General features: G+C 63.6%; 48 protein-coding genes (1 of these 48 running past the window's edge). 28 read left to right on the forward strand and 20 right to left on the reverse strand.

The features are described from left to right. Window positions 1-525 (forward strand): endonuclease V (locus ACFCU0_RS14390; RefSeq protein WP_434974374.1); only part of this gene is annotated, 525 nt, incomplete at its 5' end. Window positions 526-621: 96 nt separating this feature from the next. Beyond that, window positions 622-1,068 (forward strand): GNAT family N-acetyltransferase, encoded by a 447-nt coding sequence (locus ACFCU0_RS14395; RefSeq protein WP_434974375.1) that lies wholly within the window; start codon window positions 622-624, stop codon window positions 1,066-1,068. A 126-nt stretch (window positions 1,069-1,194) separates the two neighbouring features. On the opposite strand, the gene ACFCU0_RS14400 is transcribed toward ACFCU0_RS14395, so the two are convergent. The 5 genes from ACFCU0_RS14400 to ACFCU0_RS14420 all read right to left on the reverse strand — a co-directional run bounded on the left by ACFCU0_RS14400 (window position 1,195) and on the right by ACFCU0_RS14420 (window position 5,124). Beyond that, on the reverse strand, window positions 1,195-2,310 hold the full coding sequence (locus ACFCU0_RS14400; RefSeq protein WP_434974376.1) for a vWA domain-containing protein: 1,116 nt from the start codon (window positions 2,308-2,310) through the stop codon (window positions 1,195-1,197). A gap of 350 nt (window positions 2,311-2,660) precedes the next feature. Continuing rightward, window positions 2,661-3,164 (reverse strand): YiiD C-terminal domain-containing protein, encoded by a 504-nt coding sequence (locus tag ACFCU0_RS14405; protein ID WP_434974377.1) that lies wholly within the window; start codon window positions 3,162-3,164, stop codon window positions 2,661-2,663. A 134-nt stretch (window positions 3,165-3,298) separates the two neighbouring features. Then, a complete protein-coding gene (locus ACFCU0_RS14410; protein ID WP_434974378.1) occupies window positions 3,299-3,859 on the reverse strand; it encodes a YqgE/AlgH family protein in 561 nt (186 codons plus the stop codon). 152 nt (window positions 3,860-4,011) lie between these two features. After that, a complete protein-coding gene (locus tag ACFCU0_RS14415) occupies window positions 4,012-4,488 on the reverse strand; it encodes a hypothetical protein (protein ID WP_434974379.1) in 477 nt (158 codons plus the stop codon). A gap of 90 nt (window positions 4,489-4,578) precedes the next feature. Then, the gene (locus tag ACFCU0_RS14420; protein ID WP_434974380.1) at window positions 4,579-5,124 is read right to left on the reverse strand and encodes a GNAT family N-acetyltransferase; all 546 of its coding nucleotides are present in this window, start codon (window positions 5,122-5,124) and stop codon (window positions 4,579-4,581) included. A 204-nt stretch (window positions 5,125-5,328) separates the two neighbouring features. On the opposite strand from ACFCU0_RS14420, the gene ACFCU0_RS14425 reads away from it, so the two are divergent. Then, window positions 5,329-6,288, forward strand: coding sequence for a CHRD domain-containing protein (locus ACFCU0_RS14425; protein WP_434974381.1), 960 nt, complete (start codon window positions 5,329-5,331; stop codon window positions 6,286-6,288). A gap of 132 nt (window positions 6,289-6,420) precedes the next feature. Here the strand turns inward: ACFCU0_RS14425 and murJ are convergent, their stop codons facing one another. The 5 genes from murJ to ACFCU0_RS14450 form a co-directional block, all read right to left on the reverse strand. Next, the gene (murJ, locus tag ACFCU0_RS14430) at window positions 6,421-8,190 is read right to left on the reverse strand and encodes a murein biosynthesis integral membrane protein MurJ (RefSeq protein ID WP_434974382.1); all 1,770 of its coding nucleotides are present in this window, start codon (window positions 8,188-8,190) and stop codon (window positions 6,421-6,423) included. Between the two features lie 379 nt (window positions 8,191-8,569). Then, the gene (gene aroQ, locus ACFCU0_RS14435) at window positions 8,570-9,007 is read right to left on the reverse strand and encodes a type II 3-dehydroquinate dehydratase (RefSeq protein WP_434974383.1); all 438 of its coding nucleotides are present in this window, start codon (window positions 9,005-9,007) and stop codon (window positions 8,570-8,572) included. Window positions 9,008-9,076: 69 nt separating this feature from the next. Beyond that, window positions 9,077-9,913: an MBL fold metallo-hydrolase gene (locus ACFCU0_RS14440; RefSeq protein WP_434974384.1), complete on the reverse strand. Its 837-nt coding sequence runs from the start codon at window positions 9,911-9,913 to the stop codon at window positions 9,077-9,079. Continuing rightward, on the reverse strand, window positions 9,903-10,289 hold the full coding sequence (locus tag ACFCU0_RS14445; protein ID WP_434974385.1) for a hypothetical protein: 387 nt from the start codon (window positions 10,287-10,289) through the stop codon (window positions 9,903-9,905). The genes ACFCU0_RS14440 and ACFCU0_RS14445 overlap by 11 nt, the downstream gene beginning before the upstream one ends. A 203-nt stretch (window positions 10,290-10,492) precedes the next feature. Then, window positions 10,493-12,325: an Rne/Rng family ribonuclease gene (locus ACFCU0_RS14450; protein WP_434974386.1), complete on the reverse strand. Its 1,833-nt coding sequence runs from the start codon at window positions 12,323-12,325 to the stop codon at window positions 10,493-10,495. 1,657 nt (window positions 12,326-13,982) lie between these two features. Between ACFCU0_RS14450 and ACFCU0_RS14455 the strand changes: the two genes are divergently transcribed. From ACFCU0_RS14455 to ACFCU0_RS14475, 5 genes are all read left to right on the forward strand, one after another. Continuing rightward, window positions 13,983-15,140, forward strand: a complete 1,158-nt coding sequence (locus ACFCU0_RS14455) for a citrate synthase (RefSeq protein WP_434974387.1) — start codon at window positions 13,983-13,985, stop codon at window positions 15,138-15,140. 270 nt (window positions 15,141-15,410) lie between these two features. Then, entirely contained in the window at window positions 15,411-15,848 is a 438-nt protein-coding gene (gene sdhC / locus ACFCU0_RS14460; protein ID WP_434974388.1) for a succinate dehydrogenase, cytochrome b556 subunit, read from the forward strand. Between the two features lie 54 nt (window positions 15,849-15,902). Continuing rightward, entirely contained in the window at window positions 15,903-16,361 is a 459-nt protein-coding gene (locus ACFCU0_RS14465; RefSeq protein ID WP_434974389.1) for a succinate dehydrogenase hydrophobic membrane anchor subunit, read from the forward strand. 116 nt (window positions 16,362-16,477) lie between these two features. Continuing rightward, the gene (gene sdhA / locus ACFCU0_RS14470) at window positions 16,478-18,220 is read left to right on the forward strand and encodes a succinate dehydrogenase flavoprotein subunit (protein WP_434974390.1); all 1,743 of its coding nucleotides are present in this window, start codon (window positions 16,478-16,480) and stop codon (window positions 18,218-18,220) included. 111 nt (window positions 18,221-18,331) lie between these two features. Continuing rightward, on the forward strand, window positions 18,332-19,054 hold the full coding sequence (locus tag ACFCU0_RS14475) for a succinate dehydrogenase iron-sulfur subunit (protein ID WP_434974391.1): 723 nt from the start codon (window positions 18,332-18,334) through the stop codon (window positions 19,052-19,054). Between the two features lie 101 nt (window positions 19,055-19,155). Here ACFCU0_RS14475 and ACFCU0_RS14480 read toward each other — a convergent pair whose 3' ends face one another. The 8 genes from ACFCU0_RS14480 to ACFCU0_RS14515 form a co-directional block, all read right to left on the reverse strand. Continuing rightward, a complete protein-coding gene (locus ACFCU0_RS14480; RefSeq protein WP_434974392.1) occupies window positions 19,156-19,314 on the reverse strand; it encodes a hypothetical protein in 159 nt (52 codons plus the stop codon). A gap of 362 nt (window positions 19,315-19,676) precedes the next feature. Next, window positions 19,677-21,311 carry a transglycosylase SLT domain-containing protein gene (locus ACFCU0_RS14485; protein ID WP_434974393.1) on the reverse strand — a complete coding sequence of 545 codons (1,635 nt, stop codon included), beginning with the start codon at window positions 21,309-21,311 and terminating at the stop codon, window positions 19,677-19,679. 466 nt (window positions 21,312-21,777) lie between these two features. Continuing rightward, window positions 21,778-25,086, reverse strand: coding sequence for an ATP-binding protein (locus ACFCU0_RS14490; protein ID WP_434974394.1), 3,309 nt, complete (start codon window positions 25,084-25,086; stop codon window positions 21,778-21,780). A 297-nt stretch (window positions 25,087-25,383) separates the two neighbouring features. After that, window positions 25,384-27,003: an acyl-CoA carboxylase subunit beta gene (locus ACFCU0_RS14495; protein ID WP_434974395.1), complete on the reverse strand. Its 1,620-nt coding sequence runs from the start codon at window positions 27,001-27,003 to the stop codon at window positions 25,384-25,386. Between the two features lie 523 nt (window positions 27,004-27,526). Continuing rightward, the gene (locus tag ACFCU0_RS14500; RefSeq protein WP_434974396.1) at window positions 27,527-28,936 is read right to left on the reverse strand and encodes a hypothetical protein; all 1,410 of its coding nucleotides are present in this window, start codon (window positions 28,934-28,936) and stop codon (window positions 27,527-27,529) included. Between the two features lie 125 nt (window positions 28,937-29,061). Continuing rightward, window positions 29,062-31,335, reverse strand: a complete 2,274-nt coding sequence (locus ACFCU0_RS14505; RefSeq protein WP_434974397.1) for a TonB-dependent receptor — start codon at window positions 31,333-31,335, stop codon at window positions 29,062-29,064. Between the two features lie 109 nt (window positions 31,336-31,444). Further along, a complete protein-coding gene (locus tag ACFCU0_RS14510) occupies window positions 31,445-32,362 on the reverse strand; it encodes a hypothetical protein (RefSeq protein WP_434974398.1) in 918 nt (305 codons plus the stop codon). A 194-nt stretch (window positions 32,363-32,556) separates the two neighbouring features. After that, the gene (locus tag ACFCU0_RS14515) at window positions 32,557-33,486 is read right to left on the reverse strand and encodes a hypothetical protein (protein WP_434974399.1); all 930 of its coding nucleotides are present in this window, start codon (window positions 33,484-33,486) and stop codon (window positions 32,557-32,559) included. A 657-nt stretch (window positions 33,487-34,143) separates the two neighbouring features. Here ACFCU0_RS14515 and ACFCU0_RS14520 point away from each other — a divergent pair. Beyond that, complete coding sequence (locus ACFCU0_RS14520; protein WP_434974400.1) at window positions 34,144-35,406, forward strand: hypothetical protein; 1,263 nt, start codon at window positions 34,144-34,146, stop codon at window positions 35,404-35,406. Window positions 35,407-35,450: 44 nt separating this feature from the next. Then, the gene (locus ACFCU0_RS14525) at window positions 35,451-36,083 is read left to right on the forward strand and encodes an ATP-binding cassette domain-containing protein (protein WP_434974401.1); all 633 of its coding nucleotides are present in this window, start codon (window positions 35,451-35,453) and stop codon (window positions 36,081-36,083) included. 92 nt (window positions 36,084-36,175) lie between these two features. Here ACFCU0_RS14525 and ACFCU0_RS14530 read toward each other — a convergent pair whose 3' ends face one another. Together ACFCU0_RS14530 and ACFCU0_RS14535 are read right to left on the reverse strand one after the other, a co-directional pair. Further along, the gene (locus ACFCU0_RS14530; RefSeq protein ID WP_434974402.1) at window positions 36,176-37,330 is read right to left on the reverse strand and encodes an alkene reductase; all 1,155 of its coding nucleotides are present in this window, start codon (window positions 37,328-37,330) and stop codon (window positions 36,176-36,178) included. Between the two features lie 160 nt (window positions 37,331-37,490). Continuing rightward, a complete protein-coding gene (locus tag ACFCU0_RS14535) occupies window positions 37,491-38,075 on the reverse strand; it encodes a TetR/AcrR family transcriptional regulator (protein WP_434974403.1) in 585 nt (194 codons plus the stop codon). Window positions 38,076-38,307: 232 nt separating this feature from the next. Here ACFCU0_RS14535 and ACFCU0_RS14540 point away from each other — a divergent pair, with 232 nt between their 5' ends. The 18 genes from ACFCU0_RS14540 to ACFCU0_RS14625 form a co-directional block, all read left to right on the forward strand. Further along, window positions 38,308-39,018 carry a type 1 glutamine amidotransferase domain-containing protein gene (locus ACFCU0_RS14540; RefSeq protein WP_434974404.1) on the forward strand — a complete coding sequence of 237 codons (711 nt, stop codon included), beginning with the start codon at window positions 38,308-38,310 and terminating at the stop codon, window positions 39,016-39,018. Between the two features lie 163 nt (window positions 39,019-39,181). Further along, entirely contained in the window at window positions 39,182-39,382 is a 201-nt protein-coding gene (locus ACFCU0_RS14545; RefSeq protein WP_434974405.1) for a hypothetical protein, read from the forward strand. 384 nt (window positions 39,383-39,766) lie between these two features. Then, on the forward strand, window positions 39,767-40,225 hold the full coding sequence (locus tag ACFCU0_RS14550; protein ID WP_434974406.1) for a hypothetical protein: 459 nt from the start codon (window positions 39,767-39,769) through the stop codon (window positions 40,223-40,225). Window positions 40,226-40,376: 151 nt separating this feature from the next. Beyond that, entirely contained in the window at window positions 40,377-41,735 is a 1,359-nt protein-coding gene (locus ACFCU0_RS14555; RefSeq protein ID WP_434974407.1) for a type II secretion system F family protein, read from the forward strand. Between the two features lie 43 nt (window positions 41,736-41,778). Beyond that, complete coding sequence (locus ACFCU0_RS14560) at window positions 41,779-43,773, forward strand: GspE/PulE family protein (protein ID WP_434974408.1); 1,995 nt, start codon at window positions 41,779-41,781, stop codon at window positions 43,771-43,773. A 31-nt stretch (window positions 43,774-43,804) separates the two neighbouring features. Then, the gene (locus ACFCU0_RS14565) at window positions 43,805-44,419 is read left to right on the forward strand and encodes a hypothetical protein (protein ID WP_434974409.1); all 615 of its coding nucleotides are present in this window, start codon (window positions 43,805-43,807) and stop codon (window positions 44,417-44,419) included. 58 nt (window positions 44,420-44,477) lie between these two features. Further along, complete coding sequence (locus tag ACFCU0_RS14570; protein ID WP_434974410.1) at window positions 44,478-45,101, forward strand: hypothetical protein; 624 nt, start codon at window positions 44,478-44,480, stop codon at window positions 45,099-45,101. 36 nt (window positions 45,102-45,137) lie between these two features. Further along, window positions 45,138-46,442 carry a hypothetical protein gene (locus ACFCU0_RS14575; protein WP_434974411.1) on the forward strand — a complete coding sequence of 435 codons (1,305 nt, stop codon included), beginning with the start codon at window positions 45,138-45,140 and terminating at the stop codon, window positions 46,440-46,442. Window positions 46,443-46,765: 323 nt separating this feature from the next. Beyond that, window positions 46,766-48,052, forward strand: a complete 1,287-nt coding sequence (locus ACFCU0_RS14580; protein WP_434974412.1) for a type IV pilus twitching motility protein PilT — start codon at window positions 46,766-46,768, stop codon at window positions 48,050-48,052. Window positions 48,053-48,093: 41 nt separating this feature from the next. Continuing rightward, window positions 48,094-49,914 (forward strand): PilN domain-containing protein, encoded by a 1,821-nt coding sequence (locus ACFCU0_RS14585; protein ID WP_434974413.1) that lies wholly within the window; start codon window positions 48,094-48,096, stop codon window positions 49,912-49,914. 29 nt (window positions 49,915-49,943) lie between these two features. Further along, the gene (locus ACFCU0_RS14590; protein WP_434974414.1) at window positions 49,944-50,900 is read left to right on the forward strand and encodes a hypothetical protein; all 957 of its coding nucleotides are present in this window, start codon (window positions 49,944-49,946) and stop codon (window positions 50,898-50,900) included. Window positions 50,901-50,992: 92 nt separating this feature from the next. Further along, window positions 50,993-52,378, forward strand: a complete 1,386-nt coding sequence (locus ACFCU0_RS14595; protein WP_434974415.1) for a type II secretion system protein GspD — start codon at window positions 50,993-50,995, stop codon at window positions 52,376-52,378. Between the two features lie 131 nt (window positions 52,379-52,509). Beyond that, window positions 52,510-53,397, forward strand: a complete 888-nt coding sequence (locus tag ACFCU0_RS14600; RefSeq protein ID WP_434974416.1) for a CPBP family intramembrane glutamic endopeptidase — start codon at window positions 52,510-52,512, stop codon at window positions 53,395-53,397. A 27-nt stretch (window positions 53,398-53,424) separates the two neighbouring features. Continuing rightward, window positions 53,425-55,326 (forward strand): PKD domain-containing protein, encoded by a 1,902-nt coding sequence (locus ACFCU0_RS14605; RefSeq protein ID WP_434974417.1) that lies wholly within the window; start codon window positions 53,425-53,427, stop codon window positions 55,324-55,326. Continuing rightward, entirely contained in the window at window positions 55,293-55,487 is a 195-nt protein-coding gene (locus tag ACFCU0_RS14610) for a hypothetical protein (protein WP_434974418.1), read from the forward strand. Before ACFCU0_RS14605 ends, ACFCU0_RS14610 begins: the two co-directional genes overlap by 34 nt. 107 nt (window positions 55,488-55,594) lie before the next feature. Beyond that, complete coding sequence (locus ACFCU0_RS14615; protein WP_434974419.1) at window positions 55,595-56,200, forward strand: NfeD family protein; 606 nt, start codon at window positions 55,595-55,597, stop codon at window positions 56,198-56,200. Window positions 56,201-56,341: 141 nt separating this feature from the next. Further along, entirely contained in the window at window positions 56,342-57,259 is a 918-nt protein-coding gene (locus ACFCU0_RS14620) for an SPFH domain-containing protein (RefSeq protein WP_434974420.1), read from the forward strand. 50 nt (window positions 57,260-57,309) lie between these two features. Further along, window positions 57,310-57,671, forward strand: the 5' portion of a protein-coding gene (locus ACFCU0_RS14625; protein WP_434974421.1) for an SPFH domain-containing protein. 661 nt of this gene lie beyond the right edge of the window; only the first 362 of its 1,023 coding nucleotides appear in the window; the start codon lies at window positions 57,310-57,312; its stop codon lies beyond the right edge, outside the window.

Raw genomic sequence — 57,671 nt, forward strand, 5'->3', positions numbered from 1 at the left:
CAGGCCGCCGTGAGCGTGCTTTCCCTTCCCGACCTGTCCGTGGTCGCCGAAGCGGTGCACCGCTGTCCGACGCCCTTCCCGTACGTGCCCGGCTACCTCAGCTTTCGCGAAATGCCCGCCCTGCTCCCGGCGCTGGAGCAGGTCGATCGCGAGATGGGCGCGCTGCCGGACGTGCTGGTGACCGACAGCCAGGGACGCGCCCATCCGCGCCGGTTCGGCCTGGCGTGTCATCTCGGCGTCTTGCTGGACCACCCGACCTTTGGCGTCGCCAAATCGCTTCTGACCGGTACCCCCTCGGGCGACCTCTCCCCGGCGAAGGGAAGTACCATCCCGCTAATCGCAGACGACGAACAGGTCGGGGTCGCGCTCCGTACCCGGGCGAACGTCAACCCTGTTTATGTCAGCGTCGGCCATCGCATCACGCTTGAAGAGGCCGTCGACCTGACCCTCCTGTGCTCACCCCGCTACAAAATCCCCGAAACCACCCGCCACGCCCACCGCCTCAGCCGTACCTCAGAAGCCTGAACGCGGACCCCGCACGTCGAACACCTTGTCGCGCCGGTCGCCCATGGACCGGCGATGTGCCGGCTGAACGCTGAACTCTAAACCGACCGTATTCCCATGCATATCCGAAGAGCAGAACGGTCTGATGCCGAAACGCTGGTTGCGTTCAACCGGGCGATGGCCGCCGAAACAGAGGACAAATCCCTGAACCTGGACGCGCTCCGCTCCGGCGTCCGAACCCTTCTTCTGAACGCGGACAAGGGGTTCTACCTTGTCGCGGAACGCGAGGACCGGGTCGTCGGCTCTCTCATGATCACCACGGAATGGAGCGACTGGCGCGACGGCACCTTCTGGTGGGTACAGAGCGTTTACGTTCGACCGGACGCCCGACGCCAGGGCGTATACTCGGCGCTCTACGCGGAGGTCAAAGACCGAGCCCGGGCAGAAGCGGACGTCTGCGGGCTTCGCCTCTACGTTGAGAAGGATAACGCAGCGGCCCGGGACGCATACCGCACGCTCGGGATGGAGGAAACCCCGTATCGGATGTACGAGGAAATGCTGTGAGTTGCCCTTGAACCGGCCTCGTCGGTTCACCTCCGTGAACAACAAACGGGCGACTCCCCGGAGGAAGCCGCCCGCTGTCTCCCCGTCCGGGGAGCCGGTATCGCAGATGAGCGCCGCCGTACGGCACTACTCACCCGTGTACTGGTAGTTCAGCGACGCGCTGGGATCCGGCACGGTGAACGAGAAGTCGCCTCCCGCGGTCTGACCGCCGACCGTCAGCGAGAGCGTGCCCGTCAGGCGATCGCCCGGGCTGAAGTGCTGCTGCAGATCGGCCGGGTCGAACGAAACGAGGAAGACGATCGAGCCCTTCGAGGTGCCGGTCGCCATCGCGCGGTAGATCTCGTCCGTCGACGCTGCCGCACTGTCGGGGTCGATGCCCGCGTAGGCACCGCCGGAGCAGCGCGACACGGAACGCATTTCTTCGATCGCGGACGGATCCTGATCCGTCGCCGGAGCGAGATCGGAGGCCGGGCCGAGGCCAATCGAGTAAATCGGGGACTCCTTCCGCTGTGCGTCGGCGCAGACGCTATCCCGAAGCACGGTGGAGTTTGGCGCGCCGTCCGAGAGCAGTACGATCGCTTTCTCGTGATTGCTGGCGGGGCGCTGGTCTTCCGAGTAAATCAGAAGCTCGGCGAGAGACTCGTACGTCGGCGTGGTACCGCTCGACTCCACGAGGTCGCTCGAGTCCTTCAGCGCGGTCGCATCGTTGCTGAAATCCAGCAGCATGCGGGTGTCACTCAGGTTAAGGCTGGGCGTTTCGCCGTCGTAGGTCGCCATCGCCACCTCGTAGTTGACGCCCGCGCCTTCAAGCTGGTCGACGAACGCTTTGGCACCGTCCACGCGCAGGCGCTGGGGATCCGTCGTGTTCATGCTGCCGCTTCCGTCGATGTTTACGACAACGGCCAGCGGATTGCCACTTGCATCGTTCAGGCGCTGCAGCGTAACCTGCCCGCTGAGCCCGCCGTCGGATTTGGCGGAAAGAGCAGCGGACGTGCCGGGCCCGTTGACGGACACCTCGGCCTTCACCTGGTCCGAAATAATGCCTGTTCCGCTTTCGTCGAGCGGCGTAGCCGACAGGCCGAACTCGCCGGAATTGAGAAAGTCGTTTTCAACCTGCGTCCCGATCACGACCACCTCATCGACGGGTGGCGCACTGGAATCGTTGGAGTCACAACCAGAAAACACGAATACGAGAAGCGCGAGGAGCATTGTCCACCGCGCCGGAGAAGTAGCGGTATACATCTCGAGTACAGATCTATGAGAATGGGGGGATTCGCGGCACGCTCAATCTGGCCGCGAAGAGGTAGGTGACGGTCTGTGGTACTGCCCGTCGATGTGTTGAGGCGTAAAAGACACCGACAACCGGACACGCCACGCGGGGAAAATCTCCGCTTCCCCCGGTTTCCGGCTTCTACAGCGGGCCACGGCATTGCCCGGTCCCGGAATCATCGCGCGGGGAGTGCTACCGGCCTGCCCTGATCCATCACCTCATGTCAGCCCATAGAAAAAGCCCCGACAGGCGGGGCTTTCTGAAACAGCTCAAGAAATGTAAACCGGTACGTTCCGTCGACCCGAACGGGTCATGCCGTTGCTTACTTCATCGGGGCCTCGTCTTCCGCCAGCGCCACGTAGCGCCCGATGAACGTGACCGCGCGCTCGCCGGCTGCGTCAATCTTGCACTTCAGGTCGAGCCGGGCGCGCCCCCAGCGGTCCAGCATGTTCTGAAACCGTTCGATGGTATCGTCATCCGGGCGCTCGCAGATGACGGAAATATTGTCGCGGACCGGTTTAATATATTCGATGTCCCCCTCCTGGATGATCACCTCCACGCGCCGCTTCATGTCCTCCACGGTATCCTGCACCAGTTGGTGCATCATGGCCCATCCCGTGACCGTGGCAAGCATACTGAGGCTTCCTCCAAACGCTGTTCCCATGTGATTCGCATTCGGCTTCAGCGGGGCGGAGGCACGTAGCTTCCCGTCCGACTCAGCGGCCAGGGAGAACTCGAGGTGTTTCGTGATCGGCATCTCTTCGACGATCATCGCCTCAAGCTTCTGCATCGCCTCTTGCGACAGAAAGGAATCGGAAAACGACATGGACCGCGCGGGTGGTTCGCCTGGATAATGCTGAACTCTCTCTAAAACGGACGGCTCCAACGTGCGTGTTCGAATCGCGTTTCTCCGGAAATGCGATTTTTACGCCTTCCGGCTCCGAATACCGACCGCACCGCCTAATTCATGCGCGGATCGTCCGGAAAGGTCGACAGGAGCGCATACTCGCCCCCCATTCGTCGCAGCACTTCGCGCCAGAGCTGCTCAACGCCCGGGTCGAATACCAGATCTGGCACGATGGAGGTGGGGATCCAGGCCCCCTCGTCGACCTCCTCCTGAAGCTGCCCCGGCGACCACCCAGCATACCCGAGAAAGAACCGGACGTCGTCGTGCTCCATATCGCCGGTCCGAACGATCGTTTTCAGCGACTCAAAATCGCCGCCCCAGACGACGCCCCCGGTCAGCGTCACGCCTTCCGGTACATCCTGCGGTCGGCGGTGCACGTAGTGAAGCGTATTCCGCTGAACGGGGCCGCCCAAATGAACCGGCGGGTCGTAGGCGAAAAACTCCTCCATGACGTCGCCGAGTTTCATGTCGAGCGGCCGGTTCAGGATGAGGCCGAATGTGCCGTTCTCGCCGTGCTCACACAGGAGGATCACCGACCGGTGGAAGTTGGGGTCCTGCATCATCGGAGCGGCCACGAGCATCGTACCCGGGGAAAGCGGCGAAGAGGAAGCCATACGTTTGGCGTTGTACTCGAAGCAGACAGAAAGAAAGGACGGCGCAGCGATTCCGGTCGCTGGAGGTCACGAAAGAACCGAAGTTCACGGGAGAAGACAACGGGCAAAGGCCGCGCCATCCGTAACCGCCGGGCGACGCTGATCTTGCCTGTTTACGAGGTGCGGGATGAATCGAACGCACCGCCGGCAGGGGTCGTCGAGCCTGAATCGTTCACGAGCGCCCGGTGGGCGCCGCACCACCAATCGGCATTGCGAGTGATGGAACGAACAGTCACGTCCTGAAAGTGCGGAATCAGGGTCACGAGCATGGGCGCAACGTCCGTCCAGCGCTCGGCCCGGATCAGGTCTTCGAGTTCACGCGCCGCCGTTTGCGCCCACAGCCACCGGTCGCGAAGCCCTTCTGCGCGGCGCCAGTATCCTTTCTCATCCCATGCATGCGCGCTCTCGTCGATCGTCCGGAAGATGCCGTGCAGGTTCCACACCAGGAAAGCGACCATGTCCCGCGCTTCCCGGTCGAATCCGCCGGCCAGGTTGCGCTTTGCGAGCAGGCGAAGAACCTCGGCACAGGATCGGCGGTGCTGGTGCCGGCGCTTCGCGGGCGTTGAGCCGGTACGGACAATGCGGCCCATGACGAATTCGGCGAGAGGGGCGGAAAGGAAGCAGGTCACCGGCCCCACCGGTTGCGATGCTGAGGGGAGCCGGTGCCACCAAGGTACGCGTCAACCGGCAACATCCGCAATTGAATCGTCGAGCGGCCCGATGTGCCGGCCGTAGATGAGGTGGTCGAAGCGCCGGTCGTCGAATGCGACCAGTTGCGGGAGGCGGCCCCACTCAGCGAAGCCACACTGCTTCAGGAGTCCGACGCTGGCGCGATTGCCTTCGAGCAGCACAGCAATCACGGTGTCAAACCCGAGATCCGGCGCCGTTCTTAGGGCACAGTCCACCAGCGCCGATGCCACGCCGTTTCGTCGATGGCGAACATCCACGTAGTAGCTGATTTCGGTTGCCTTTCTCAGCGCTGCCCGCCCGGCCCGGTACGGACTCAGGCTGCACCATCCGGCGACATCCCCCGTCCGCTCGGCAACCCAGATGGGGTGCACGCCCGCGTCGTGCCGGTCGAACCACTCGCGGCGGTCCGAGACGGTCAGTGGCTCACGAAAGGCGGTCACGGGCTGGTCGCCCTCGCCCTGCCCTTGCCGGATTGCCTGATTGTATATCCGGACGATGGCAGAAAGGTCGGACGAACAGGCAACTCTGAGATTCATAAAGTGGTCGATAAAATTGGAGGAATCGCGTGCTATCGCCAACGCATCGATCGGTCGGGCGGCCTTTCGTTCCAATATGCCAGGGCCTTCACAATCACCATACACCGATAACAGCCCGGTCACAACCCGTGTACGCTGCCAGAGCGTTGTGACGTATCCATACCTCGAAGTACGTGCCCATCTCCTCACCTGTGTGACCTCACCATGACTTTTCCCGCACCCACCCTCCGCGCCTTCGCTGCGCTCTTGCTTCTGGCGGTGCTCCCACTGGCCGGTTGCGACAGCAGCGACTCCGGCATGGACGAAGAGCCGCTCCGCCAGGTTAGCTATCCGCTCGCCGCGCAGTCGAACTCCGGGGCTATCCCTTCGGGCGTCGACGGAACGGTGACCTTCTGGGAGCTCAGCGATTCGCAGACGCTCGTCACGCTGGAGCTCACGGACGGAGCTACGGGCGCCGACGTCTCCCACCCTGCTCACATTCACCAGAACAGCGCGGCCGAATCCGGCCCGATCGCGTTCTACCTGTCCCCGATCGACGGTAGCGGCGGCGGAGGCACGAGCGCTCGCGTGATCGACGAGTCGTTCGACGCGCTCGCCGACTTCGACGGCTACGTCAACATCCACGAAAGCGTTGCGAACCTCGGGACGATCGTTTCGCAGGGTAACATCGGTGCAAATGCCGACGCCACGGTCACGGAAGGTCTCGACCTCGTGGAGGGCGGCGGCCAGACCCTCACGTACGACCTCGGCGCCAATCAGAACAATGGCAACGCAGCCCCGAGCGGCATCGCCGGTGACGTCACCTTCCGAGAGGTGACGACCGACCTGACGCTCGTTACGCTGTCCCTCGACCTCAGCGGTGCGACGGGAGCGAGCGTGTCCCATCCGGCCCACATCCACGACAATGATGCGTCGACGGGCGGTCCGATCGCGATCTACCTGAGTCCGATCGACGGCTCGGACCCGGCCGCGAAAAGCTCCAAGCTCGTGAACCGGCCGATCGGTGACCTCGAGACCTACGATGGATACGTGAACATTCACGAGAGCCTGGCCAATCTCGGCGCGGTCGTCTCCCAGGGTAATATCGGTGCAAACGCCTCGGCGGCCTCGGGAGGGGGCGACGATGACGGCGATAGCGGCAACGGAGGCGGAGGCCGCTACTAAGGGGCAACACACGTTTCGCCTGTTGCATCGCGTCCCGTCGGGTGCTCCCGGCGGGACGCTTTTTATACGTGCCACACGCCGTGTGAGAGCGATCAGGCCGCTCCGAAACGACGCCCCGTTTCCTCGCTCAGCTTACATCCGGAGCCGCCGGATCCACGGGTCGAGCTCGGAAAAACCGAGCAGGTAGGCCAGACCCAGGTACGTGCCGGCGTAGACGCCGCCGACCGCTACCGCGAGGACAATAAGCGGCGCACCCGGAATCCACCACCAGACTCCGAGCGCCGGTAGAAGAGCAACGATGGCGAGAAGGCTCATCCGAAGGATACGAGCCCACGGGACCCGAACGGGGAGGTCTCGCTTCAGGGCCCAGACAAGTCCACCCAGCTCCAGCCAGGCAGCGACGGACGCGCCCACCCCCAATCCCATCGCTCCGAGCGACAGGGTCCGACTCTCAAACACGATGCCCGTGACGCCCGGCACGGTAAACTCGCGGAACCAGAAGATGGCCGGAAAGGCGACGGCCACCGATACTACGACGCGCACGACCGCAAGCCGGGCCGGTGTGGCCGTATTGCCGATCGCGTAGAAGGCGTTCTGCAGGAGACGCGACATGCTGGTCGCGAGAATGCCGATCGTGTAGGATACGAGGGTGAAGTACACGAGCCACTGATCCTGCACGCCGAACTGCCCCGTTCGCAGCAGCGCCCCGACCACGAGATAGCCCAGGGCCAGGTAGCCGATGACGGTCGGTACCGTGAGGAAGGCGAGCTGGCCGAGCGACCGTTTTAATCGGTCCACGAAGGCGTTGACACGGTCGCCGGTGAGACGTGAAAGCTCTGGTAGCTCCGCGGCCGTCACTGAAATCCCGAAGAGGCTGATCGGCAGCATGTAGAGGAGCAGGCCGAAGCGGAGGGCGCTGAGTCCCCCGGCCAGCAGGTACGCCGAACCCAGGACCTGATCCACGAACGCGGACACCTGCGCCACGCCGCGACCGGCGATGACGGGGCCCACCGCGCGTATGGCATCGCGGACGCCCTCCACCCGCGTGGAAAACGAGAACGAAAACGACGGCATGACCTGGGCAACGAACGGGAGCTGCACCGCGAACTGGAGCACGCCACCGGCAAAGGCCCCGCCGCATCCGATCAGCAGGAGATACGAGAGCATGTCGGTATCGTATCCGGTCGGCAGAAAGCCGCCGGCCGCGTACAGCGCACCACCTGCAAGGGCGGCCATAATCGCCACGTTCCAGAGCACGGGCGCGACGTAGGGTACGAAGAACCGGCGATGGCTATTCAGCACGCCGAGCGCCCAGGCCGAGAGGACGAGCACCCCCGTCATCGGGAAGATGAGCTTGATCCCCTGGACCGAGAGGGCGAACCGGTCCACATCGAGCGTTCCGGCGGACACCTTTGCTGCGTCGTCGAGGAAACCCGGAGCGGACACCGCGACGATCGGTTCGGCGAAGATGATGCCGAGCGCCGCGATAGCGGATGCGGTGGCAAGGAGCAGTCCGAAGATGGCCCCGGCAAACCGTCCTGCGACGTCGTACCGCTCCTCCTCGATGAGCCGGCTGTACGTCGGGATGAAGGCCGCCGAAATGGTGCCTTCACCGAGCAGGTTCTGCAGGATGTTGGGCACGCGGAAGACCACGGTCCAGACATCCATGACGGCGCTCACGCCGAAAAAATAGGCGAGGACGCGCTCACGGAGCAGCCCGGTGATGCGGCTGGTCAGGATACCTCCGGCGACCAGCGATGCGCCGCCGGACGAAGCCGCGTGGTCGGGCGCGGCCGCGTGGTCGGACGGCGACGAAGATGCACCGGCAGCCGGTTCCTCCGCCTCCGCCCCGGACGCCTGCGTCGACGGGTCGGGCCGATCGGCGGATTCGGAGGGCGACATAGGCGAGGGGAGGGGTGCGCAGGAGATGGACGAACGCTAACCTAACGCCGGCAGGTGACGGCGTCAATCAACAACCTTCGTTGGTGCGTTCGGGGAATGGATCGGGGATTGAATTGTGGACGGGGGATTTGGGATTGAGGTCGCCGGGAATGGCACCCCACGGGTGCGTGGCACGTCATGCCGGACCCCGATCCGGCATCTCGACGGTCTCAACGGCACGCCTGTCACGAGGCGCTCGTCCGCCCGAGCGTTGCAAATTGGTGATTGGGAATGGTGCTCGTTCCAAAATGGTGTGCAACCCGACGGGAAACGGTGTGCAGCATCCGCCCGCACGATTCGGCTTGCCTCCCCCGTTCACACCTTCACCCCTTCCCCTTTCTCACCCCCTGGACCCCGACTCGTTCACGAGGTAACGGACGGCGAGATGATAGCCGCGGGTGCCGAGGCCGCTGATCTGCCCGATGCAAACGGGTGCGATGCGTGAGGTTCGCCGGAAGTCTTCCCGGGCATGCACGTTCGAGAGATGGACCTCCACGACCGGCACATCGATCGACGCGACGGCGTCCCGGAGAGCGACGGAGGTGTGAGTGTAGCCGGCCGGATTGAACACGACGCCGTTAAGTTCGCGCCGGTGGGCGGTGTGCAGGTGGTCGATCAGCGCTCCTTCGCTATTCTCCTGTCGAAATGCAAAATCGACGTCGGGAAAGGCCTCCCGGAGGGCCGATTCGACGTCGTCCAGCGTCTCGTGGCCGTACACGTCGGGTTCGCGCGTCCCGAGGAGGTTAAGATTCGGGCCGTTCAGTAGGAGCAGCTTCACGATGTCTGTCGGGTCGGGTGGATGGAGGAGCGGACGGGCTGCGGAACGCCGACGGCAAGGCGCTACGGGTCAGGAGACAGGGACGTGGATCTTCAGGCCGTCGTAGCCGAGGTGGATGTCGCCTGGCAGGCGGTCTTCCTGTTCCGCGTGCAGAACGTTGTGCGTCATGTGGATAAAGTACGTTTGCCGCGCGCCGATCGCCCGGGCCACCTCCACGGCCTGATCGAATGAGAAGTGGGTCGGATGCGGGCTCGGGCGGAGGGCGTCGAGGACCAGCGTGTCGAGGCCGGCAAGCCGGTCGAGACTGGTATCGGGGATCCGATTGACGTCCGTGAGATAGGCAAATCCGCCGACCCGGTAGCCATATACCGGCATGCTACCGTGATAGAGAAGGATGGGGTCGACGGCCACCTGTGTGTCGCGGCGGGGAAGCTCGGCGGGATCGGTCCCGCGCGGTAGCGGCGGCTGCCGGGTGGGCACGTAGAACGTGTCTTCGACCGAGCAGAGGGACAGATCGGCCGCGCCGGGATATGGGTTCCTGCCGAAGACGTAGTCGTACTTGTCCGTCAGCGCCCGGACGGTCGCCGGGTGGCCGAAGCACGGCATGGGCCGGCGGTTCCAGAAAAAGAATGGCCGCAGATCGTCGAGCCCGGCGATGTGGTCGAAGTGGTGGTGCGTGTACAGCACCGCATCGACCCGCGTCAGGTCTTCACGGAGCATCTGCGCGCGAAAGTCCGGGCCGGTGTCGATTAGCAGGGTGACGTCGCCCGTATCGATGTAGCAGGCGCAACGCGTTCGTGTGTCGCGAGGATCGTCGGAGCGGCACACCTCGCAGTCGCAGCCGATCACCGGAACGCCCGTGGACGTACCCGTTCCCAGCAGCGTAACGGTGAAATCATCCGGCATGCGGCACCTCCCCGGCCTCATCCGGAGCTTCCGCCTCCGCCGCACCTTTCCCGTCCGACCCTGCGCCATCATCCGCGTCGGTGCCGTCGCCGGGGGTATCGGCTGCCACTTCCCGCGCGTCGAGCTGGGCCCAGGCGTCCTCGAGCGCGTCCCGGACGGCCGGCTTCAGGTAGATCGTATCGACCGGGGCATCGCGGAGGCTGTCCGCGAGGACGACAAGCTGCACGTCCGGAATGTGCCGCTTGTTAAGCATGATGATCGCCTCCCCGTCGATCGTGCAGACCCCGCCGCGAAAATTGCCTTTCTCCCGGCGTACGACGTAGCCAAGCTGTTCGGCCGCCTGTTCGAGCTCTTCAAGAACGGTGGTCGTCTTCATTCGGTCGATCGATCCATCTCGAAAAACGATACGTCGGTCTTTAACCGGGTACCGGCGTTTAGGGCAAGGGCATACAATCCTTGGGCAGGCCGGACGGGCCTGTGCGGTCTGTGCACACCAGTGCACCGGCGAGGCCGAAGCTGGCCTAGATCCCCCAGAATCACTCGGTCATCGGCCGGCGGATCAGCAGAACGGAAACGGCGTCACGCTTCCTCCAGAACGGAGCCGGTGCGGGTGTCCACGAACCGGTAATCGAGCGGCGACATCGTAGGATCCGATTCGATATGGACCCGCACGTAGTACTTCATGAACCACTTCGTCTGGTAGCTCGGAACCGGACGGTGCAGAAAGGCCGCGGTGAACGGGTGGACGTGAAGCGTGACAGCCCGGCGGTCGCTACGATGGGATTCCACCCATTTCTCGATGGAATGCACGACCTGCTCCGGGTCCACCGCGACGCCATCGCCCGACGACGCGGGTACGGTCTTGGATCCGGCGTCGGACGATTTCGCCGCGTTGCGGGCCTTCTCTTCTGCCTTCTCCGCGCGTTTCTCGGCTTCGCGGGCCTCGCGCTGGTAGTGCTTCAACTTATCGCGCAGGCTCTGCAGCTCCGACTCATCGGGGCCGCTGCTGTCGTCTGCTTTCTGGCGGAGTTTCTCGATCTCACGCTCTTTCTGCTTGACCGCCTGGCGGCTTTCCTCCAGCTGCATTTCCACGCGCTGAAGCTGCCGTTCGACGCGACGGTTACCGCCGTCGTCATCCGAGCGGCTATCGTCCGAGGACGACTCGCCGTTGGCCGACGAAAACGCCGTCGTGAGGCTGGGACGGAGGCGCTGGCGCGTAATTTCGACCAGCCCGAAGTCGCTCATCGGCAGGACCTTGGTCACCGCGCGGTCGTCCTTGAAGCCTTTCTTGATCTCGTCGTAGACCTTCTTACGGTCCTTCTCGTCCCGGAGGTCAATGAAGTCGACCACGATAATGCCACCGAGATCGCGCAGACGAATCTGACGGACGATGACGCGCGCCGCCTCGAGATTCACGTCCAGGGAGTTCTGCGACTGCGACTTACCGCGACCCGACCGGCCAGAATTCACGTCGATGACGTGCATCGCCTCGGTCCTCTCGATGAAGAGGTAGCCGCCGGACGGCAGCTCGACGCGGTCCTTGAACGCGCGATCGGCTCCGCGCTGAATGTCCGCCGCCTCGAAGACGGGATCGTTGTTTTCGTCGTGGAGCTCGACGCGGTCGACCATCTTCGGCGCGACGGCGCGTACGTAGCTCCGGATGCTGTGGAAGAGCGGCTTGTGATCGACCAGGATGCGGTCGTAATCGTCCGAGAATTGATCGCGGATGATGGACGACGCCATGTCCACGTCTTCATGAACGAGGGCCGGGGCATCGACCGACGGTAGCTTTTCTTCCGCGCGACGCCAGCGCTCCATCAGCAGCTTCAGATCCTTGTCCAGCGACTTCGCGTCGCGGCCTTCGGCGACGGTCCGGACGATGACGCCGAAGCCTTCCGGGACGAGGCTCGATGCCAGCGCCTTGAGGCGGCGTCGCTCCTTCTCCTCGGTGATCTTGCGCGAGACCGCCACATACCGCTGAAGGGGGACGAGCACGAGGAAGCGGCCCGCGAGGGAGAGGTCGGTCGAAATTCGACTTCCTTTGTTGGAGATGGGCTCCTTCGTCACCTGGACGAGGATTTCTTGTCCCCGACGGAGATCGGGCCGATTGCCCTCCTGCTTCTCGAGGTCGACATGTTCGACGCGCGGTTCGTCGGCGTCCAAGAATTCAACAAGTGCTCCGAGATTGTCGGACAGGTCGGAGAAGTGAAGAAAGGCGTCCTGCTCCTGGCCAATGTCGACGAAGGCAGCCTGGATGCTGGGCATCACCTTGCGGATCCGCCCCAGGTACATGTTGCCGATGGTGCGCTTGTTTTCGGCGTTTTCGATGTAAAGCTCGGCCAGCTTGCCGTCTTCGACGATGGCGATGCGGGTCCGGCTTTCTTCTACGTTTACAACAATTTCTTTCGACATATAGGGGTTGAATGTGTGCCGTTGTCCCCTGCCAGTCCTGGGGATGCCCCGGACGCACGACACCGTCTATCCGGGCGGACCGAAGAGCCGATCCGCCGAGACGCAGGCCTCCAGACCACCTGCGAAGCAGCGCAGGGGACGCAGTCGGCGCGATCGGGCCCGAGCGGGCGGACGATCACGGACACGGCCAGCGGTTGAAGGTCGAAACGAGATGTCAATGGGTCGGGGTTGGCGCGCGCCGCCGTCCGAAGATGCCCGGGCGAGGGACCTGTCGAGGCGACATAAATGTCGCAGCAGGCAAGCCGGGCGCGGACAAGGCGCGGAGCCCTGCGCGCCGGGGCGATCGAAGTGACGACCGCAGGCTGCGCAGGCAGAACAAGCAGGAAGGGTGCCGGTCGGGGCAGACGTTCACGCATCAGGCCGATCCGGGGCGGCAGCGAGCGGCGCCAGAGGCGCTTCGGCGGTCGTCCGGGACGCGGCGGGACGGTGGTTTACTGCTCCGGATGCAAGGCAGGCACGGATTCGCTCGTGAGCATGTCAGGTTCGAGGGTGCCGCAGAGAGGCGAGAAGGCGAAACGAATGCGCCCGACCTCGTGTGCTGCAGGAAACGGGGCCGCGCTACTGCCGTGCAGAGCGACCGGCCTCGCACTTCGCCAGCACATCCATCACGTCGGCTCTTGCTCGACATGCAGCACGATCTACGCGGAGCGTCGATCGCCGGGGCATGCGGAGCCGCCGAGTACAGGCTACTGCCTGCCTGCCAGCGGATGCGGACAGGTGACGGAGAATCCCTCTCACCCCGAACACTAATACGACGCGCCGGGGATGGAAAGCGGCGATGGATACTGAATATCGCCTGTTGCCCCAAAATGATCCCATTCCTTTCACAATCGATTCTCGCAGGATCGAACGAACGAGGCGTGCCGGCGCAGTGAGCCGGTTGTGAGCCGCGGCACCGGCACGGAGGCGTCCTCCCGTTCGATTAAATCAAAATTCTTGCATGTCGGACGACAAGATTACGTATTATTGCATCGGGATCCAGGGATCGCCTGCCGGGCACGACCGTTTTCGAAACTAGCGACTCGGTGAGGCTTTTGCAGTGATGCCGAGAGTCCACCTCTTTCAAACGACAGGGTGATACTCGTCGGCAGATCCGGAAGCGCTTGCTTCAGACCCCTGTCCGGCCCGTCGCGATACCCGGCTCGGACGACCCTCGCGGCTTACGCACCGCCCCGGAGCGCGATCTCCTTGCCTCATGCCGCCGACGCAACGCATCCCCAGCGCGACCGGATGCGGTCTGTGCCCCCTGTCGGTCAGGGAGAACGGATGACGGAGCGGCACCCCGGCGGCGGGTCATGGCGGCCTCTGGACGCGCCCATCCTTGCTGCCCTTCTGCAGCACCTGTTCTTTCCATCCACCTGAATCTCCGCTACGGAAGCTCCCGGGGCACGCATGGCACCGCCACGGTCAGAGCTTTCCCGTGCAGTACCCCGCCCGTGTCGCGGCTGTGGTCATCGCATCATGTTGACGGGACGACATCTCGAACCTTCGGCGCCCCACGAATGGCGTCGACCCGCTCGTTCCCCCAGCCGCCCGCTTCCGGCTCTCTGCACGGTCGAACGCATCGGTACCGAACCCACGAATTGCACGACCTGACATGGCAGACCAAGACGCAGTCAAAGAAAAAGACGCTCCCATCAAAGCCCCCGGCCTCAAAGGGGTCGTTGCGCTCGAATCCGAGTTGTCGTCCATCGACGGTGAGAAAGGGGAGCTGATCTACCGCGGATACACCATCGAGGACCTCGCCGAGCACGCGACCTACGAGGAGGTGGTGTATCTTCTGTGGAATGGTGAACTGCCGACGGCGTCTGAACTGGAAGCTCTTCAGCATCGCCTTCGGGCGAACCGTGCGCTGCCAGACGAGGTGCTGGACATTCTCCGGAATGCGCCGGCGTCCGCGCATCCGATGGCCGTTCTCCGCACAGCCGTCTCCGCGCTCAGTTTCTTTGACGACGAAGCGGAGGTCATGGAAGAAGAGGCCAATCGGCGGAAGGCGACGCGTCTTCTGGCCGCCATGCCGACCATTATCGCGGCGTTCGATCGCCTCCGGAAAGACCAGGAGCCCGTCGCCCCGCTCGATGAGGGATCGATGGCCTACAACTTCCTCTATATGCTGAACGGCGAGAAGCCGGGCGAAGCCGCCGAGCGGACGTTCGACGTCTGCCTGGTTCTCCACGCCGACCACGGGCTCAACGCATCCACCTTCACGAGCCGCGTGATCGGCTCCACGCTGTCCGACATGTACTCCGCCGTCAGCGGTGCTATCGGCGCGCTGAAGGGACCGCTTCACGGCGGCGCCAACCGGGAGGTCATGCGCATGTTGCTCGACATCGACGAGAAGGGAGCCGACCCGGCCGAATACGTCCGCGAGCGCCTCGCCAACAAAGAGAAGGTGATGGGCTTCGGGCACCGCGTCTACACGACGATGGATCCCCGCGCCGCCATCCTCCGCGACATGGTCGAGGACCTCAGCGAGGAGAAAAACCAGCGGAAGTGGTACGACTACAGCCTTGCAATCATGAATACCATGATCGGGGACAAAGACATTAACCCGAACGTGGACTTCTTCTCCGCGTCCACCTACTACATGCTCGGGCTCGACCCCGACCTGTTCACGCCGATTTTCGCGCTCAGCCGCACCGCTGGATGGACGGCACACCTGCTCGAGCAATGGTCTGACAACCGCCTCATCCGCCCGCGCGCTGAATACGTCGGGCCGAAAGGCAAAACATTCGTCCCGGTGAAGGACCGCTAATTTGCAGGCGCATCCGCGCGAAGATCGCAGATGTTGCACCGCGTCTGGACCGCGGTTACACGGTCCCGAGCCGATGGAACCATCCGGCGCGGAGATGCTTCCGCGACCGACCGGTAACAGGGCCGTCTCAACCGCGGTTTTCAGCCGTTCTGCCGCCTTCTCGTTGAAACCTTACGTGACACCACGTCATACGACAGTCACACATGTGACGGCCGCTTTCTACCCCGGAAACCGGTCTCTTGATCTGCATCACCCAATCCCCTCTTTCTCATGGCCGTCGAAACCGCAGAACGCCCTGCGGCGCAAGCCACGCAACCGTCCGTCGTCGAAGATTCCGGGCGCTTCCAGCGCTATCGCATCCGAACCGGCATGTTCGCCTGGATGATGCACCGCCTCACCGGCGTCGGGCTTGTCGTCTACCTGATCATTCACGTCTGGGGCCTGAAGTCGCTGACGGATCCCACCGCATTTAACGCGCTGATCGCGAAGTATCACGCGCCGATCTATAAGGTGGGAGAGTTCGGCCTGCTCGTTGCTGTGGTGTATCACGCAATGAACGGTCTCCGAATCGTTCTCATCGACTTTCTCGGCTGGAGCCCGAAGCAAAAGAAGTTGTTTGTCGTGCTCGGTGCCGTCGCTCTCGTCCTGATTGCCGTCGGCGGGTACCCGTCGATCTACTCGCTTCTTGCGCACTACGGCGTCGTGTAGATCGTCGCTGCGCTACCTGCCCCTGCCTGATCCAACTGCCCAGCCTCTCGCATCATGGCATCGTCCAAGTCGAACGCCGTCAACTGGTTCTTACACCGCATCACGGGGACATTCCTCGTGTTCATGCTCATCACCCACTTCTGGGTTCAGCACTACGATCACAGCGTCGCGTCCGTGACCACGGACGTCGTGGCCCAGGAGGGCGAACTGCCGACCTACTCCGATGAGGCCGCTGCCGGCGTGAAAGCGAAATTCGGTGCGGATGCCGAAGTGACGCCGTACAACGTTGTCATGCAGCGTCTTGCCGACCCGGTCTACGCGGTGCTCTGGAAAGGATTCAACATTCTTTTCCTCATCGTCGCGCTGCACCACGGGTTCTACGGTCTGAACAACGTCCTCACCGATTACATCCGAAATCCGCTCGGGCGCGTCATGGCACGCGTCTTATCGTGGTCGGTTGCCCTCGTGCTGCTCATTATCGGCCTGTACTCGGTCATCACGGCCGGCTGGTGATTCACCCGCCGGGCCGCCCGGTCCTCTGCCTCTCGCGTTCGCGTCCGTCCCCACCGGCCGCGGCACGCCGACCCGCACCTTCTGCCCTCCCCTGATCATTCGCACCCACTCACATTATGACTTTCACGCACGACGTTGTCGTCGTCGGAGCTGGAGGCTCAGGACTGATGTCCGCTCTATATGCCCGTGAGGGCGGAGCGGACGTCGCCGTCGTCTCGAAGCTGCATCCCCTACGCTCGCACACGGGCGCCGCTCAGGGCGGAATCGGTGCGGCCCTCGGTAATGAGGAGGAAGACCACTGGCTGTGGCACGCCTTCGATACCGTTAAGGGAAGTGATTACCTCGGCGACCAAGACGCGATCGAGGCGCTCTGCAAAGACGCTCCTCGGACGGTCTATGAACTCGAGCACTACGGCGTGCCCTTCAGCCGAAACAAGGAGGGTAAAATCTCTCAGCGGCGCTTCGGCGGCCACACCCGTAACTTCGGAGAAGCCCCGGTCCGCCGCGCCTGCCACGCCGCAGACCGCACCGGCCATACGATCCTGCACACGCTGTACGACCAGTGCACGAAGCAGGGCGTTCGCTTCTACGACGAGTTTCAGGTCCTCGACCTCATCCTCGGCGAAGACGGCGAGGCCGTCGGCGTTGTGGCGTACGAGATCCTGACCGGTGAAATCCACACCTTCCATGCGAAGATCGTTTGCTTCGCGACGGGCGGCTACGGCCGGGCGTTCAAGACGACGTCCAACGCCCACGCAGGGACCGGCGACGGCATGTCGATCATGATGCGCAAGGGCATCCCGCTGGAGGACATGGAGTTCGTTCAGTTCCATCCCACCGGGCTCTATCGGCTCGGCATTCTAATCACCGAGGGGGCTCGCGGTGAGGGGGGTATCCTTCGAAACTCGGAGGGCGAACGCTTCATGGAGCGCTACGCGCCGACCGTGAAAGACCTGGCGCCGCGCGACATGGTCAGCCAGTGCATCTTTAAGGAAATCCGCGAAGGCCGTGGGGTGAAGGGTAAAGACTATGTCCACCTCGACCTGACGCACGTCGGCGACGCCGTTCTCGACAAGAAGCTTCCGGAGATCTCGGAGTTCTCACGCACCTACATGGGCGTGAACCCGAAGGAGGAGCCAATCCCGGTCGCCCCGACCTGCCACTACGCGATGGGCGGCATTCCGACGAACGCAGACGGGCAGGTGGAGGACGGATCGCGCGGCAGCACCGTCCCGGGCCTCTACGCCGTCGGCGAATGCGGCTGCGTGAGCGTGCACGGCGCCAACCGGCTCGGCACCAACTCGCTTATCGACCTCGTCGTGTTCGGCCGTCGTGCCGGCATGGCCATGGCCGAGGAGATCGGTGAAGGCCGCTCCCACTCCCCGATGCCGGAGAACCCGGAAGAGTGGACGCGCAATGAGCTCGACCGCCTGATGTCCGTGACGCGCGACGAAGGCGAACCGATCGTCAAGGTGCGCAACGACCTACAGGAGACGATGATGGACAACGTCTCCGTCTTCCGCAACGACGAAACGCTTTCGACCGCCCTCGACGATCTCCAGGAAATCCGGGAGCGCGCGAAAAACGTCGTGGTCGAGGACAAAGGCAAGCAGTTCAACACCGACCTGATGGACGCGATCGAAGTCGGTTTCATGGTCGACTACGCGGAGGCCATCGCTGCCTCGGCGCATCGCCGGACGGAGAGTCGCGGGGCACACTCGCGTGAGGACTACCAGAACCGCAACGACGACGACTGGCTCAAGCACACACTGTTCTACAGCGAGTGCGACGGCAACTACGAGTTCGCCGAGAAGGACGTCGTCATCACGCGCTTCGAACCGAAGGAGCGGAAGTACTAGCACGTGTCGAATCGCGGCTTTCGGTGGCAGCGCGGCCTGCTTTGCGCAGCGCCCGCCGGCCCGATAACCGCACCCGACACCGGTATTCGACATTGAATTTCGACAATTGGTATGGATCTGACCGTCAAAATTAAGCGCTATAATCCGGAGAAGGATGACGCGCCGCACTGGGAATCGTACGAGGTTCCTGCCGATCCGCTCGATAGCGCTCTTGCGCTGCTGCTTCACGTGAAGTGGCACATCGACGGTACGCTTTCGCTCCGCAAAAGCTGCGCCCACGGTATCTGCGGCTCCGACGCCATGCAGATCAACGGCGAGAACAAACTCGCCTGCTCGGTGCTAGTGAAGGACCTTGTGGACGACAGCGGCGAAACCGTCACGTTCGCCCCCCTCCCCTCCGCGCCGGTCATCAAGGATCTCGTCATTGACCAGAGCCGCTTCTTCGAGAAGTACCGCTCGGTCAAGCCCTGGCTCATCAACGACACGCCGGAGCCGGAACGGGAACGGCCGCAGAGCCCGGAAGAGCATGAGATCATCGAGGACGCCACGAAGTGCATCATGTGCGGCGCCTGCACCCACGCGTGCCCATCGACCTGGGCCGACCCGGACTATCTCGGCCCCGCTGCGATGCTAAAAGCGTACCGGTACACCTTCGACACACGCGACGACGGCACGGAGGAGCGTCTCGATATCGTGGACTCGCCGGACGGCCTGTGGAAGTGCTACACCATCTTCAACTGCAACCAGGCCTGCCCGAAGGAGATCGACATCACACGCTGGCTCTCTGCGCTCAAGCGCCGCGCCGTCACGTCCAGCGCGTCGACCGCCGCCTGAACGACGGCTGCGCCCCACGTCGTACGACGCCATAGCAACGCCCCGCTTTCCGTGACGGAAGGCGGGGCGTTTTGCATGCGACGGGACGTTGCTTGCTGCGATCAGCCACCGACCAGCAGGATCACGCCCGCAACGATCGCCAGGACCGCCATGATCAACCCGTCATACGCGAACGACAGGTCCAGCAGATCGATCAGCCCATACAGCACAAGCCAGACTCCAAGGAATTTGAGGCCAAGAGAACGCGTAGAGCTCGACATCAGCAGAAGGGGGTGGTGAAAAGAGATACGTGGGATGACGGCAAAAGCCGCTGGCAGCAACGTACGAAACGGAAAGGGAAAGATTGGGGATGGGAAAGGAAGAACGGGGGATTATGAATCCCGGCTCCGAGAGTCGCCGCTGGTGATCGCGGTGAGGCGCTCCGGGGATGGAGAAACCCTGCGCGCTCAAGACGTCCGCGATTAACGTTTTCGCCCACCAATACCTACAGACGCAGAAAGTAATAGATGTACAGACTTACACACATACAGACAAGCCGTTCACCCCGAAGCGAACCGCCCGGACCGCATCACCGCACGTTCGCACATTCATACACCCACACCTTGACACCTGCAAACGTCGACTACCGTGTGCTCGCGAGCTGGCCGCTGGCGTTGTCATGTTCGGAGGCGTCGGCCGTGGGCAGGGTCGGTACGGCAACGGGTCTTGTCGCGCGGCTTCCATACCGGACGCGAAGGGGACGCGCCCCGGCGTCAGCGACGATCTTGCTGTTGCCGAGGTAGCGCGCAGCCGGGACGGTCAGCGTTCGTCCCACCTCAATTTGCCCGGGGTGCACGTTGTTGGCTCGGAGCAGCGACGGACGGCTGACATGGTACCGTTTGGCGATGTGACCTACACTTTCACCCGTCTGCACCGCGTGCTTCAGGTAGGACGCACGCTCCTCCGGGGGAAGGGCGTCGAAGTTCTCCCGAAACGTGGGATAGCTCCCGTAGGGCAGGCGGATGTAGTACGGCTCCTTGGAGGGCGGAACGCGGTTGCCGCGAAGCTCCGGATTCAGGGCACGGATCTTCTGAAGATCCGCCTCGGCCAGTCGCGCGACATCCTGAAGCTTGAGCGTCGCATCCACCGGGACGTGGTCGAAGGCGTACCTCGGCCCGGGCGTGACGCGCTTGAGGTCGAAGGCAGCGGGGTTGGAGATGATGATGGACGTGGCGATGAAGAGAGGGACGTAATTGCGCGTCTCTTCCGGCAGGTTCTCGTAGATGTCCCAGTACGTCGGCTCGCGGTCCATGTAGCGCCGGGCTTTCGCGAGCTCTCGCTTCACCCGTGCCGGGCTCACGTTGTACCCCGCGAGCGCGAGATGCCAGTCGCCCCCGAAGAGGTCGTGCAGGTCACGCAGGTGCCGTGCGGCGGCGCGCGTCGCCTTCTCCGGGTCGCGACGCTCGTCCACCCAGGGATCGATCGTCAGGCCGTACCGCCGCCCCGTCTGGGCCACGAACTGCCAGATCCCGCCGGCACGCGCATGGCTGTGGGCGTACGGGTTCAGCCCGCTTTCCACCAGCGCAAGATACTTCAGCTCGTCCGGGACGTTTTCTTCCGCGAAGATGTGCTCGATCATCGGGAAGTACGTCTCCGCCCGTCGCAGCCAAGGGTAGAGGTGCAGGTTTCGGTTTTTAAGAAGGAACGCCATTGCTTCCTTTACGCGGTCGTTCACCGTCATCGGTACCTCCGTGTTCATCTCACGCAGGTCCGACGGGAGCTCGTTCTCCAAGCGGGGATCCGAACCTCGGTTGACAGCGGCGAAAAGCCCGTTGCGCAGGTCGTAGATGCTTCCCCTCGGTAATTCGAGGGTGTCGGGCACGCCGTAGACCTCCCGGTATTCGGCGGTAATCGCGTTGTAGACATTCTGAAAGCGCGGCTGCCCGGGCAGACCCGGTCGACGAATCAGACGATCCAGGTCTCGGATGGCTTCATCCAGGATCCGCCGGCTCTGGACGGAGTCTCCGCGCGCCTGCATGGCCATCAGCTCGGCCTGACGCCGGTAGAGGCGTTCGATGTGACGATAGGCCTCCTGCTCGGTGACCGAGTCGGTATCAACGGGATGATTTGCGAACAATACGTCGTTGGTTTTCACATCCACCCACGTCCACGACGTATCGGGATTCACGTCCGACGGGCTCACCGCGGATCGATTGACCCACGCCGACAGCAACAGACCGATAAGTGCGACGAAAAGCAGTAGCGTTCGCTTTGTCATCCATTTCCCCCTCGGATCAGGGGGTCCTATGAACAAACCTGCGCAATGCATCTTGACGGCAAATCACGCGCCGAACGCATCCGGCCATGGAGCCGTCACCGCCTGCTCTTCCCACCTGCCGGTCCCCCCGGCAACGGCGTGAGACGTTGAGACGAATGAAGGGGCGCTATGTCGAAGAAGCCGCGTTGGACACCGGAAGCGTAACATGCCCCCCGCCCGGCACCGCTCTAAGGATGCTTTCGATGTTTTTTCGCCTCGCAAACAGGGTGTCCGTACCTGCCGGGTATCTACCGGTTTCCCTCCCATGAGGGCGTTTGTCGGCATCGTTAACGATGCGAATGCGCCGTGGACCGATTATGAAAAGCCCAAGATATAGCTCCTACGGCGCGGAAGCAGTCTCTTTCGTCCACCTGGCCGGTCACTTTTTCTACCGTCCGAGGATGGGAAACGGCCCGGCCGGTGCAGCCTATTCTGCTGCGTCGGAGGCTGACACCGATCCGTTGGTTCGGTCTGACCGGCCGGATAACCGGCCGTCGCGCGAAAACAGAACCTGGAACCGGCTTCCGATGCCCTGCTCGGAGTCGACGAGGATGCGGCCCCCGAGCGCTTCAACGAGCTGCCCGGTCACGGCGAGGCCGATGCCGCTCCCTTCGTACGCCCGATCCATGCCCCGGGACTGCTGCTCGAAGCTAACGAAGAGGTCCGGAATGAAACCCGCGTCGATGCCGATGCCCGTATCGTGCACAGCAATGCCGACCTCATTCTCGTCTTCCCAGACCGACACGTTGACGTGCCCCTCGGCGGTAAACTTGATCGCGTTGTCCACGAGATGCCGGACGACGCGTTCGACAAAGTAGCGATCCAGGTACGCATACACGGGCTCCGCCGGGATCTGCGCCTCGAACGGAAGATCCTTTCGTTCTGCCTCGCTGGTTAGATCCCGGATGACGGTGTTTACCGGGTCCCGGATGTCGATCCACTCCGGCATCGGTTGCATCGTCCGCGCCCGCAGCCCGGCGAGGTCGAGGATGGCGTTTAGCGTGTGAAGGAGCCGGTATCCATTGTTCTCGATTACCTCGAGGTGCGGCGCCATTCCGTTCGGCGCCTCGTCCTGCAGGAGCCGCGCAAAGCCGATAATGTTGGTCAGCGGCGTTCGGAGCTCGTGCGACGTGTTCGCCATGAAGTACTCCTTCATGCGATTGACCTCGCGCAATCGTTCATTGGCCCGAGCGAGCCGGTGGGACAGTTGCTGCTCGGCCTGCAGCTTCTCCTCGGTCCGCGTGGTTTTGGCTTCCGCCCTTCGGCGACGGCGCACGGCCACGCGATAGCGCCAGACGGACGCTATGCCGACCAGGCCTAACACCACGTATCCGATGTAAGCCCAGCGCGACCGGTACCACGGCGGCGCGACGATGATCTGGAGGGACTCGGTTTCGCTAATGATCCCATCGATCGTCCGGGCCTGGACCTGAAGCCGGTAGGTGTCTTCGCGAAGGCCGGGAAGGTCGATCTCGGCGCGCCGCGACCAGTTCGACCAGTCGGCCGACTCGCCCAGGAGACGGGTCCGGTAGAGCGGCGGCGTCTCGGCGTCGAAGGTGGGCGCCGCAAACTGTACGACGAGGCTGTTCATGGCGTAGGAGGTCGACAGCACCGAGCCGGGGTCCGCATGACTTCCCCGGACGACGGTTTCATCGGGCCCGGCCAGGACGCGGCGCACAAGGACGGACGGTGCGGGCGACGAGCCGGCGGGGGGCGTCGGCCGGTAGCGCAACAGGTCGTCGCCTCGCCCGATCCAGAGGTCGCCGGACGGCGCCTCGTGCAAGCGAACGGTTTCGTTCGCCCGAAAACTCAGCCCGGGAACCGGCGTCCAGTCGATCGCGACGGGAGACGTGCCCGTCCTCTCCCCGGCGAAGAGGCGAGTGCCCTTCACAATCCAGGCATCGGCACGACCGCGTTCCGGCGTGTAAAGAAACGTCCGGACCGGGCCCTCTCCGCCCGGCACGAGGTCTGGTGCCGCCTTGAACGATTCCGACGTCTCGTCCCAGGTGTACACCCCCGAACGGGAGATCAGCAGAAGGCGGTCGCCCGCCACGGAGAGCGAGAACCCCTCGACGGCCGCGGCCGGGTCGACCGACAGATGACGCGCCGTGGTCAGCTCCGGAATATCCTCGACGGAGAAACGAAGGACCGTATGCGGATCCGTCGCCCCCCAGATCTCACCCTGGAATTCGACAAGGCTGTGCGGCGGGGCGTCCAGGTCCGTGGATCGTTCCGTTCTCCAGGTGCCCCCTTCGTTTCGAGCGACGGTGAGGCCGCCGCGCATGGTCGATAGTAGAAGCCGATCCGGCATCGACGGTGGGACGAACAGGTCGTGGGCGTTGCGCCGGATCAGCGTCAAGGGCTCCTCACCGGCGCGGAGCATCCAGGTGCGGGAAAGGTCGTCGACTGCAAGTCCCCATCGCGTGACCTCCAGGCCGTTCACAACGGACGACCCACGCACGCGCTCGAACGGGTCTTCCGCGGCCGGCCCCCCGCTCGATGCCCGCGACCGCATTCGAAAGAGCCCGGAGCCGGTCCCGACGAAGAGCTGGTCGTCGAAGGTCGTGACGGCCTCCACCTGGCCACGCAGTCCGGAACGCTCGCCATAATGTTCAACATTCGGCAGACCGCCGATTCGCATGACCCCTTCATTGTTGAATCCGATCCAGGTTTCCCCGTCCCGCCCGGGGTGCACGGTGTTGACGACGCCGTCCGGCAATTCCTGGCCCGGCCGCAGGTGGTATACGATGGCCCCCTCCGGATCCATGACCACCACGCCCCGCCCGAGGGTGGCGAGCGCGTAGAGCGGCTCCCCACCTTCCTGTGCGATAGACGCACCTGAATAGACGCGCGTCGTCCGAAGGATCGAGTCTGCCTGCACCGACGTGGGCCGGGCGCCGGATTCACTCAGCAGGTAGACCCCTTCCGTTGCGGTGACGGCGATCATTCCGCCGCTCGGATGAAGCGCCAGGAAGTGAATCGCCCGGTTCTCGAACGAGGCCCCGCCGGGAATGGGGCGAAGGGTCCCGCCTACGAGTTCGAGGAGGCCGCGCTCGAAGTCGCGCACGAAGAGCCGGCCGTCGACCAGATGTGCCGTGTGGAACGTATCGTCGCTCCGCCAGACGTCGAGGCTGGAGCCGTCCCATCGGTAAATTGAGCGTTGCGTCTGAAAGTACGTGTACTGGTCTGTCGCACCGGCGAACCAGACGGTACCAGTGCCGTCCACATCCGGACGCCGGTCCTGCTCGCGGAGCCGGGAGAGCAGGGATTGGAACGTGAGCCGACCCTTTTCTCCGGGCACGAGGACCCCAATGTCATCGTTCGTGCCTACGTACATTCGGCCGTCATGACCGAGGGACACCGATCGTGCCGTACCGATCGCAGCACCTTCGTCCGTCGAGTCGATCGGAATGGTGAGCCAGTGTTCGCCGTCGAACATCTGGACGCCCCGATGACTCCCGGCGATGTAGAGGACGTGACTAGAGTCCTGGGCAATGTCCCACACCTGGCGTTCCGAGGGCGTGGCATCCGGATCATAATGCATCACGGGATGCGGCAGCCCCTGCGGGTATGCGTCGCCGACCGGAGACTGTGCGTTGGCCCGGGGCACCGTTGCGAGCACCAGAAGGAGGAGCCCCGCTCCAGCAATGATCCGCTGGATAAGCCGCCGAGGCGTGCGCGCACCCTCACCAGCCAGACCCGGCCGACACGACGGCTGGTGACAGACTATCGACAAGATCCGTGGATCGGACACGTGGACCAGGTAAGAGAAATGGACGAGCGAGATCGTACGTCGCGCCGGCCGTTCGATCGGCGCACTACGTTATATGCGGGACGGCCGGAAACGTCTCACCCTTTTCGGAAACCGACAACAAGAAGCAAAACGCCATCGCCGAAGCAAGACAAAACAATAAAATTTAATTTTATAGCGCAAAACTCCGCGGTTCGGTTCCACCATAGAAAAACCGGCAGGCCTCGACGTGAGACCTGCCGGTCGGAACCGCTGGGTGTCGATCCAACGCAGACGAGTATGCTACAGCGGGAGATTGCCGTGCTTCTTGCGCGGATTGTTCACCACCTTGTTCTCCAGCATGTCGAAGCCGCGAATCAACCGCTCGCGCGTTTCGCTCGGCCGGATCACGTCGTCGATGTATCCATGCTCGGCTGCTACGTACGGGTTGGCGAACTTCTCCCGGTACTGCTTGATGAACTCATCCTTCTTCGCCTGGGGATCGTCGGCGTTGGCGATCTCGCGGCGATAGATGATTTCGACGGCTCCCTCCGGCCCCATAACCGCGATTTCGGCGGTCGGCCACGCGAGGTTGATGTCACCCCCAATGTGCTTCGAGTTCATCACGTCGTAGGCACCGCCATAGGCCTTACGCGTGATCACCGTGATCCGGGGGACGGTCGCCTCGCAGAAGGCATAAAGGAGCTTTGCGCCGTGCTTGATGATGCCGTTCCACTCTTGATCCGTTCCTGGAAGGAATCCGGGGACGTCTTCGAAAACGAGGAGTGGGATATTGAACGCATCACAGAACCGAACGAAGCGCGCGCCCTTTATCGACGCGTCGATGTCGAGGACGCCTGCGAGCACGGCCGGCTGGTTGGCCACGATCCCGACGGGACGTCCGCCGAGGCGTGAGAACCCGGTAATCAGGTTTTCCCCGAAATCCGGCATGATCTCGAAAAAGTCCGCATCATCAACGATGTGCCGCGCCACGTCCCGCATATCGTACGGCTTGTTCGGGGAAGCGGGAACGAGTGTGTCGAGATCGGACGCGTCCAGCGAGTTTTTCGCCTGCTCGCGCGGGCGCTGCGGCGGGTCTTCCTCGCAGTTCAGCGGGAGGTAGCTCATCAACTCCCGGATTCGGAGGAGGCAGTCCACGTCGTTGCTGCAGGTCACGTGCGACACGCCGCTCTTGCTGGCGTGCGTCCGGGCGCCCCCGAGATCTTCGCTTGTGACGTCCTCTTGTGTGACCGTTTTCACGACGTGTGGCCCGGTCACGAACATATAGCTCGACCCTTCCACCATGAACGTGAAGTCGGTGATGGCCGGGCTGTAGACCGCGCCGCCGGCACACGGCCCCATGATCGCCGAAATCTGCGGGACGACGCCCGACGCGTCGACATTCAGCTTAAAGATGTCGGCGTAGCCCCCGAGGGACTTGACCCCTTCCTGGATGCGGGCACCGCCCGAGTCGTTGAGCCCGATGACGGGCGCGCCGTTCTGCATGGCGGTCTCCAGCAACCGCACAATCTTGTCGGCGTGCGCGCGCCCGAGGGACCCGCCGAACACGGTAAAGTCCTGGCTGAAGACGTAGACGAGCCGCCCGTCGATCGTCCCGTGGCCCGTCACAACGCCGTCGCCATAGGGTCGGTTATCCTCGAGGCCGTAGTCGCTCTCCTGGTGTCGGACGAAGGTACCCATCTCGACGAAGGAGTCGTCGTCGAGCAGGATGTCGATTCGCTCGCGAGCGGTCAGCTTGTCTTTGTCGTGCTGGCGCTGAATACGCTCTTCCCCGCCCCCGAGCTGCGCGTCCGCGCGCCGTCGATCGAGGTCGTCGTGCAGTTCTTCATGCGTCGCGTCAGGCGGCACGCCGTTGGGAGACGGAGAGGTCTCGGTCGACGTTCGCGGCTCGGATTCGCTCATGGCAACGGGTCGGAAAGAAAAAGTCGGAACGGCGGGCCGGGGAAGCATGCATCAACGGTCATCTCGCAGCAGCAGAGGGACCGGCCCTCTTTCACAGAAAAGTAGGTCCCAGCACCAACGACGTCAATGAAGAAGAGGTGAGGGGGAGTACGTTTTGGGGTTCGGGGTAAGAGGTGTGCGGTGTGAGCGCTTGTAGGAGCGGGTAAGCAGATGAACCCGGCCCAACAGGTGTCCAACGAACGTTGTGAAATTCGGTACGGGCGACCTCCGGTGAGTGAATTTGCGACGGCCACACTCTCGGGGCAATCGGCTTGGAAAGACATTCCCCGTCCCAAACCCGAACGTCCCCAACAAACCAACGCATCAACGAACGAAGGAAACGCTCCTGCGCCCGGCGCACCGCTGAAGCCGACGAGATGCCGGGTCAGGGTTCGGCGTGACGCTCCGCCGTAGCAGAAGGTCTGTTTCACGGCCCAAACCACACACCGCAAACCACACACCCCGAAACGCACACCCCGCCCTCTCACTCCTCCCGGAAGCGCTGCTCGACAGCGTTTGTGAAGTGGACGGCGGCGTCGCTGTAGATGTTGATCTTGTGCGCGCGGAAAACATCCCGTGCGATGATCTGCGAGGCCTCGCCCCAGGAGTCGGCGGTATCCAGTCGGAGGAGGACCTGCTCGTAGTCGTCCAGGTCGCCGTCGAAGAGCTGTCGGACGAAGACGCCTCGTTGCGGGGGATTGCTTTTCCCGAAGACACTCTGCTCCAGCGCTTGCATGTCAGCCTTTTCGTTGCCGCTCACGGACACCGGTTGGCCGGCGGGTCCCTCGTCTGTCTTCGGCATGCTACCGGTCGCGTCGTCGCGCGTTCGAGCATCGTCGACCGGGTCCTCGGCGTCGAACGGCGAGGGGAGGGACTCCTCCCTGGGCGACTCCGAACGGCTACCACCGGCTGCTCGCGAGCGCCGGTACTGCGCCCACAGCGGCTGGTCGCTCCCGTCCGGGGCTCCGTTTCCGCGACTCGACCGGGAGGCCGGTCCCTGCTGAAATCGTTTCCAGAGGGGCGTGGCTCCGTCATCCCGCTGCCCGGCGGCGGGCGATCCGAGTCCCCAGTCCTCTTCCTCCCAGGGCGCCGGGTCGGACGAGCGCAGTGGCTCTGCTTCGGGGGCGCGCTCGTCCGTGGTACGCTGCTCTGTAAGGATCCGGCGCAAGCCCGACGCGCCGATGCGTGACTGGCCATCGGCCTCGAGCTGTTGCAGGCGGCGGAGGGCCCGGTCGTGCCCTTTGTCCTGAAAGAACCCCTGCATCGGCTGGATCGGCACCTCATCGCGGCCGGTCGCCGTTTGGGTCAGATGCAGCAGCGGCTGCAACAGATCCATCCACTGCTCCCGGGTGTACTCGCTGGTCAGCCGCTGGTCGATCTTCAGGAGGAAGCGCTGAAACGTACTCCGGTCGAATGCCTCCAGGTTTTTGCGTTCGGCATACGCCTCGACGGCATTCTGCAGGTACGTGTACGCCTCGAAGAACTGCATGCGCCACCGGATGCGGTCGAGCGGCAGAGCCCCCGTCTGTTTGCCAAACACGAAGTCCGTGAGCACGGGCGTTGGCTGAAGGAGGTAGGCGCTGACGTACCGGCAGGCCTGCTGCAGGGCACCCGTCCACTCTTCTTCGGGGATGCGCGCGTGACGGGACAGGACATCCTGAAGCTCCGATAGGGCCTTTCGCACCTCCGGGGCATCGTAGGCGACCCAGTCGCTTCCGGCGCGGCGGAGACGACGACTTTCATGCCGGCTCTGGTGGCGGAGGAGATGGAGCAGAAAGTGCCGGATCGGATCCGGCATCGGCCCCCGGTCGACATCGGACCGAGCATACGCCTGCTCGGGCGGGTACGACGACAGGAGACGCTCGTAGAGCGGATCAGCGATGGAACGAGACATCGTGCGGCAGTCGGGAGCAGACAGAGGGAGAAACCGGCGCAGGCCGGAGCGAGGCACCGGATCCCCTTAACGTACGCAGCAGGTAAACGTTTTTCAGCCCGTGCGAGCCTGTTGGTTACGAAACCTTACAGTTCAACCTTCAGACCGACGTACGGCACCACAGGGAGCTGATTCACACGGCGCAACTCGGCCAGGTCAAAGTAGAAGATGTTCGACCGGTCGTAGATGTTAATCGCGCCGGCCTGCAGGTCGAAGTCGGCCAGTCCCAGCGTGAAGGTGCGACTGACGGAGACATCCAGGCGGTGGTACACCGGGAGGCGAGCGTCGTAGGGACGGTCGAAAATGAACCTCGGCGAGCCGAAGTCCTGGGACGGATCCTGGCCCAGCCCGCGCTGGTCGATGAAGCTGTCGAACCCGTAGACCTCGGTAAACGGAAGCCCACTGCTGAACTGCCAACCGATGTTGGCCTTCGCCAGACCGAAGTCGTACTCGACGGTGGCGTTCACGCGGTGGCGTTGATCGTGCGGCGGGTTGTACTCCTCGAATCCCCCCCCGAACCAGTCGCCGAAATCTCCCTGCTGGGCTTCATACTCTACAACACCGAAGCCGTACCCGAGAAAGCCGTAGAAGTCGCCCCGTTCGTACGTGGTACGCACGTCGACGCCGAACGACCGGCCCTCGGCCAGCGTGGTGACCGTCGTGAAGCGGCTTAGCGTGCTCCATTTCGGAACAGGCAGGTTGCTGATCCAGCGATGATACCCTTCGACGGAGACGTTCAACCCCGGAAGAATCTGATCGGACACGCCGAGCAGGGCATGGATGGACTGGGCCCGCTTGTCGTTGATCGGCGCGGGAACCCAGGCGGTAAAGACAGAGCCGGCGTCCCGTTCATCGCTGATCCCCTCGAACGTCTGCTGGTATAGACCCGTCGCGAAGTTGATCGTCGGACCGTCCTCCCCGAAGAACCGGGCCTGCCCACGTAGGCGCGGCTCGATGCTCATCGGATAGGTCGTCGGCCACACGATCGCTACGCCCGGCGTAAGATCGATCGTCGATACCGGCGAGAAGGTGAGGCTCGTAAACCCGCTGAAGGTAAATAGTTCGTCTTCTGCCACGTCGAAGACACCGAAGCTCTCGCCGACGTCGTACGAGTACTGATTCACCTTCGCCGCGAGGCCCCAGTTCCATTCCGTGTTACCGATCGGAAGCGTCGCCGAGAGATCGGTGTGGAAGCGAAAGATTTCTGCCGAGCGATCGCGGATGGCACCGGAGCCGGTCGAATTCTCATACCGCGACACACCGCTCGTAACCTCGAAGAGCGACGAGTTTTCTGGGACGAGCAGGACACAGCGACCGGCGAGCACGCGGTTCTCCGCCTCGAACGTGTCCGCGCTCCGTGGGTCGATGCGCCCCCGGTCGTAGGAAGACAGGAGCGACACACCGCATTGCGACCGTTCGCCAGAGTCATGCAGCTTCAGGTAGAAGTCGTTGAACTTCAGCGGGACGTCCGTGCTCAGGTACTGGGGCGCGGTTTCTTCCACAACCGACTGCCGGGCGGAGACGAGAAACGAGAACGAATCCTCGACGAGGGGACCTTCCGCTCGCAACTCCACCAGGAACGGACTGGCCGACGCGGCCGCACCGAACTTCTTCTTGTTTCCCGGACGCATCGTGACATCGAGCACGGACGAAATGCGATCCGAATACTCCGCCCCGAACCCGCCCGCGTAGAAGTCGGCCGAGGACACCATGTCTTCGGAAAAGATCGAGTAGAAGCCGATGAGGTGGAACGGGTTATAAACGAGCGTTCCATCCATCAACACCAGGTTCTGCGACGGTGTCCCGCCGCGAACAAACAGCTGGCCTCCACGATCTCCTACGGACACGACGCCGGGAATCGACTGAAGGTACGACGCAATGTCGCCCGTTGGGCTGGGCGTCGGGATGCGCTCGATATCGGCGACGCGCACCCGTTGCTTCCCGGCTTCCAACTTGGCACTTCCGCCTTCCGCCTCGACGGTAATTTCGTCGAGTTCCTGCGCGCTGGGCTGGATTTGAACGGACTTGGTCACATACGACGCCGACGTTTCCAGCCGCACGGTGTCGGTGTAGGTTTCGTATCCGACGAAGGACACCCGAAAGAGGTACGTCCCGCGACCCACGTCGTCCAGTCGGTAGAATCCGTCCTGACCGGTAGATGCTGCGGTCACGAGCGAACCGTCGAGCGTCGCAAGGACGACATTGGCATCAACGAGACCGCTGCCCGTTTCGGCATTCGTGATGAAACCGCGGAGTCCGACCGCATCCTGCCCCTGCGCTGCGGGCGCAAGCACAAGCAGGAGCGCCAGCACGACCAGGATGGGCGAGAAAGAGGACATCCGGCGCGGGGCGGGTCGCATAGACGCTGGAGGGGTCAGAGAAAAACGCATAGGAGAAAATCAGAAACAGAGGGTGGGCCGAAACGAGGGCCTGTCCGAAGGCAGGCGTGGATGCAAGTACACAGGTGCATCAATCACATACCTGTTCTTCTCGCTCATAGGGAACGTCCACGGTGTCGGTCACGCTGGCGAATACCAGTCCGAGCCCACCGTCCACGTTATCGTAGTTTCCGGGAAGCGCGGCCGATTCGAAGTCTGCAAAAAGGTACTCCGACCCGGGGAAATCCGGGCCGACGGCGCCGTATCCCATTTTTACCTGGTTCGGTATGGCCGGAGGCGGAAGCTGCGTCCCCTGAAACGAATCCCCCAGAATATCGAGGGCGACTCCCTGAAGATCGCGGGTCGCGTCGACGAAGTAGCTGGCCCGCTTGTCGATGTCATTGTCTGCAGCGAGGTCATTCAATTTGGGATACGTACCGAGTACGGACGGGGTGATGTAGATCGGCGTGAGCAGACCGATCTGGTCACCCTCCTGCGGCTCGATTTCGACGGAGAATCCCGTCGGGGTCCCCGGCAGCATGTCGGTGGTGTCGCCACACACCCGCATCGAATCCATGGACAGCATGGGCAGGCCCTGCGGCGTGGTGAACTCCGCGCTTGCACTAGCCCCGTCCGGGCTTCGAATGTCGACGCGATACACGGTCGACGAGTCGATCGAGCCTTCGAACACGAAATTTCGGACGACCCGATCTGCGGAGAACGCCAGGTCCTCCGGCTCCATCGAGAAGACGTCTCCGGTGGACGTATTCGTGAGTTCGACCGTGAGGCGCGGCTCTCGCGGCACCCGGTTTGACAGCGAATCCCGCAGATCTTCGACCCGAAGGACGTGTCGCGTATCGGCCACATTAAACTGCCCAAACACCGAAAAGCGGGTATCGGACTCAACGAAAGGACTGATGGCCGTATCGCACGCTCCAAGCATGCTCGCCGTGACCAGGGCGGCAAACAGCGCGAACAGCGATCGGCGGGAAGAAGGGTATTGGCTCATAGAGCGCGGCGGTAGCGAAAGTGCATCCAGCGAGAGAGGGCAGGCGAAGTGCCTACAGGACACCGGGCGGTCCTGGGAACGGGCGGTAAACTCAGGAGGCGCGTGTGGATTCCGGTTGCGTACCGTGCATCAAGGTTCTTCACGGTATTGCCACACGCGCGGGAGCACCGGCATTGTTCGTCTACGGTTGGAGTCTATGGTTCGATTACGTCGCAGGTCGGGGTTTGTCCACCGACGCCAAGAATTCGGGAGGTGTGTGCAGAACTGAACACCGCGCCAAACCCTTTTTCCACCGTTGAAAGCCCCGGCGAGGCGCGTACCTCCCGGCTACCGCTGACATACGTCGGACCGGGCCATCCCTCGTTCGACGAGGCCAGCTCGAGAAGGATCAGGTCAGGAATCGGCGCGGGGCGGCCTTCAGGGCACCCGTTGATGCTGCGGTACTGAACGCATGCGAGGTCAAGCTGCGGCCGGATGATGACATCCACGGAGTCAGTAACGTCCTGCTGCTGATACACCCGTTTGAGCGTTCGAATCGTGAAACGCTCGCCGATCGCGAAGTAAACCACGCGAAGCTCGCTCAACTCGTCCGTGCCCCGGGTGTTGACCCGAACGCGAAACGGCCGCGGCTGCTGGCTTCCGACTTCCGAGTCCAGACAGGTCGCGACCGTATCCGGTGCCTCCACGATCGGCGGTCCAACCGGCGTTCGGAACGTCGTTCGTGCCGTCTGCCCGCTTCGCTGCTCTTCCACCGAAAGGGTATACTCCGTGTCGAAGGGCAGGCCGTTCGGAACCGAAATGTTAAAGACATCGCGATCTTCCACGCTATCCAGGCGAACCGGCAACGTCGTCTCAGCTCCGGTCTCCGCCTCGGTCAGGCGCGCCCAGAGCTCGTCGTCAGGGTTCGCAGCGCCGGGGACGCCATCACGTAGCCGACTGACGCGCACCAGGGACGAATCCTCGGTGGAGGTCACGTCGATCCGTCCGAACAGGCTGAAATGCTGCGCGCTGTCCTTATACGGTTGAACGGATGTATCGCAACCGATCATCGAGAGGGCAAGACTGAACAACAGCAGATGCGCGACAAGCCGGGGAAGAAACGGGGGACGGGGACGTGGCAACATCTAAGAACGCACAGAGGATGGAGAAACGAATGTCACCGAACCATGCGGTTTCAGCGACAGCCTCCACTCGAAAAAGTGGGACGGGGACATTCCTGACAGGAGTGGGGAAATCGCGTCCGCGCTTCCTCTGTCGTGGTCTGGAAGCGGGTTCAACGTGACGTGCGGATTGACATCTAGCGACCCAGCCCGGCCATTCGACAGCGAATCCAGCGACATCTCGCTTGGCCGTTCCTGTACAGAACACCTTCATTTTATGAAATTGACCCTAAAGAGTCCAGCAATGAAGAGCCCGGAACGATCTCATCCGTCGATCGACAAGGGGGACAATCGGTCAGATACGGCTGATTTCGGCGCGGACCCTCCACCACAGGTACCCACAGCCCCGTTGCCGTGACCACCCGGAAGCATGTGAAGATTCGGTGTGACAGGCGTCCACACGACCTTGAACCTGAAGCACGTGCCGCTCGGGGCCCATCTCCCCTCACAAGAGCCGTGTCAAGGTGAATGCGTTCTGTCTTCACGCGTACCGACGCATCCGTGGTTGGATGTGCACGAAGCGCCGTCTATCTTTGGAAATGTAAGACGGCGGGCTCACCCTCCCGCGCACTCGCCCGTCCCCTTCATCTTCATCGCGCGCCCTTCGACAGCCCTCTGGCCGTGGACGCCGCCCCTCACCTTCCTTCGCCGACCCGACGCGCTTCGTCCGCCACCAGCCGGCTGGCGTATGTCCTGCTCCTCGGCATCATGATTTATGTCGCCGCGCTTCTGGCCGGGGATGCAACCCCGGACGGGCGACGCGTCGGACTCCGGATGTGGGCGTTATTGTCGGCCGGTGTGTTCGCCGTGGCGGCACCCAACGTCCTGGCACCGGACCCGGACGCTCCGCTGATGCAGCTTCTCAACCGGTCGCCGAAGCAGCTTCTGCACCAGCAGTTGACCCGGTGGGGACGCGTGCTGGCCCTCTTCGTCCTTCCGGTCTGGGTCCTCGCGTTCTTCGATACATCCGCTCCCACGGGACACCTCACGGCCAAGCTCGGGCTCGCCCTCCAGGCGACCGTCGTGGTGCTGGCCACCGGTCTTTACGCCTTCGATGTGTACGCCACCATCGGTCGGCTGTCGCAGGACTGGCACGAAGGCAAGCGCGGAGGATGGTACCAGAGCGTTAAGACGTCCGGCTACGGGTTCGACATACCCATGGGACTCGTCCCCGCGCTCTTCGCAACCGTACGATGCTTCGGGGCGGGAATCATCGTCATTCTCTCCTCGGCGACGTTGTTCGGCATGGCACCGGCCATGGCCTGGGTTCCGGGCGTAGCGTTTCTGCTATGGAGCGGCATTCGCATTGCCCGCCATCGCGCCGCGTTCGACCGGCATTACTACCACACAAACGCGTTCTACGACGAAGTGCTGGGCGGCGGCAGCGTCGGACCGTCCACCCGTGAGCCGGTGGAGATCGATAGCCTGTACTGGATTCCGCAGCGGTTTCGGCCGGCGGCGTGGGTTAGCCTCCGACAGCTTGACCGCCGCCTTCCCCTCGGCCGACTCGTGGCGCTCGGGCACGTCATCTTCTGGATCCTGCTGGCGCAGGACGCCGCGGCGGCCGCCATCACGTCGACCCTCCTCCTCATCGTCGGCCTGCAGAACGGCGTAATCGGCCTGCTGGCCGGCGAACGCATGTCCGCTCCCACGTTGCAGCTCACCCTCCACTCCCCGCTGCACTGGTGGGGCGCCCGCACCCTCGCCAACCTGCGCTGGATGGCGCCGCTTCTCGCGAGCCTCGCCCTCGTCGCGACCGTGAGCGATGCCATGCCGTGGTCCAGCCTCGCGGTGTGGGCGGCAGTCGACATAGTCGCCGCTACCGTCGCTGCCGGACTCACGACCGTCGCCGTCGAAGGCCGCACGCGCCGCCAGTATCGATAACGCCCCCCGCATCGCCCGCTGACTTCCCCTCGCTTTCGTTCCCCATGCTCGTCCTCGACTCCGTTACGAAGCAGTACGGCCAGCACGAGCCGGTCATCCACTCGATGTCTCACACGTTCGCGCCGGGCACGCTGACCATGCTCGTCGGACCGAACGGAGCGGGAAAAACGACGCTGCTCCGGATGCTGTCGGTCCTCGCCTACCCGACGTCCGGGAGCGTCCACTACGACGACCTGGACATTCACGATACGCCGTATCGGTACCTGAAGCACGTGGGCGTCGTGCACGCCGAAGCCGGGCTGCCGGAGCACCTGACGGCGGTGGAGCTGCTGGAATGGGTCGCCCGGAGTCGCAACACCTGGGACGCCGGTGGTGTCGAGCGCATCGGCGACCTGCTCGACCGGCTGCGCCTGGACGAGCGGCGCGTCAACCTGCTCGGGACCTACTCCAGCGGCATGCTCAAAAAGGTTCAGATCGGCGCCGCCTTCATCGCGCAGCCCGAGGTGGTTCTGATGGATGAACCGCTCCGCTCGCTCGACCGCGCGACGACCGACGCCACCATCGGCATGGTGGAAGCGTTCGTCCGGGACGGGGGCATCGGTATCGTCGCCTCGCACCTGGACAGCGAACTACGCGATCTTGCTGCGGAGATCGTCACCATGGGCGAGCCGGAGTAGGGCACCCCCGGGCACGCCAGTCATACGAACGGCGGTGGCGCCATCTACAGGCACCGCCGCCGTCTCAATCATCATATTCGCCGTCCAGGTCGTCAGCCGCGCGCGGCCAGTTCCGCGAGCTGATCGATCGTCTCGACCTCTGCGGCGCCGTTCTGGATCTCGTCCCACGTGGGATAGTCCGTGTAACCCTTGGCTCCGCCGTTATAAAAGGTGCTCTCGTCCGGTACATTGACCGGAAGCCCATCCCGGAGCCGGCGCGGAAGATCTGGATTCGCGAGGAACGACCGCCCGAAGGTGACGGCGTCGGCATAGCCGGACGTGATCGCGTCGTTCGCGGTTTCTGCGTCGTAGTTGCCGTTCGCGATCAGGACCCCCTCGAACGCATCGCGGATCGCGGAGAACACCTCACGGACCTTTCCGTCACCGCGTACGGGCGGCTTCGGATCTGACGGCTCGACGAGGTGCAGGTAGGCGAGCCCGGCCTCATCCGCGGCACGAGCGGCCGCTGTGAAGGTGTCCACCGGCGTGTTGTCGGACATCGAATTAAAGCCGGACAGCGGGGACAGTCGAAGGCCAACGCGTTCTGCTCCCCATACGTCCACGACGGCATCTACTACGTCTTGCAGAAAACGGAGCCGGTTTTCGAGGGACCCGCCGTAGCGGTCCGTCCGCTGGTTGGAGCCGGACCGGAGGAATTGATCGATCAGGTAGCCGTTTGCGCCGTGGATTTCCACACCGTCGAATCCGGCTTCAAGAGCCCGCTCGGCGCCACGGCGGTACTGCTCCACCACGTCGGCGACCTCGTCTGTTTCGAGCGCGTAAGGCGTTTCAAAGGGTTCCATTTCCATGTTTGCGGTGAGCGTTTCCCCTTCCGCAGCGATGGCCGAAGGCGCAACCGGCTTTTCTCCGTCATGATACGATGAGTGAGAGATCCGCCCTACGTGCCAGAGCTGGAGCACAATCCGGCCATCCGCCTCGTGAACCGCGTTCGTGACGAGCTTCCACCCGCCTACCTGTTCGTCGCTGTGAATGCCGGGGGTGCGCGGGTAGCCCTGCCCTCTCGGTGCGACCTGCGTCGCCTCCGTGACGATGAGCCCGGCCGATGCCCGCTGTCGGTAATATTCGGCATTCATCTCTCCCGGTACGTTGCCTTCCCCCGCCCGGTTGCGGGTAAGTGGTGCCATCAGCACGCGATGCGGAAGCGACAGGTCGCCGGTTTCAAGGGGACGAAATAGAGGAGATGACATTCGATCTTCGATTGGGTCCGTAGTTCAGCGCGAGGTCGATGCCGACCCGTCGGAGCCGGCACTCATCTTCCGTCTCTCAAATCCTGTTGCAGAACGATCGTTCCAGAAAGCGGCGTAACGGTGTTGTCTTTCGGCGAGATTGCCGGTGGACCATCCGGCCTCAGGGTTCCACGAGCACCGAGAGGGTCTGATCGATGACATCCTCGAGCACGGCCTGATCCGGTCGAAGCTGTGATGTCACGTGGATCCCTCGGTAGGCGTTGGCCAGAAAGCGCCCGGCCGCAACCGGATCCAGGACGTCGTCAATTTCCCCGGCGGTCTGCCCGCGGCGTACCGCCATGGCGAACGCATTTTCCATCCCCTGAAGACTTGCCGCCGTGCGCCGGCCGATTTCCTCGTCGCATCGCGCGCGCTCGACCGTGGCATTGACGACGAAGCAGCCCCGTCCCTCGTCGTCCGCACAGGCGACGCCGGCCTCCTCGAACACCCGCCGAATGCATGCGAGCGGCGACGAACCGTCGTCGAGGCGCTCCACCAGCTCGCGCGTTTCGCGATTCCTGTACCGGTCCAGGGCGGCCAGATACAGGTCGTGCTTGCTACCGAAGGTCTCGTAGAGGCTGGACCGGCTCAGGCCCGTGGCCTCTACGAGATCCTGAACGCTCGTTCGCTCGTACCCTTCTTCCCAGAACTGACGCATCGCACGATCGAGCGCGGCGTCGGGATCGAACTCTTTGGTCCGGGGCATGAGAACGAGAGGGTTACTGAAGGGACGACATCGGACACACCGGGGACCGACCTCGTCGCGCACGACGGCGGGTCGACGGCCCATATGAACATTCCAGACATCCCGGTCTGTTTTGCCGTATGCGTACCGGCGGGACGAAACGGTCGTTCCATACCATTCATTCCAGAATCGACTTGCTTGCATCGGTCCAGCCGATCGACTTTCCTTTCCTGTTTTCAAACGAGGACGCTCCATGAGCACATCATCGTCAACCCCGTCCATCCTGATGGTTCTCACGTCGCACGAAGAACTCGGCGACACCGGCAACAAGACCGGGTTCTGGCTTGAAGAACTCGCTGCACCGTACTATGCGTTCGTTGACGCAGGCGCGGACGTGACGCTCGCGTCACCGGCCGGAGGACGCCCGCCGCTTGATCCATCGTCGGATGAGAACGACGCGCGAACCGAGGCCACGGAGCGGTTCAAGTCCGACTCTGAGGCGCAGAGCCGCCTGGACAGCACGACGCAACTGTCCGACATTGACCCGGCAGAATACGACGCCGTGTTCTTCCCCGGCGGACACGGGCCGATGTGGGACCTCGCGACCAGTGAGACGGCGGCGAAGCTTCTGTCGCGCTTCTTCGACGACGGAAAGCCCGTCGGGGCCGTCTGTCACGGTCCGGCCGTCTTCACCAGCCTTCCCCCACAGGATGCGCGAAAGTACCTCGGCGACAAGACTCTTACGGCATTCACCAACACAGAGGAGGCGGCCGTGGGCCTCGCCGACGTCGTGCCGTTCTCCCTGGCCGATGAGCTTCGAGAAGTCGCTGCAGGGTTCGAACACGGCAAAAACTGGGAGTCGTTCGTCATCATGGACGACAACCTCGTGACCGGGCAGAACCCGGCATCGTCCGCCCCGGCAGCACACGCCCTGCTCGAACTTCTCGGCGTGACGTCGAACTGACCTCGCCGGCCCGGCCGCTACGCCTCGCACGACGAACCGCTTAGCACCACGCCTGCGCCCCGACCGCCGAAAGGTACGGTCGGGGCGTTTCGTTTGCGGCGACCCATCATTTGCGAGGGCTCAACCCGACCGGGGACCTGCTCCCGCGACCCGCTTCGCACCCATGGTTCCATCTCCTTCGGGGTGGGTGCCAGCCGATCCGGGCCGCAATCGCCTGCGCCGCTCGGCCGGCGGGACCGAACCCACAATCTTCGCCTTCGGGACGAAAGGCATCGCACGTCCAACCGGCGGAGCGGCCCATCGTCTCTCCTTCGTTCCGCCCGCCTTGCGGGGCGCCACCGGCGCATGCAGCCTCATCCGATAGCTATCGCTACAGCGGTTTTCGCTTTCCCCTTGCCCATTCGGGGCAAAACGAACCCGCTTTTGGCTCCACTCCGTCCATTTCCCCCTTCTACCGCTCGAGCGGGTGGCGCACCCCGGCGCGCCGCAGGATGAGCCGTGAACGCAGATTATACGAGCCTTCGTGCGTCAACGGAGATGGGGGGAAGCGCGATACTTACGTCGGCGAGATCGCCAATTGTGCTTGGCGGCGTGATCCCCTCACTGTACCATGGTGCCCGCGCTGCCGAGACAGCTTTCCCTCGTCCGGGGACTCGCGGGCACCGCTTACCACGGCAGCGCCCCGACGCCATTCGCTCCGTTTCAGCGCCTTCACGCCCCCAAGATCCACGTATAGCATCACACCACCATGGGACAGCAGCAACTGATTCTTCTCGTACTTGCAACCGTGATCGTCGGCCTTGCTACCGTCGTCGGCATCCGCGCCTTTTCTGAGAACTCCGCCAAGTCCAACGCCGACGCCCTGATGCAGGACGCCGTGAGGATGGCAAGCGACATTCAGGCCTGGGTGCAGAAACCCGCCCCGTTCGGCGGCGCAGGGGACGGCGAGGACTGGACGGCCGCTACACTTGCGGACATCGGCTACCCTCTCACGAGCGGCAACTACGAGAACCTGAACGGTACGTTTACGCTCTCCGGGGGGCTGATAACGGGGACGCATGATGCGGACGGGGATGGGACGGTAGATCAGGAGGTGCAGGTTCGCGTCTGCGGCCTGCGCGACACCGATATCATTGGCGCCATCATGCAGGTGGGCGCGCAGTCGTCCGGCGCCACGGCCCCGGCGTGTGCGGCAACCACTCCCTAACGTCGCGCTGGCCTTCCGCAGCGGAGCGCGAAACCGTCGGTACGCGGCAGTTCCCTGTGAACCCCGTCCGGGATCCACCCCGAGGCGGGGCCGCGCCGTGGAGGCAGCCCCCTGATCGCGCTCCGCTCCTTGCTTTATCTGCACCTCCGTCATGCCCGTTCGCGAATATCGATTTAGCGGCGTCAACACGATGGGCGAGCCCGTCCGCGGGACCGTCTTCGCGCCAAGTCGGCGCGCCGCCACGAAGCGGATCGAGGACCTCTCGGAGAAGCATCGATTTCGGACAGACGAGGTCCGGCAGCGTCGCACCTTTCTTTACAAAGTGAGAAACGCTTCCGGCAGTCTCGCCCGGGGCGAGCAGAAAGCCTACAGCGCGGACGAAGTCCGAACGGCGCTCGAGCGGATGGGGCTGGAGGTGATAAAGGTCGAGCGGAAGCTGCTGGACCTGCAGCGAAAGCCGTCGAGCACCGACATCGTTATGTTCGTGCGTCTGGCGGCCAACATGCTGCGCCGGCAACTCCCGTTCGACGAGATCCTGACGCTCCTGGCGGCGGACTCGTCCAGCAAGCCGCTCCGGCAGATGATGCGCGACCTGCAGACCGACCTGAAAAGCGGGATGAACGCGCAGAACGCGTTCATGAAGCACCAGCACGTACTGGGGAAATTCACGGCCTACATGCTCGGCCTTGCCGCATCGAGCGGCAACATGGCGGACATGTTCGAGTCGACCGCCCGGTATCTCGAGCGCAAGGACGAGTTTCAAAAGAACGTCCGCAGCGCCCTCATCACGCCGGCGATCACGCTTCTTGCGACGATAGCGGCCTTCGTCTGGTACGTATGGTACATCATTCCGTCGTACGCGGGCCTATTCGCCAATTACAACGTCACGCTTCCCCCGCTCACGCAGGCATCCCTCTCGTTCGCCGGCTGGATGGATGCAAACTGGCTGTGGGTATCGGGTGTGCTGGCTATCCTCGCGGTGGCCGCTGTGGCCTGGTCGCAGACTACGCGCGGGCGCTTTCTCATCCACAAGCACATGCTCCAGATCCCGATCCTCGGGTCGCTTCTGCACAAGCTCAACCTGGAGGTCTTTTGTCGTGTGTTTGCCGTGCTCTACAGCGGGGCCGGCGAGAACGAGGAGGTGATGAACATTGCCGCCGAGGCCACCGGCAACACCTACATCGAGCACCAGATCAAGACGATTACGGTGCCGATGATGATGGCACGTGGCACCGACCTGATCGAAGCCATGCAGGCCTCGGACGTGTTTACGCGGATGACGATTGCCCGCTTCCGCTCCGGCTCCGAGACCGGCGCCGTGCGGGAGAGTGCGGAAGAGATGGCCGATTTCTACGAAAAGGAAACATCGCTGAAGCTCGCGCAGACCGTGGAAACGATCAAAACCGGCGTCGCCATCGTGATTTCGCTCATGGTCGCACTGCTGACCATCATCTCCGCGGAGTCGGCGCTCATCCAGCCGAGCAGCTCGGACATCATGATGAACCGATGACACCGCGTCCGACTCCCGCCTTTGCACGACCGTTTCCACCGCCATGGATGCACCCAAGTACCGACTGAACACGATCCTTGACGTCGCGAAGGCGAACGGGGATGCGGCTGACATCGAGGGATCCGCCGACCCCGCTCTACCCCCTGCCGACCCGGCCATGGCTTCCCCCGTCGAGTCCCCCACTGGCGATGCCACTGCGACCGCATCGCCCAGGGACCGGCCCCGGCTACCTGACGGAGCACTCAGAGACCGCGTCGTGATGCGCCTTGTGTCGGACGGCGCGATCAGTGTCGTGCACGCCCGCGAGGCCGTCGATCTCTGGGAACGGCAGCAGGAGACCGAGATGCTGTGGCGGGTTCTCGCCCGTCACCCACGCGTGGACCGGGAGGCTGTCTTCGCGGAAGCGGCGTCGACGTACGCATTCGCCGCCGAACCCGTTGGCACCGGCGACGACATCGACATCGACTTCGTGCGCCATATCGTCGAAAGCCTCGACGGCGACCATCAGGACCGAATGCTCGCCTTTCGCCTCCTGCCCGTCCGGTACGAGGCTGATTCACGCCGCGGCATCCGAAAGCTGATCTTCGCCACGCACGACCCGATGAAGCCGGAGGTCTTTCACCTCCTGCAGGACATCGGCATTCAGCACTTTGAGCTTCGGTACGCCGCGGAGACCGACGTGGCCACGCTGCTGGACGAGCTCTTCCCCCGCCGCAACGAGTACCTCGAACGAATTCAGGCGGATGAAGACGCGCAGGCCTTCGACCTCGGCGCAAGCTACCAGGAACGCGGATCGCGCCTCGTCGACGAGGACGAGCTCGAAGCCGAGATCAACCGCTCCGCCCTCATCAACCTGTTTGAAGCCACGCTGGTCGAGGGCGTTCGTGGCGGCGCGTCCGACATCCACATCTTTCCCAACGAGCGGCGCCAGACCGAATTCCACATGCGCGTGGACGGCGTCCTCACGCTGTGGCACACGCAGGACAAGGTCCACCCCGAATCCATGCTCGCCGTGGTCAAGGACCGGTGCATGAACGTCGACCGGTTCGACCGCGACGCCGCCCAGGACGGGTACATTCAGCGCACGGTCGACGACAAGCTGATCCGGTTCCGCGTGTCGATTCTACCGATTGCGACCTCGGACCGAGAGGTCAAGTCCGAAAGCATCGTCATCCGGATTCTGGACGACTCGAAAGTGTTCACGGATCTGTCCGCGATCAATCTCCACCCGGTCGCCCTCAAGCGCTTCGAAAGAGCGATCAACCAGCCCCATGGCATGGTCATCATGACCGGGCCGACGGGATCGGGGAAGAGCACGACTCTCGCGGCAGCACTCCACGGCGTCATCAGCCCGCAGCGGAACGTGCTGACGATCGAAGACCCGGTCGAGTATATCATCCAGGGAGCACGACAGATCAAGCTGGGGCCGCGGCTCAACCTTGAGGGGGCGCTGCGGTCCATCCTGCGCCACGACCCGGATGTGGTGATGGTCGGGGAGATGCGCGATCGTCCCACCGCCGAGCTCGCGATCAAGCTCGCCAACACCGGCCACCTCACGTTTTCAACCCTTCACACGAACGACGCCCCGAGCGCGGTCAGCCGCCTGTTCAAGATGGGCATCGAGCCGTTTCTGATCGGGTATGCCATCAACCTCGTCGTCGCGCAACGACTTCTCCGGAAGCTGTGCCCGACGTGCCGGGACGTCGACCCGGATCCCGACCCGGTGCTGCTTCAGGAACTCGGCTTCACGGATGAGGAGATCGATGCCATTACCCTCTACCGGCCGGGCCACGAGTCGTCCTGCCGGACGTGCTCCGGTCAGAGCTACAAAGGTCGCCAGGCCATCGCCGAAGCCTTGTACTTCAGCCGGGACATCCGCCACCAGATCGTCGACGCCGGCGACTCGATCGACGAAGACGGCATTCGCAGCCTCGCAATCCGGCAGGGCATGATGACGCTTCAGGCCAGCGCCCGCGAGGTGGTGAAGCGCGGCGAAACCTCCGTCGACGAAATGATTCGCGTCGTCGCCAGCGAATGACCGGCGACCGTCACCTCTCCCCGAAGCCGCCATGCACCTTCTGTACTCCCTCATCGCACTGATGCTCGTCGGCGTGCTCGCGCTAAACTCGATGCGCACGGCCACCCATGCTGAGCAGCGCATTCTCAGCAATGAAATCATGACGCAGGTCACAGGCGTGGCCGACGAGGTCTTCGATCACGCCGCCGGCTACTGGTTCGACCACGCGGTCGACGAGTCCCGGTCGGCCATTCAGCCCCCCATCTTTCCGCTGATCGAGGCGCATCAGACGAACCTTCTGACCGCAACGAGCGCCGTGCCGGGGGCTACCGTCGACGGCTGGGGCGGCTGCACCGATGCGATTTATGCGCAGGATACGAACATGGGGCAGCGCCGGCTACAGAATACCGCGCGCCCTCTCACCTGCGATGACGTCGACGACCTGCACGGCCTGTCGATCGAAATGGAACGAGACGGCCTCACATACGACGTCGCTTTCGCCGTGGAGTACGTTCTCCCGACCGACCCGACCGTCGTGTCGTCCTCTCCGACGTTCGCGAAACGACTGACGCTGACGATCACGTCGGCAGACTACGAAATCGGCGGCAGCCCGCTTGAGGTGGTGCTCTCCCGCGCATTCATGTATGATCGCGTGACTGGCACGTGACCCCCGTAGACCGCTTCGCCCAACCCGCCCTTTCAGCCGGCCTCTATGAGACTGCGACATGAGCACCTGGATTGAATACATATCGGCGTTTGCCGTCGCCTCCTTCGTCGCGGTGACCCTTTTCGCCGTTCAGTTTCGATCGCAGGAGGTGTCGATCGATAGCACGCAGTACCGATCCGTAAAAACGGCGGCCGTAAACGTTATCGAGATGATCGAGAGCGACATGAAAAACCTCGGCGGCCAGCACCCCTCGAACTCGGCCCTCACCGCGTTCGGCCTTCCGGGCGGCGCTGCGTTCGGCATCCAGAGCGCGCCGGACACGACGAATGTGCCGCACACCTTCCGCTTCTACGCGCCACGACAGCGGGGCACGGCGCCGAGCGTTATCCGATACGAATGGGCCGTCGAAGACAGCATCCAGCTGTCGGATGGCACGCAGCGTCCCCTGTACACCTTCCAGCGGATCGTGGACGGGAGCGTGGACGGCGAGAGCAACGGCATCCTGACGAAGCTGACGTTCAACCTGCTGGAGTCACCGGGCAACGCCATTACCAACCTCGACCAGACCGAACAGGTCTTTGTCGAAGTCCGCGCCATCTCTCCTCTCGGGCGCAGCCGGACGGTCGGGGAAACGCGCTGGTCCAGTACCTTTCGGCCCCGCGCTCTAACCATCCACCGATAGGCGTCTTCCCTACCACCGTCACCTTTTTCTCTCGTCATGGAACGGATCGTCCTCTTCCTGGTGCTCGGCGCCTTCCTCACGGGTTCGATGTACACGTTGAACGTGGAGTCGAATACGCGAGACGCGGATGACGCGCTACAGCGCTACCAGTACAAGGAGCTGGCTAGGGACGCGGCCCTCGCCGGGCTCCGCCGCACCGTAGCCAGCCTCGCCCGAAATGCCCACACCCCGTGGAGCGGGCACAATGCGTACGATCTGGGCCGGACGCCCTACGGCGATGGAGCGTACGAGGTCGACGTCCAGACAGTGGCCGGCCAGGCCGACACGGTCGACGTGTACGTGCTCGGCATCTTTGGCCCGGATTCCATCCGTATCGACGCCCGGTACGAGCGCGCCCAGGACCTCGGCGGCGTCCCGCCGGCCTTTCGCTCCGTCATCCTGACGGAGGACCTCCTCCAGGTTCGGGGAAACATCACGATCACAACCCTCGACCCCGGGATAAACGCCAACATCCACACGAATGACGAGCTCCGGACGAACGGCAACTCGTTCATTGTCGAGGGCTATGGCACCTACGCCAATGCGAGCAGCACCAGCCAGCCCGACAATTTCCAGCCGAGGGTCGACTACAACGGCCCGGAAAGCAACGTCCTCCAGGTTCCGGAAATCACCCTCCCGGACGCACGTCTCGACAGCAACGATGCGGACGTTCACTGGGTGGACACCGACAACTGGCCGGATCTCGTTCTGGAACCGGACCCGGGCTTTCCGACCGCGGTCCTCAACATCCAGGACGAGATCTACGGGCCGGGTGGCTTCTGCACCGACGGCCGCATCCCGCCGAGTGTGTGCTGGCAGGACGGCAACCCGGTCCTCGGGGACACGCAGGCCTTCGTCTGGTGGGTCGCGGGTAACATCGACATGACCAACGTGCAGGTGCAGGGGAACGTCGTCCTGTACGCGGATGGCTACCGTACGATCAACGGAACGCCCGATGCGGCTCCCGGCGCCGGCCTCCTGCTCGAAGACGACATTGCAGGGGAGATCAACGCGGACGATCAGACACAGCTCATGCTGCGGACGGCGGGCGAAGCCCACATTCGCGGCAACGACCGGGTCATCGGCAGCATCTGGGCCAACGGCGACGTGACGTTCTACGGGACGCCGGACTTTTACGGCAACGTTTTGACCCCGGAGGCGCGCTTCGAAGGCCTCGGAGATTTCACGCTGACGTACGCCGCCCCCTCGACCCTGATCACAACCCCCGGCTACCGCAACGACGACCCCATCGGCCCGGTGCTCATCGGCTACGCCGAATGGGACGAGGAGTATCTGCCTTAAAGCTCAAGGTTCACAGTTCCGAGTTCCGGGTTCTGGAATTCGTCATTCGCAATTCCTCATTCCCAATTCCCTATTCGCAGATCCCAATTCGTCATTCGCAATTCCCAATCCCCAATCCCCTTCAACCTGACCTCAGCCTCTGGATGAATCCCCTGCGCCGGAAGCGACATACGACTGGCCATTTCGTTTACACGGATGCGGGGGTTCGGCGCATCGATTTTTCGTTTCCGGATTGACGCCTTGAGCCCCGCGGATGCGATACTTGGACACGTCCTGTTCAACCATGGGGGCGTTCTCTTGACTCTTCTTTTCGCACCCTCGCTGTGAATGCTTCCCCGCCGCCCGTTTCGAGTAGCGAGACGGCGCCGCCCACTCATGCAGGATCGACCGCGATTCACGTTCCGGATTCGTTCGTGGAGCTGGCGCGGTCAGCCCCAGAGGATCTGTCCGGGCTGCGGCGGATCCGCTGGCTCAGCCGCCGCCTCGACCGGTTGCCGGACACGGATCGGAGAAAGGCGAAGGACGACCTCGACGCGCTCGCGGCACGGATGGTAGGGCTGAACGCATCCGACCTCGACCTCGGGGGCCCCGCGGCGGCGCATCAGGTCTGGTTTCGCGTCGACGGCTGCAAACGGCCGTACCCGGACATGGGCACGTTCGACCTTGCGGCCACGGACGTGTGGCTCCTCAGCATTTTGGCCGACCACCAGCGCGACGCGTTGCTGCACCGCTTCAGCGTCGACTTCGGCCACAGCCTTGCGGTGCATCCCGACGAGCCCGAACGCCGGTTTCGCGCCACGGTCTACTTCGACAACCAGCACGTGGCCCTCGGCATGCGGCTGCTGGCGTGGAAGCCCCGGCCGCTTCGATCGCTCGGCTTTCACCCGCTCGTCGAGCGCGGCTTTCTGTTCCGGTACGTGCGCGACGGGCTGACGCTCTTCACCGGCGTGACCGGCTCCGGCAAAAGCACCACGCTGGACGCGATCGTGGACGCCAACAACGAGGACACGGCGGCGCACATCCTGATCGTTGCACAGCCGCTGGAGTTCATTCATACATCGAAAAAGTGCATCATCCGCCACCGCGAGGTGGGCACGGACGTCCAGAGCTTCGTCGACGGCATGGTCCAGGGTCTTCGGCAAGACCCGGACATTGTCATCGTCGGAGAAATGAGGGACTCGGAAACGATCTCTACCGCCATGGAGATGGCCGACACCGGGCACAAGGTGTTCTCGACGCTTCACACCGGGAGTGCGATCGAAACGATCGACCGGATCGTCGCCGAGTATCCGTCCGACGAACAGCACCGCATCCGAAACCGCCTCGCGGACGTGTTGCGATGCGTCGTATCGCAAAAACTGCTTCCCTCGATCGGCGGCGGCCGAACGCTCGCCAAGGAGGTTCTCTGGATGACGCCGGCCTCTCGGGCTGCCGTCAAAAACGGCAACGTGCCCGAAATCTACCAGATGATCTGGCAGGGGCAGGACCAGGGGATGATTACGCTTGAGCAGAGCCTCGCTCGCCTCGTCCGGCGCGGGGAGGTGGCCACGGACACCGCTCTGAGCTACGCCAATAACAAACGCCGCCTCCTCCACCTGCTGAGGTCTTGACGCCTCGCCTCCGCTTCTTCCGCCCGAATCCGGTACTCTCGATGTCTGCACCCGACTCCTCGTCCGTCCTCGGCGTCTCGCTTACGCCGCACACCATTGAAGCGGTGTTGCTCCGCGCGGTGGAGGGGCATCCCGTCATCGTCCGACGGTTCGCACGACCCCGGCCGCGCGTCGGCGAGCCGTCGCTCGCCAGCGATTACGCATCGAGCCTGCCCGGACTGAAAGGCACCGAGGACGCCGACTTCACGCTTCAGGTCGGTGCGTCGGCGGTATCGGACGACCTGCCTTTCGACGCAACGCTCGACCCGCTCGGGGCCGCCGGGCGCGATACCATCTCCGGCGACGGAGCGGGAGCAAGCAACGGAGGCCCCCGCCTCTTCGCCGCCCCCCTCCGGGAGATTCTCGCCGAATGCAAGGAGATTGGCTGCCCGAACCCGGACGTCGTCTTCGTCGCCGGACCGCCGGACGTCGCCCACGTCGAACTCGCGGGCCACCTCGCCGACAACGAGACCAAAGGATGGCTGAAGACGGTCAAACCCTATCTGCCATTCGGACGGTCCGCGCCGGGCGGGCCTCGAATGGCGGCTCTTCGATCCGTCTACAAGGGCGGCTTTGACGCCCGTCGCGTGCGCTTCCTCCCGATGACGCCGGCCGCCAGCGGCACCGCCCGGCACCTCGCGCTCGTTCCCACGCATCGCGACAGCGTCACCCCGACGGTCCAGACCGGCTTCGGGCCGAACCGCGATGTGCCCCTATCGGCGCGCCGCATGGACGCCGAAGTGGCGATCCACGTCGACGTCGTACGGCGCTACCTCGTCCCGGAGTCCGACCACACCACCGCCGTCATCCGCGTCGGCGCAGAGGACACGCTCATTCTCTTCATGCGGGGCTCGGCCCTCCGTCACGTCGAACACCCGCGGTCGGTCACCTCCTATGATGCGCCGGACACCATCGCCTCGCGCGTGCTGCTCTACCAGGACGAACAGCAGATCGAACGGATCGACGCCGTCGTGCTCATCGGCGGCCCCCGCGACGAGCGGCTCGTCACCAGCTTCCGACAGTACTACCCGGACGCCGCCGTCGGACGCCTGCACGAACTCCTGCTGAAGGAAAACGTCGGCGCCGCGGAGGACGTGCTGCATACCCTGACGCCGGAGTCCGGCCCCGCCCTGGCTGCCGCACTTCGCGTCCTTGATGAGCCGCTCGAGGACGACCTCAACCTGCTCGACCGATCCGTCCAGCACACCGCGCGCCCCCTTCCGTTCTTCGCGTGGCACACGGTCGCCATGCTCCTCGTGATCGTGGCCTCGACGCTCTTCTTCGTGTGGCGTTATGTGGGACAGCAGACCGAAATCGCCCAGCTTCAAACACGGATTCAGGCCAACCCGGTCGCGCTGCCCGACATTTCTCCGGCCGACCTCCAGCAGCGCGTGGACAGTCTCAACGCGGTGCATGCACAGTACGCCCGATCGCTCGAGGTGCTCGACTCCCTGTTGCTGGGCAGCACCGAATGGAGCACGACCATCGCCCGAACCGCACGGCAGACGGATGCGATCGAAGGCATCTGGTTCGAGGAGTGGTCGCTGTCACCCGACCAGATCACGCTCCGGGGCAACGCGATGGACCGCAACCGCGTCGCGACCCTGGCGCGCAACCTGGACGGCGTCGTACACGAGGTGATGTACGCCGACATCGACGATTCTCGCGTCTACCCGTTCGAAATCACGATTCCGCGCGACATCTCAATGCCGGACGCCGCGCTCGCTCTCCGAGAACGAAATCTCGACGCCGAGGCGGCACGCTCGATCACCGGGGAGGCGATCCTCGACGCGGACCTCGAAACCGCTCCGGACGCGCCCTGACGCGCCCCTCGCACCGACCCTGGGATCCAATGAAAACCCATCTCAACACGCTTCTTCTCCTCTGCGTCGCCCTCGCCGTCTCCGGCGCGGGATACTACGTGACGGAGATCCACCAGCCCGCCACGCTGCAGCATCTGCGAGATGTGGACCGCGTCGCCCGTCTGCAGCACGCACAGGTCGCACAGCTGCTGGCCGAAGCCGAGCAATCCTCCGACCGGGCCGATGCAACCGTGCGACGCTGGAACTCGCGGTACCGCTACATCCCGGCCTCGCTGTCCACCTCTGACGTAATCGAGTACCTGGAAGAGCTCACGCCCTCCGGATTCGAAGCGTTCGACGTTCGCCTCGACGACGTCGAGTCCTCGCCCGATGTGGACCACTATTCATTCACGGTGGACGGCACCGGGTCCTACGCAGCGATCTACGACTTCATCTGGCAGATCGAGAACCGGCCCGACTTCTATCGCATCCGCGACCTGGAGATGGGCCGAATCACCGTCGTCGACGGGAAAAGCGGCACTCGCGGCCAGGAGAGGGTCCGCTTCTCCCTGCTGCTCGACGTGTTCTTCGGCGGGCTGGACGGGCTCAGCGCGGATCGCGACCTGCTTGCCACCGCACCCGAAGACGTCCTACCGGAGCGCGACGTGCCGCACAACTCGTTCTACCCACTCGTCCGCGAACGCGTCCGCGCCAGCGGTCCGGGCACAGCCGGACAGGTCGACATCCGTCACGCCAGCCTGGTCTCCATCGCCGGATCGCGCGCGATTTTCCAGGACGGCAATACGCAGTTCATCGTGTACGAAGGCTCCTCCGTCGCCTATGGCACAATTGTTCGTATCGACCCGCTGAACGTCGTCGTGCGCGCCAGCCTGACGATCGACGGCAAGACGGAGATCGTGGATATTCAGATGGAAAGCACCCGTCCGACGTACCGGCAGGCGGAGGGGAACGCTCAGCTCGTACCGGTCGAAACCGGCCAACCCTGACGCGCACTGCTGTCGCCGTCCGCTCCCCTCCCGTATTGAACCGGGGCCGACGTGGGCGTCTGTCTCCCTTCCGCTCGCTATCAACCGCCCCTATGATTTCTTCGTACGCCCTGCGCCTTCCCCGGCTTTCGTTCGCCGGCCGCTCTGCGGTCGTCGCCGCCGTGCTCGCCGCTCTGCTGTGTTCCTCCCTGGCCCCGGCGATGGCGCAGGAGCCTAGCCGGCGCCAGCTCCGCACCTACATTCCTCCCGAACAGCTCGTCTCATTCCTCCCGACGACGCCGTTCGACCAGTTCGTCGAGTTTCTGAATCCGCTGTTTGTGAACGTCACCGGCAAGCAGGTAATCGATCCGGAGTCGCGGTCTGAACCCATCGGGGTGTCCGTCACGCGCATGCAATTCTTCGACGCCTTCGAGCTGGTCCTGGAGGCGAAAGGTCTCAGCTTCCGCGAGACGGAACGCTATTTTATCGTACAGGAAGGCATGACGATGGAAGACCCGGCCATGGTCCAGCAACAGGGGCCGATGCCGTCGGCGCCTGCAGTCGATCCGCTCCCGGCAACACTCGAAACCCCCGAGGTCATCATCAGCGCCCTGCTCTTTGAGGTCAACCTGTCCAGAGTGCGCGAACTGGGGCTCGACTGGAGCGTCTTCATCGGCCAGCAGACCGGTCAGCAGGGCAATCAGCAGGGCGACGACCAGGGCCCCCGCTTCAAGCTCCGCCCAAAAGATCTCGGCGGCGCCGTCGGGGACTTCTTCCGTGAGGATGCACTCAGCACACCGGACGAAATCGACTTCGGGGAACTGGCCCGGTTCTTCCGCGCCCTCGAGGACGATGGGATCGGCCAAACCCTCGCCCAACCCTCCGTCGCCGTTCAGAGCCGGGAGCAGGGGCGCATCCAGATCGGCTCCGACATTCCGATTCAGGTGCGTGACTTTGCTGGCAACACCATCACACAGTTTATCTCCACCGGCATCATCGTGGACGTTACACCGACCCTGATCTCGGAAGCCCTGGCCGACACCGCGGGTTCCCCCGAAATCACCTTCGTGCACCTTGACGTAAACGTGGAACGCTCCAGCGGACGCCCGTTCGGGGCGAGCATTGCCGTCGACCGAAACACCGCGGACACCCAGGTGCTGCTGCTCGACGGGGAGCAAACGGTGATCGGCGGGCTCTACTCGTCGGACATCACGACAACACGACGCGGCATCCCGCTCCTGAAGGATCTACCGCCGTGGTTCTTCGGCCTTCGCTACGTATTCGGCCGAGAGCAGAAGACGATCGCGCGGCGAGAGCTCGTCATCGTACTACAGGCACAGGTCCTCGACCCCATCCCCGAGCGCGCACGGAAGTCGCTGCCGGACCAGTTGCTTGAGCAGCGACGCAAAGAAGTTCAGGAGCGCATTCGACGGTTCGACGGAGAAATCAACCGGCGCCTCGGCCCGGATGCCGTTCTCCCGGGCAAGGTCGACAACTGAACCTCGCACAGGTGCACGCCGGCCTGGCTGCCTGGCGATGGGTTCGATCATGAAGCCGTCGCCCGTCCGCCGAAGCGCGCACCGCCCGGCTGTCCCGATGATTCTTGCCACGCCACAACCAGGCCCTGCCGATGACGCTCGTTCCGTCGCTGACCCGGGCGCGACCGCTGCGTACGGTGCGACCCGCATCTGGCGTCCTGATTCTGGCGGTGGTCGTGATCCATTCGGCACTGACGGCCCTGTTCTTCGCCCCGGACTTCCAGATGTTCGTCAGCCGACCAATGACGGAGGCAACGGCCGGCGTGGCGACCCACGTGCTCGTGACCAACGCGCTGGAGTTCGCGGTCCTGATCGCCGGATGCATGGTCGTCCTTGGGGGGTTACGCCTTGGCGACCTGGGCCTGCACCGACGGGGCATCGCCGTCGCCGTTCTCGCCACCCTCGTACTCTGGGGATTGACGCAACTGGTCATGCACGCGCTGTCCGTCGTTACGAACACGCCTGCGATCCTGAATCCCGTCTGGATGTACCCGATGACATCGGAAGCCATTGGACGACCGCTACCCGGGCTATTTATCGCAGCGGGTGTAGAGGAGGTGATGTATCGTGGCTTTCTTCTTCCCCAACTATATTACCACGCTCGCGGATGGGGACTTCGTGGATCCGGTCGACGCCTTTTCGTCGCCCTTTGCATCTCGCAGGTGCTGTTCGGCGTCAACCACATCCCGGCGGGCGTCGCGGCAGAGCTCTCCGTCGGCGAGATTGCTTCCTACGTGACAATGGCAGCACTGGTGGGTGTCTTCTTCTCCGTACTCTACCTTCGCACCGCCAACCTGTGGCTGGTGATCGGCCTCCACGCCGTCCTCAATCAACCGCTTTCCTTCTACCTCAGTCCCCTCGATCCCTCGCTCGTCGTTTTGATTCTGGGCATGCTGCTAACCCTCGCGATCCCGTTTCTCCGCCGGGTCCTGCCGCCGTCCACCCCGTCGTCCCCGTCGGCGAAGCCGCCGACCGGGTGACGCCCGCTGCACCACGCTGCTGACGTAATGACCCGACTGTCCCTCCCGATCCTCCTGATCGTCCTGACCGGGCTCGCCGTGCCGGCGGTCCGCGCGCAGGATGCCGAACCCGTGCAGGTCCTCGAACTGCACGGGCCGCGCTCTCTGTTTGCCGGAACTGTAGCGAACTACCGGGCGCGGGTGTCGGACCGGTCGACGCGACCGATCGGATTTCTGTGGGACTTCGGGGACGGCATCGCATCGGAGGGCAGTCTCGTCGCCCACCGATATGCCTTGCCCGGCACCTACACGGTGAGGGTCATCGCCTACAACACGGCGGGGCGCGACACGATGTCCACGACGGTACGCGTCTCGCCGGCTCCGGCTGTCACCGCCATCCCCGATCCACCGAGCGAGGCGCAATCAACGCGGGGTGCTACGACCGCCGAACGCACCGCGCCCGCAGCCGAGCCGCCGTCGCAGCGCATTTCACGGCGGGACGTGCGGAAATCCCTCTTCAGCCGCCACCCCATCGTTCCCGCATCGGATGGCTACACGTGGGTGCTGGCGTCCGACCTGTGGAACGAGCGCCTTCACCGAAAGCGGCTCAAGTACCGGCTGCAGGGACTGCGGGTGGAAGTCATGGCCGACACGACCGGGCGGGGCAGCCCCGTCTACCGCCTCATCGCCGGCCACTTCAACACCATCGGGCAGGCGTTGATCGCCCGGTCCATGCTCAAGGTCGACGAGACAAACCTCCAGCTCCACGCGTTCTCGCCCGAGGGCATTCGACTCGCGATGGCGGCCTTTCCGGACGCTCTCCGACGGCTCGACCCCGAGGACCGGACGTGGCTCGACCATCTCCCGGAGCCGACCATTGCCGACATCCGGTCGACATCCCCTGACGCGGACGAGCTCCCCGATGCGATCGCCGACACCGGGCCCGTAGCGGGCGGACCTGTCACGCCGTCCGCGTTGCCCAACATGAGCCGACCCATCCCGAAGATGCCTTCGCCGGGCCTGCCCTCCTGGGTCTGGTTCATGGCAGGTCTTGCCGTCGCCTCGGCAACGGGCATCGTGTCGCTCATCCTCTACGGCCGCCGATCGGCCGGGCGACCGCTTCCACGACCGCCTCTGCCAAAAAAAGCACTGCCGCCGATCGGTCTCCGGATCGGGCGGCGGCGGCTTCCCAGTCCAGCAACGGCAGCACCCCCCCTCCGAAACCGGCGCCTCCCCCTCCTGTCGCGGACGACGAGGACGGAGACAGCAGCACCGCATCGGTGGACCGCGCATCCCCGGCCGGGACCGCCGACGGCGCTGACGCAGGCCGGTTCCCGGAATCGCCCGAGCCAGGTACTGAATCTCCAGGAGCGGATGGTCCAGAACCGGCGACCCCAGAACCGGCGACCCCAGAAGCGCCCACCCTGGAACCGGCGGCTCCGCCAGCCGCCGACGGGCACACGGCAGATCACGAACGACTGTCCCCGCCGGCGGGCGTCGACATGGCCTGGCCCGACGATTACGACAGCGAGAAGCCCCTTCCGATCACTGCGTTCCACGTCGTCGTCCCGGAGGATGTGGAGGTCACACCGCCGGAACCGTGGCCGCATCCATCCGCCTGGAATGTGCCCGGACAGAGCTGGGACGACCTCAACGACATGCCACCCTCGGACACGCCTGCCGAACTTCCGGCACGGGAACCGAGGCGCGATGACGGGGTCGCTTCCTGACATTGGTTTTCAGGGCGAACGCGCTGTGCGGACTGCAGGCGCGGGTTGCGAATGGCGGTCCCCGCGTCCATTTTATCCATACGAAGACGACATGGCGCGTCACTTACTGCGTCTCCTCGTCAAGCCCAACTCATCGCGCCTTCTGTCCGCCGGTCTCAATTCTTTCTCCTATCCCGACCCGGAATCATGGCAAAACGCACCTCCGATCCGTTTTCGCTGAGCGATGAAGAGCTCCTCGAGGAAATCATCGACCTGCACCGGCAGGGTCACGACGCCGAAGCCGTCACGCGGGCCCTGGAAGAACAATACGGCGCCTCGCGTGTCGATCGGTTCGACCTTGTCAGCGTGATCCTTCACCTCATTCACCAACAGCAGGACTGAAAGCTCATCGCCCATGGAAGAAGACACACGTCGACGTAACTTTTCGCCGTGATGTGCCGTATAGGATGAGCCCGTGTTTTTTTGTCTCGCCCTGAAGGGTTCGCTTTATGGATCTCGACCCGACGCTTCTGACGTGGATCTTTTTCGTCGGCGGCCTTCTGCTTCTCTTCATTGAGGTCTTTGTGCCCGGTGGTGTCGCGCTCTTTCTGGGCCTGGGCGGCATCGTGGTCGCCGGCCTGCGGCTGTTTGGCATTTTGATCGATCCGTTCACGGCCGTCGTGGCGTGGACGCTGATCTCGGCCGGGCTGACCGTTGCCCTGCGCCCTCTCGCGCTTCGATACTTCGGTGGCGAGTCGACGGTCGGCATCACAGATGAGGACGCCGAAACGATGGGCCAAACCGTGACGGTCATCGAGCCGATCAGTCCAGACAAGACCGGGCGCGTCCGCTTCCGCGGCGCCGCATGGGACGCCCGGACGATGGAAGGGGCGCTTCCGAAGGGAGCCGAAGCACGCATCGTCTACCGGGACAACCTGACGTGGATCGTAGAGCCCGTGGATCACGCCGACCTTGACCAGGAGCTCGCCGATGCGATCGGTGCCGATGCCGTGGATGGCATATCGCCTGAGGACGTTGCGTCGACGGATGCGGAAAATGAACCCGGCGAGCGGCCGTCGGAATCGTCGTCCTCGCGATCTCGATCACGCTCCTGATGCAGGCACAGCGGCGCGGTCCGGGTCCGCCGTAACGGTTTCCTCCCCTGCGTCGTACTGCTTCCGAGTACCCGGACGCCGGAGGGTTTGAACCCCTCGCCGTTTCTCACTCCGATTGTCTCATTCCTCCAGCCAACCGTTATGTGGTTTATCAGCCTGGTCGCCCTTCTGGCGGCCCTTTTCGTGATCTGGAATACGTTTATCATCGTGCAAACGCGCGAGGAGGTGATTCTGGAACGGCTCGGCAAGTACCACGCAACCCTGGATGCCGGCTTTCACTTCGTCCTGCCGTTCATTGATCGCGTGGCCTACCGCCAGGAGATCCGCGAACAGGTCCTCGACGTCCCGCACCAGAAGTGCATTACGAAAGACAACATCGAAGTTGACGTCGACGGCATCATCTACCTCAAGGTGATGGACGCCGAGAAAGCCAGCTATGGTATCAACGATTACCGTCTCGCCGCGGTCAATCTGGCGCAGACGACGATGCGAAGCGAGATCGGAAAGATCACGCTCGACGACACCTTCTCCGAGCGGGATGCCATGAACGACGCGATCGTCGCGGAACTCGACAAGGCATCGAATCCTTGGGGCGTCAAGGTGATGCGCTACGAGATCAAGGACATCCAGCCGTCGCAGGACATCGTGCTCACGATGGAGCAGCAGATGGAAGCGGAGCGCGAGAAGCGGGCGGAGATCGTCGCGTCGTCCGGTGAGCGCGATGCTCGCATTAATACGTCTGAAGGCGATCGGCAGGCATCGATTCTCCGGTCGGAGGGAACGCGGCAGAAGCGGATCAACGAGGCGAAGGGCGAGGCGAAGGAGATGGAGTTGATCGCGACCGCCTCTGCCCACGGGATTGAGCGGGTTGCCAAGGCGATTGCGCAACCCGGCGGCTCCCTGGCCGTCAAGATGCGGCTGACCGAGCAGTTCATTGATCGTCTCGGAACGGTCATCGACGGTGCCAACGTGTCCGTTCTGCCCGTCGAAGCCGCGAATCTCAAATCGTTCTTCGAGGGGGCGTCCAAGGTCACAGACGGCGTTCGGTCCGGCTCGTAACCCCTGTCCCTCTCTCCGTTTTCCGCCCCTGACGACCGATTCCGAAAGCCATGATTGAACTACTGAACGAAATCTCGATGGGCGTCTTCGGCCTTCTTGCCGTTTACGCCATCTATAAATTCATCCGTGCCATCCGCATCGTCCCGCAGCAGAGCGCCTATGTGGTCGAGCGACTGGGCCGGTATACCAAGACCCTGCAGCCCGGCTTTCACACGCTGATTCCGTTTGTGGATGCCGTCGTTTACAAGCAGGACCTGCGTGAACAGGCGATTACCGTCGAGCCGCAGGACTGCTTCACGATGGACAACGTCCGCGTTCGCGTGGACGGCGTCATTTACCTGAGTGTCGGCAATCCGGAGAACGCCAGCTACGGCGTCACCAATTACCGGCGCGCTGCGATCCAACTGGCCCA

Origin of the sequence: Longibacter sp. (genome assembly GCF_051155795.1) — a bacterium.
Taxonomy (GTDB): domain Bacteria; phylum Bacteroidota; class Rhodothermia; order Rhodothermales; family Salinibacteraceae; genus Longibacter.

Bases quoted from the DNA above. Each gene is read 5' to 3' on its own strand.
- ACFCU0_RS14395 (WP_434974375.1), top strand. From the start codon at position 622: ATGCATATCCGAAGAGCAGAACGGTCTGATGCCGAAACGCTGGTTGCG.
- ACFCU0_RS14400 (WP_434974376.1), bottom strand. From the start codon at position 2,310: ATGTATACCGCTACTTCTCCGGCGCGGTGGACAATGCTCCTCGCGCTT.
- ACFCU0_RS14405 (WP_434974377.1), bottom strand. From the start codon at position 3,164: ATGTCGTTTTCCGATTCCTTTCTGTCGCAAGAGGCGATGCAGAAGCTT.
- ACFCU0_RS14410 (WP_434974378.1), bottom strand. From the start codon at position 3,859: ATGGCTTCCTCTTCGCCGCTTTCCCCGGGTACGATGCTCGTGGCCGCT.
- ACFCU0_RS14415 (WP_434974379.1), bottom strand. From the start codon at position 4,488: ATGGGCCGCATTGTCCGTACCGGCTCAACGCCCGCGAAGCGCCGGCAC.
- ACFCU0_RS14420 (WP_434974380.1), bottom strand. From the start codon at position 5,124: ATGAATCTCAGAGTTGCCTGTTCGTCCGACCTTTCTGCCATCGTCCGG.
- ACFCU0_RS14425 (WP_434974381.1), top strand. From the start codon at position 5,329: ATGACTTTTCCCGCACCCACCCTCCGCGCCTTCGCTGCGCTCTTGCTT.
- murJ (WP_434974382.1), bottom strand. From the start codon at position 8,190: ATGTCGCCCTCCGAATCCGCCGATCGGCCCGACCCGTCGACGCAGGCG.
- ACFCU0_RS14440 (WP_434974384.1), bottom strand. From the start codon at position 9,913: ATGCCGGATGATTTCACCGTTACGCTGCTGGGAACGGGTACGTCCACG.
- ACFCU0_RS14445 (WP_434974385.1), bottom strand. From the start codon at position 10,289: ATGAAGACGACCACCGTTCTTGAAGAGCTCGAACAGGCGGCCGAACAG.
- ACFCU0_RS14450 (WP_434974386.1), bottom strand. From the start codon at position 12,325: ATGTCGAAAGAAATTGTTGTAAACGTAGAAGAAAGCCGGACCCGCATC.
- ACFCU0_RS14455 (WP_434974387.1), top strand. From the start codon at position 13,983: ATGGCAGACCAAGACGCAGTCAAAGAAAAAGACGCTCCCATCAAAGCC.
- sdhC (WP_434974388.1), top strand. From the start codon at position 15,411: ATGGCCGTCGAAACCGCAGAACGCCCTGCGGCGCAAGCCACGCAACCG.
- ACFCU0_RS14465 (WP_434974389.1), top strand. From the start codon at position 15,903: ATGGCATCGTCCAAGTCGAACGCCGTCAACTGGTTCTTACACCGCATC.
- sdhA (WP_434974390.1), top strand. From the start codon at position 16,478: ATGACTTTCACGCACGACGTTGTCGTCGTCGGAGCTGGAGGCTCAGGA.
- ACFCU0_RS14475 (WP_434974391.1), top strand. From the start codon at position 18,332: ATGGATCTGACCGTCAAAATTAAGCGCTATAATCCGGAGAAGGATGAC.
- ACFCU0_RS14480 (WP_434974392.1), bottom strand. From the start codon at position 19,314: ATGTCGAGCTCTACGCGTTCTCTTGGCCTCAAATTCCTTGGAGTCTGG.
- ACFCU0_RS14485 (WP_434974393.1), bottom strand. From the start codon at position 21,311: ATGACAAAGCGAACGCTACTGCTTTTCGTCGCACTTATCGGTCTGTTG.
- ACFCU0_RS14495 (WP_434974395.1), bottom strand. From the start codon at position 27,003: ATGAGCGAATCCGAGCCGCGAACGTCGACCGAGACCTCTCCGTCTCCC.
- ACFCU0_RS14500 (WP_434974396.1), bottom strand. From the start codon at position 28,936: ATGTCTCGTTCCATCGCTGATCCGCTCTACGAGCGTCTCCTGTCGTCG.
- ACFCU0_RS14505 (WP_434974397.1), bottom strand. From the start codon at position 31,335: ATGCGACCCGCCCCGCGCCGGATGTCCTCTTTCTCGCCCATCCTGGTC.
- ACFCU0_RS14510 (WP_434974398.1), bottom strand. From the start codon at position 32,362: ATGAGCCAATACCCTTCTTCCCGCCGATCGCTGTTCGCGCTGTTTGCC.
- ACFCU0_RS14515 (WP_434974399.1), bottom strand. From the start codon at position 33,486: ATGTTGCCACGTCCCCGTCCCCCGTTTCTTCCCCGGCTTGTCGCGCAT.
- ACFCU0_RS14525 (WP_434974401.1), top strand. From the start codon at position 35,451: ATGCTCGTCCTCGACTCCGTTACGAAGCAGTACGGCCAGCACGAGCCG.
- ACFCU0_RS14530 (WP_434974402.1), bottom strand. From the start codon at position 37,330: ATGTCATCTCCTCTATTTCGTCCCCTTGAAACCGGCGACCTGTCGCTT.
- ACFCU0_RS14535 (WP_434974403.1), bottom strand. From the start codon at position 38,075: ATGCCCCGGACCAAAGAGTTCGATCCCGACGCCGCGCTCGATCGTGCG.
- ACFCU0_RS14540 (WP_434974404.1), top strand. From the start codon at position 38,308: ATGAGCACATCATCGTCAACCCCGTCCATCCTGATGGTTCTCACGTCG.
- ACFCU0_RS14545 (WP_434974405.1), top strand. From the start codon at position 39,182: ATGGTTCCATCTCCTTCGGGGTGGGTGCCAGCCGATCCGGGCCGCAAT.
- ACFCU0_RS14550 (WP_434974406.1), top strand. From the start codon at position 39,767: ATGGGACAGCAGCAACTGATTCTTCTCGTACTTGCAACCGTGATCGTC.
- ACFCU0_RS14555 (WP_434974407.1), top strand. From the start codon at position 40,377: ATGCCCGTTCGCGAATATCGATTTAGCGGCGTCAACACGATGGGCGAG.
- ACFCU0_RS14560 (WP_434974408.1), top strand. From the start codon at position 41,779: ATGGATGCACCCAAGTACCGACTGAACACGATCCTTGACGTCGCGAAG.
- ACFCU0_RS14565 (WP_434974409.1), top strand. From the start codon at position 43,805: ATGCACCTTCTGTACTCCCTCATCGCACTGATGCTCGTCGGCGTGCTC.
- ACFCU0_RS14570 (WP_434974410.1), top strand. From the start codon at position 44,478: ATGAGCACCTGGATTGAATACATATCGGCGTTTGCCGTCGCCTCCTTC.
- ACFCU0_RS14575 (WP_434974411.1), top strand. From the start codon at position 45,138: ATGGAACGGATCGTCCTCTTCCTGGTGCTCGGCGCCTTCCTCACGGGT.
- ACFCU0_RS14585 (WP_434974413.1), top strand. From the start codon at position 48,094: ATGTCTGCACCCGACTCCTCGTCCGTCCTCGGCGTCTCGCTTACGCCG.
- ACFCU0_RS14590 (WP_434974414.1), top strand. From the start codon at position 49,944: ATGAAAACCCATCTCAACACGCTTCTTCTCCTCTGCGTCGCCCTCGCC.
- ACFCU0_RS14595 (WP_434974415.1), top strand. From the start codon at position 50,993: ATGATTTCTTCGTACGCCCTGCGCCTTCCCCGGCTTTCGTTCGCCGGC.
- ACFCU0_RS14600 (WP_434974416.1), top strand. From the start codon at position 52,510: ATGACGCTCGTTCCGTCGCTGACCCGGGCGCGACCGCTGCGTACGGTG.
- ACFCU0_RS14605 (WP_434974417.1), top strand. From the start codon at position 53,425: ATGACCCGACTGTCCCTCCCGATCCTCCTGATCGTCCTGACCGGGCTC.
- ACFCU0_RS14610 (WP_434974418.1), top strand. From the start codon at position 55,293: ATGGCAAAACGCACCTCCGATCCGTTTTCGCTGAGCGATGAAGAGCTC.
- ACFCU0_RS14615 (WP_434974419.1), top strand. From the start codon at position 55,595: ATGGATCTCGACCCGACGCTTCTGACGTGGATCTTTTTCGTCGGCGGC.
- ACFCU0_RS14620 (WP_434974420.1), top strand. From the start codon at position 56,342: ATGTGGTTTATCAGCCTGGTCGCCCTTCTGGCGGCCCTTTTCGTGATC.